The 54912-nt window shown below is 52.4% G+C and carries 62 protein-coding genes, 2 tRNA genes and 1 pseudogene; 38 read left to right on the forward strand and 27 right to left on the reverse strand.

Features of this window, described 5'->3' with window-relative positions:
• A pseudogene (locus tag KO503_RS06995) lies at window positions 1-1510 on the forward strand (hypothetical protein); the annotation flags it as partial.
• A gap of 74 nt (window positions 1511-1584) precedes the next feature.
• Here the strand turns inward: KO503_RS06995 and KO503_RS07000 are convergent.
• Together KO503_RS07000 and KO503_RS07005 are read right to left on the reverse strand one after the other, a co-directional pair.
• On the reverse strand, window positions 1585-1821 hold the full coding sequence (locus tag KO503_RS07000) for a DUF2842 domain-containing protein (RefSeq protein ID WP_215990820.1): 237 nt from the start codon (window positions 1819-1821) through the stop codon (window positions 1585-1587).
• Between the two features lie 20 nt (window positions 1822-1841).
• The gene (locus KO503_RS07005) at window positions 1842-3134 is read right to left on the reverse strand and encodes an adenylosuccinate synthase (protein ID WP_215990821.1); all 1293 of its coding nucleotides are present in this window, start codon (window positions 3132-3134) and stop codon (window positions 1842-1844) included.
• 174 nt (window positions 3135-3308) lie between these two features.
• Here KO503_RS07005 and KO503_RS07010 point away from each other — a divergent pair, with 174 nt between their 5' ends.
• Window positions 3309-4364, forward strand: a complete 1056-nt coding sequence (locus KO503_RS07010; protein ID WP_215990822.1) for a bifunctional transcriptional activator/DNA repair enzyme AdaA — start codon at window positions 3309-3311, stop codon at window positions 4362-4364.
• A 5-nt stretch (window positions 4365-4369) separates the two neighbouring features.
• Here KO503_RS07010 and KO503_RS07015 read toward each other — a convergent pair whose 3' ends face one another.
• Window positions 4370-4912: a GNAT family N-acetyltransferase gene (locus tag KO503_RS07015; protein WP_215990823.1), complete on the reverse strand. Its 543-nt coding sequence runs from the start codon at window positions 4910-4912 to the stop codon at window positions 4370-4372.
• A gap of 207 nt (window positions 4913-5119) precedes the next feature.
• Here KO503_RS07015 and secG point away from each other — a divergent pair, with 207 nt between their 5' ends.
• Window positions 5120-5479 (forward strand): preprotein translocase subunit SecG, encoded by a 360-nt coding sequence (secG, locus tag KO503_RS07020; RefSeq protein ID WP_215945006.1) that lies wholly within the window; start codon window positions 5120-5122, stop codon window positions 5477-5479.
• Between the two features lie 165 nt (window positions 5480-5644).
• Complete coding sequence (locus tag KO503_RS07025; protein WP_215990824.1) at window positions 5645-7288, forward strand: CTP synthase; 1644 nt, start codon at window positions 5645-5647, stop codon at window positions 7286-7288.
• Window positions 7289-7363: 75 nt separating this feature from the next.
• On the opposite strand, the gene KO503_RS07030 is transcribed toward KO503_RS07025, so the two are convergent.
• Window positions 7364-7987 carry an FMN-binding negative transcriptional regulator gene (locus tag KO503_RS07030; RefSeq protein WP_215990825.1) on the reverse strand — a complete coding sequence of 208 codons (624 nt, stop codon included), beginning with the start codon at window positions 7985-7987 and terminating at the stop codon, window positions 7364-7366.
• Window positions 7988-8092: 105 nt separating this feature from the next.
• Window positions 8093-8536, reverse strand: a complete 444-nt coding sequence (locus KO503_RS07035; RefSeq protein WP_252730972.1) for an Lrp/AsnC family transcriptional regulator — start codon at window positions 8534-8536, stop codon at window positions 8093-8095.
• An 81-nt stretch (window positions 8537-8617) separates the two neighbouring features.
• Here KO503_RS07035 and KO503_RS07040 point away from each other — a divergent pair, with 81 nt between their 5' ends.
• The 8 genes from KO503_RS07040 (at window position 8618) to KO503_RS07075 (ending at window position 15596) form a co-directional block, all read left to right on the forward strand.
• Window positions 8618-9211 (forward strand): LysE family translocator, encoded by a 594-nt coding sequence (locus KO503_RS07040; RefSeq protein WP_215990827.1) that lies wholly within the window; start codon window positions 8618-8620, stop codon window positions 9209-9211.
• A 67-nt stretch (window positions 9212-9278) separates the two neighbouring features.
• On the forward strand, window positions 9279-10190 hold the full coding sequence (ppk2, locus tag KO503_RS07045) for a polyphosphate kinase 2 (RefSeq protein WP_215990828.1): 912 nt from the start codon (window positions 9279-9281) through the stop codon (window positions 10188-10190).
• Window positions 10191-10247: 57 nt separating this feature from the next.
• The gene (locus tag KO503_RS07050) at window positions 10248-10691 is read left to right on the forward strand and encodes a TerB family tellurite resistance protein (protein ID WP_215990829.1); all 444 of its coding nucleotides are present in this window, start codon (window positions 10248-10250) and stop codon (window positions 10689-10691) included.
• Window positions 10692-10847: 156 nt separating this feature from the next.
• Entirely contained in the window at window positions 10848-11636 is a 789-nt protein-coding gene (locus KO503_RS07055; protein WP_215990830.1) for an ABC transporter ATP-binding protein, read from the forward strand.
• Window positions 11637-11684: 48 nt separating this feature from the next.
• A complete protein-coding gene (locus KO503_RS07060; protein WP_215990831.1) occupies window positions 11685-12401 on the forward strand; it encodes a transporter substrate-binding domain-containing protein in 717 nt (238 codons plus the stop codon).
• A 39-nt stretch (window positions 12402-12440) separates the two neighbouring features.
• Window positions 12441-13319, forward strand: coding sequence for an ABC transporter permease (locus tag KO503_RS07065; RefSeq protein ID WP_215990832.1), 879 nt, complete (start codon window positions 12441-12443; stop codon window positions 13317-13319).
• Window positions 13316-14143, forward strand: a complete 828-nt coding sequence (locus KO503_RS07070) for an ABC transporter permease (RefSeq protein WP_215990833.1) — start codon at window positions 13316-13318, stop codon at window positions 14141-14143. The genes KO503_RS07065 and KO503_RS07070 overlap by 4 nt, the downstream gene beginning before the upstream one ends.
• A gap of 247 nt (window positions 14144-14390) precedes the next feature.
• Window positions 14391-15596, forward strand: coding sequence for a DegT/DnrJ/EryC1/StrS family aminotransferase (locus KO503_RS07075; protein ID WP_215990834.1), 1206 nt, complete (start codon window positions 14391-14393; stop codon window positions 15594-15596).
• Window positions 15597-15646: 50 nt separating this feature from the next.
• Here KO503_RS07075 and KO503_RS07080 read toward each other — a convergent pair whose 3' ends face one another.
• From KO503_RS07080 to KO503_RS07095, 4 genes are all read right to left on the reverse strand, one after another.
• Entirely contained in the window at window positions 15647-16600 is a 954-nt protein-coding gene (locus KO503_RS07080) for a LysR family transcriptional regulator (protein WP_215990835.1), read from the reverse strand.
• 159 nt (window positions 16601-16759) lie between these two features.
• Window positions 16760-17302, reverse strand: a complete 543-nt coding sequence (gene phaR, locus KO503_RS07085; protein ID WP_215990836.1) for a polyhydroxyalkanoate synthesis repressor PhaR — start codon at window positions 17300-17302, stop codon at window positions 16760-16762.
• A 203-nt stretch (window positions 17303-17505) separates the two neighbouring features.
• On the reverse strand, window positions 17506-17955 hold the full coding sequence (locus KO503_RS07090; protein ID WP_215990969.1) for a Phasin: 450 nt from the start codon (window positions 17953-17955) through the stop codon (window positions 17506-17508).
• A 147-nt stretch (window positions 17956-18102) separates the two neighbouring features.
• Window positions 18103-19896, reverse strand: a complete 1794-nt coding sequence (locus tag KO503_RS07095; protein WP_215990837.1) for a PHA/PHB synthase family protein — start codon at window positions 19894-19896, stop codon at window positions 18103-18105.
• A gap of 129 nt (window positions 19897-20025) precedes the next feature.
• Between KO503_RS07095 and phaZ the strand changes: the two genes are divergently transcribed.
• Entirely contained in the window at window positions 20026-21327 is a 1302-nt protein-coding gene (gene phaZ, locus KO503_RS07100) for a polyhydroxyalkanoate depolymerase (protein ID WP_215990838.1), read from the forward strand.
• A gap of 2 nt (window positions 21328-21329) precedes the next feature.
• Here phaZ and KO503_RS07105 read toward each other — a convergent pair whose 3' ends face one another.
• Together KO503_RS07105 and KO503_RS07110 are read right to left on the reverse strand one after the other, a co-directional pair.
• Window positions 21330-22043: an alpha/beta fold hydrolase gene (locus KO503_RS07105; protein ID WP_215990839.1), complete on the reverse strand. Its 714-nt coding sequence runs from the start codon at window positions 22041-22043 to the stop codon at window positions 21330-21332.
• A 108-nt stretch (window positions 22044-22151) separates the two neighbouring features.
• A complete protein-coding gene (locus tag KO503_RS07110; RefSeq protein ID WP_215990840.1) occupies window positions 22152-22895 on the reverse strand; it encodes an alpha/beta hydrolase in 744 nt (247 codons plus the stop codon).
• 376 nt (window positions 22896-23271) lie between these two features.
• Here KO503_RS07110 and thrS point away from each other — a divergent pair, with 376 nt between their 5' ends.
• The 5 genes from thrS (at window position 23272) to KO503_RS07135 (ending at window position 27910) form a co-directional block, all read left to right on the forward strand.
• On the forward strand, window positions 23272-25224 hold the full coding sequence (gene thrS / locus KO503_RS07115; RefSeq protein WP_215990841.1) for a threonine--tRNA ligase: 1953 nt from the start codon (window positions 23272-23274) through the stop codon (window positions 25222-25224).
• Between the two features lie 208 nt (window positions 25225-25432).
• Window positions 25433-25735, forward strand: coding sequence for a BufA1 family periplasmic bufferin-type metallophore (locus KO503_RS07120; RefSeq protein ID WP_215944987.1), 303 nt, complete (start codon window positions 25433-25435; stop codon window positions 25733-25735).
• A 60-nt stretch (window positions 25736-25795) separates the two neighbouring features.
• Window positions 25796-26644, forward strand: a complete 849-nt coding sequence (gene bufB, locus KO503_RS07125; RefSeq protein WP_215990842.1) for an MNIO family bufferin maturase — start codon at window positions 25796-25798, stop codon at window positions 26642-26644.
• On the forward strand, window positions 26641-27381 hold the full coding sequence (locus KO503_RS07130) for an HvfC/BufC N-terminal domain-containing protein (protein WP_215990843.1): 741 nt from the start codon (window positions 26641-26643) through the stop codon (window positions 27379-27381). Before bufB ends, KO503_RS07130 begins: the two co-directional genes overlap by 4 nt.
• A complete protein-coding gene (locus tag KO503_RS07135) occupies window positions 27374-27910 on the forward strand; it encodes a DoxX family protein (RefSeq protein WP_215990844.1) in 537 nt (178 codons plus the stop codon). The genes KO503_RS07130 and KO503_RS07135 overlap by 8 nt, the downstream gene beginning before the upstream one ends.
• On the opposite strand, the gene KO503_RS07140 is transcribed toward KO503_RS07135, so the two are convergent.
• Entirely contained in the window at window positions 27907-28221 is a 315-nt protein-coding gene (locus KO503_RS07140) for an ArsC/Spx/MgsR family protein (protein ID WP_215990845.1), read from the reverse strand. The genes KO503_RS07135 and KO503_RS07140 overlap by 4 nt on opposite strands.
• A gap of 270 nt (window positions 28222-28491) precedes the next feature.
• Here KO503_RS07140 and KO503_RS07145 point away from each other — a divergent pair, with 270 nt between their 5' ends.
• Both KO503_RS07145 and KO503_RS07150 read left to right on the forward strand, forming a co-directional pair.
• Window positions 28492-28698: a cold-shock protein gene (locus KO503_RS07145; RefSeq protein WP_215944983.1), complete on the forward strand. Its 207-nt coding sequence runs from the start codon at window positions 28492-28494 to the stop codon at window positions 28696-28698.
• 77 nt (window positions 28699-28775) lie between these two features.
• The gene (locus tag KO503_RS07150) at window positions 28776-29414 is read left to right on the forward strand and encodes a GDSL-type esterase/lipase family protein (RefSeq protein WP_215990846.1); all 639 of its coding nucleotides are present in this window, start codon (window positions 28776-28778) and stop codon (window positions 29412-29414) included.
• Window positions 29415-29433: 19 nt separating this feature from the next.
• Here the strand turns inward: KO503_RS07150 and KO503_RS07155 are convergent, their stop codons facing one another.
• The 4 genes from KO503_RS07155 to KO503_RS07170 form a co-directional block, all read right to left on the reverse strand.
• The gene (locus KO503_RS07155) at window positions 29434-29832 is read right to left on the reverse strand and encodes a DUF2177 family protein (protein WP_215990847.1); all 399 of its coding nucleotides are present in this window, start codon (window positions 29830-29832) and stop codon (window positions 29434-29436) included.
• Between the two features lie 44 nt (window positions 29833-29876).
• Complete coding sequence (locus KO503_RS07160) at window positions 29877-30182, reverse strand: hypothetical protein (RefSeq protein ID WP_215990848.1); 306 nt, start codon at window positions 30180-30182, stop codon at window positions 29877-29879.
• 161 nt (window positions 30183-30343) lie between these two features.
• Window positions 30344-30823 (reverse strand): dihydrofolate reductase, encoded by a 480-nt coding sequence (locus KO503_RS07165; protein ID WP_215990849.1) that lies wholly within the window; start codon window positions 30821-30823, stop codon window positions 30344-30346.
• 12 nt (window positions 30824-30835) lie between these two features.
• A complete protein-coding gene (locus tag KO503_RS07170; protein WP_215990850.1) occupies window positions 30836-31669 on the reverse strand; it encodes a thymidylate synthase in 834 nt (277 codons plus the stop codon).
• A 136-nt stretch (window positions 31670-31805) separates the two neighbouring features.
• Between KO503_RS07170 and KO503_RS07175 the strand changes: the two genes are divergently transcribed.
• The gene (locus KO503_RS07175) at window positions 31806-32228 is read left to right on the forward strand and encodes a VOC family protein (RefSeq protein ID WP_215990851.1); all 423 of its coding nucleotides are present in this window, start codon (window positions 31806-31808) and stop codon (window positions 32226-32228) included.
• 147 nt (window positions 32229-32375) lie between these two features.
• Here KO503_RS07175 and KO503_RS07180 read toward each other — a convergent pair whose 3' ends face one another.
• Entirely contained in the window at window positions 32376-32870 is a 495-nt protein-coding gene (locus KO503_RS07180; protein ID WP_215990852.1) for a MarR family winged helix-turn-helix transcriptional regulator, read from the reverse strand.
• A 167-nt stretch (window positions 32871-33037) separates the two neighbouring features.
• Window positions 33038-33331 (reverse strand): succinate dehydrogenase assembly factor 2, encoded by a 294-nt coding sequence (locus KO503_RS07185; RefSeq protein WP_215990853.1) that lies wholly within the window; start codon window positions 33329-33331, stop codon window positions 33038-33040.
• A 119-nt stretch (window positions 33332-33450) separates the two neighbouring features.
• On the opposite strand from KO503_RS07185, the gene KO503_RS07190 reads away from it, so the two are divergent.
• Both KO503_RS07190 and KO503_RS07195 read left to right on the forward strand, forming a co-directional pair.
• Window positions 33451-34653 carry a pyridoxal phosphate-dependent aminotransferase gene (locus tag KO503_RS07190; protein ID WP_215990854.1) on the forward strand — a complete coding sequence of 401 codons (1203 nt, stop codon included), beginning with the start codon at window positions 33451-33453 and terminating at the stop codon, window positions 34651-34653.
• 100 nt (window positions 34654-34753) lie between these two features.
• Entirely contained in the window at window positions 34754-35161 is a 408-nt protein-coding gene (locus KO503_RS07195) for a hypothetical protein (protein WP_215990855.1), read from the forward strand.
• An 18-nt stretch (window positions 35162-35179) separates the two neighbouring features.
• Here KO503_RS07195 and KO503_RS07200 read toward each other — a convergent pair whose 3' ends face one another.
• From KO503_RS07200 to KO503_RS07215, 4 genes are all read right to left on the reverse strand, one after another.
• Window positions 35180-36577, reverse strand: a complete 1398-nt coding sequence (locus KO503_RS07200; RefSeq protein ID WP_215990856.1) for an MATE family efflux transporter — start codon at window positions 36575-36577, stop codon at window positions 35180-35182.
• A 136-nt stretch (window positions 36578-36713) separates the two neighbouring features.
• Window positions 36714-37232: a lipocalin family protein gene (locus tag KO503_RS07205; protein WP_215990857.1), complete on the reverse strand. Its 519-nt coding sequence runs from the start codon at window positions 37230-37232 to the stop codon at window positions 36714-36716.
• Window positions 37220-37585, reverse strand: coding sequence for a hypothetical protein (locus tag KO503_RS07210; protein WP_215990858.1), 366 nt, complete (start codon window positions 37583-37585; stop codon window positions 37220-37222). The genes KO503_RS07205 and KO503_RS07210 overlap by 13 nt, the downstream gene beginning before the upstream one ends.
• Window positions 37585-38625 carry an aldo/keto reductase gene (locus KO503_RS07215; RefSeq protein ID WP_215990859.1) on the reverse strand — a complete coding sequence of 347 codons (1041 nt, stop codon included), beginning with the start codon at window positions 38623-38625 and terminating at the stop codon, window positions 37585-37587. The genes KO503_RS07210 and KO503_RS07215 overlap by 1 nt, the downstream gene beginning before the upstream one ends.
• A gap of 222 nt (window positions 38626-38847) precedes the next feature.
• On the opposite strand from KO503_RS07215, the gene metG reads away from it, so the two are divergent.
• Window positions 38848-40569, forward strand: coding sequence for a methionine--tRNA ligase (gene metG / locus KO503_RS07220; protein WP_215990860.1), 1722 nt, complete (start codon window positions 38848-38850; stop codon window positions 40567-40569).
• Between the two features lie 236 nt (window positions 40570-40805).
• On the opposite strand, the gene KO503_RS07225 is transcribed toward metG, so the two are convergent.
• Window positions 40806-40880: transfer RNA gene (locus KO503_RS07225), tRNA-Thr, on the reverse strand.
• A gap of 154 nt (window positions 40881-41034) precedes the next feature.
• On the opposite strand from KO503_RS07225, the gene KO503_RS07230 reads away from it, so the two are divergent.
• The 13 genes from KO503_RS07230 to KO503_RS07290 all read left to right on the forward strand — a co-directional run bounded on the left by KO503_RS07230 (window position 41035) and on the right by KO503_RS07290 (window position 49772).
• Window positions 41035-41241, forward strand: coding sequence for a hypothetical protein (locus tag KO503_RS07230; protein WP_215990980.1), 207 nt, complete (start codon window positions 41035-41037; stop codon window positions 41239-41241).
• A 10-nt stretch (window positions 41242-41251) separates the two neighbouring features.
• Entirely contained in the window at window positions 41252-42517 is a 1266-nt protein-coding gene (gene murA, locus KO503_RS07235) for a UDP-N-acetylglucosamine 1-carboxyvinyltransferase (protein WP_215990861.1), read from the forward strand.
• Between the two features lie 3 nt (window positions 42518-42520).
• Window positions 42521-43000, forward strand: coding sequence for a DUF2948 family protein (locus KO503_RS07240; protein ID WP_215990862.1), 480 nt, complete (start codon window positions 42521-42523; stop codon window positions 42998-43000).
• Between the two features lie 203 nt (window positions 43001-43203).
• Window positions 43204-44517: a histidinol dehydrogenase gene (gene hisD / locus KO503_RS07245; RefSeq protein WP_215990863.1), complete on the forward strand. Its 1314-nt coding sequence runs from the start codon at window positions 43204-43206 to the stop codon at window positions 44515-44517.
• Window positions 44510-44989, forward strand: a complete 480-nt coding sequence (locus KO503_RS07250) for a UPF0262 family protein (RefSeq protein WP_215990864.1) — start codon at window positions 44510-44512, stop codon at window positions 44987-44989. The genes hisD and KO503_RS07250 overlap by 8 nt, the downstream gene beginning before the upstream one ends.
• Before the next feature lie 15 nt (window positions 44990-45004).
• Window positions 45005-45457, forward strand: a complete 453-nt coding sequence (locus KO503_RS07255; RefSeq protein ID WP_215990865.1) for a low molecular weight phosphatase family protein — start codon at window positions 45005-45007, stop codon at window positions 45455-45457.
• 184 nt (window positions 45458-45641) lie between these two features.
• The gene (gene infA / locus KO503_RS07260; protein ID WP_009573923.1) at window positions 45642-45860 is read left to right on the forward strand and encodes a translation initiation factor IF-1; all 219 of its coding nucleotides are present in this window, start codon (window positions 45642-45644) and stop codon (window positions 45858-45860) included.
• A gap of 19 nt (window positions 45861-45879) precedes the next feature.
• Complete coding sequence (locus KO503_RS07265) at window positions 45880-46458, forward strand: Maf family protein (RefSeq protein ID WP_215990866.1); 579 nt, start codon at window positions 45880-45882, stop codon at window positions 46456-46458.
• The gene (locus KO503_RS07270; protein ID WP_215990867.1) at window positions 46455-47498 is read left to right on the forward strand and encodes a ribonuclease E/G; all 1044 of its coding nucleotides are present in this window, start codon (window positions 46455-46457) and stop codon (window positions 47496-47498) included. The genes KO503_RS07265 and KO503_RS07270 overlap by 4 nt, the downstream gene beginning before the upstream one ends.
• The gene (locus tag KO503_RS07275; RefSeq protein WP_215990868.1) at window positions 47495-47713 is read left to right on the forward strand and encodes a DNA gyrase inhibitor YacG; all 219 of its coding nucleotides are present in this window, start codon (window positions 47495-47497) and stop codon (window positions 47711-47713) included. Before KO503_RS07270 ends, KO503_RS07275 begins: the two co-directional genes overlap by 4 nt.
• A 79-nt stretch (window positions 47714-47792) precedes the next feature.
• Window positions 47793-47867, forward strand: a tRNA-Phe gene (locus tag KO503_RS07280).
• Window positions 47868-48200: 333 nt separating this feature from the next.
• Window positions 48201-48803 (forward strand): exopolysaccharide biosynthesis protein, encoded by a 603-nt coding sequence (locus tag KO503_RS07285; protein WP_215990869.1) that lies wholly within the window; start codon window positions 48201-48203, stop codon window positions 48801-48803.
• Window positions 48804-48902: 99 nt separating this feature from the next.
• Entirely contained in the window at window positions 48903-49772 is an 870-nt protein-coding gene (locus tag KO503_RS07290; protein ID WP_215990870.1) for a PRC-barrel domain-containing protein, read from the forward strand.
• Between the two features lie 136 nt (window positions 49773-49908).
• On the opposite strand, the gene KO503_RS07295 is transcribed toward KO503_RS07290, so the two are convergent.
• Genes KO503_RS07295 through KO503_RS07310 form a run of 4 tightly spaced genes read right to left on the reverse strand, consistent with a single transcriptional unit; the run spans window position 49909 to window position 53957 of the window.
• On the reverse strand, window positions 49909-51459 hold the full coding sequence (locus KO503_RS07295) for a phospholipase D family protein (RefSeq protein WP_215990871.1): 1551 nt from the start codon (window positions 51457-51459) through the stop codon (window positions 49909-49911).
• A gap of 17 nt (window positions 51460-51476) precedes the next feature.
• On the reverse strand, window positions 51477-53225 hold the full coding sequence (locus KO503_RS07300) for a sensor histidine kinase (RefSeq protein WP_215990872.1): 1749 nt from the start codon (window positions 53223-53225) through the stop codon (window positions 51477-51479).
• Complete coding sequence (locus tag KO503_RS07305) at window positions 53222-53812, reverse strand: RNA polymerase sigma factor (protein WP_215990873.1); 591 nt, start codon at window positions 53810-53812, stop codon at window positions 53222-53224. The genes KO503_RS07300 and KO503_RS07305 overlap by 4 nt, the downstream gene beginning before the upstream one ends.
• Window positions 53805-53957 carry a NepR family anti-sigma factor gene (locus KO503_RS07310; protein WP_354667576.1) on the reverse strand — a complete coding sequence of 51 codons (153 nt, stop codon included), beginning with the start codon at window positions 53955-53957 and terminating at the stop codon, window positions 53805-53807. Before KO503_RS07310 ends, KO503_RS07305 begins: the two co-directional genes overlap by 8 nt.
• A gap of 103 nt (window positions 53958-54060) precedes the next feature.
• Here KO503_RS07310 and KO503_RS07315 point away from each other — a divergent pair, with 103 nt between their 5' ends.
• Window positions 54061-54873 (forward strand): response regulator, encoded by an 813-nt coding sequence (locus KO503_RS07315; RefSeq protein ID WP_215990874.1) that lies wholly within the window; start codon window positions 54061-54063, stop codon window positions 54871-54873.
• Window positions 54874-54912: the final 39 nt, after the last annotated feature.

Here is a 54912-nt window from a genome sequence, read left to right on the forward strand (position 1 = left end):
TGTTGAGGCTGTTGAGGCTGCAAATGACGTACCTCTACCTGACGCAAGCGATGATGAGCCTTCGGTCGATTCTATTTTGTCTGCTCTGGGAAATGAGGCAGTGCAAGAAACACTCCAAACCGACCCAGTGGCCACAACCGATGGCGCACAAACCGACATGCCTCATGTGGATGCGGATCAAGCCTTGCACGATATGGACCCAACTTTGGCCGCAGACATCGCCGAAGCCACACGCGCTCCTGAACAATCAGCCCCCGAAGCCACTGAACAGCCTGACCCATTGCGCCGCGTGCGCGCACGCGTGATCAAAATGCGCCGTTCAGATGTAGACGTGGATCAAGATCAAGCGGAACCAAACCTGCCTGAGACAGAGGTAGACGTAGAGGCAGAAACCGAATCAACAGACGTCAACGTAGAAAGCCTATCCGCCAAAATGGACTTGGCTTCTCAGACTGACGATGCCGAGGCACAAGCAGAGGAAGACGATCTGGCAAAGTTGCTGCGCAAAGAATTGGGCACATCTTCGCTGGACGACGACGCCGAAGATGAACTGATGCGCGAATTGGCTGAGGTCACGTCATCAACAACGACGCAATCTGAAGTTGCCGCTGATATTCTCTCTGACGAGAACGATGATGAGGATACAGATGCTGACTTTTCTGACGTTGCGGCAAAGGTTGCTCAACCGTCTGACGACGTCGCACCGGAAAATGAATTCCGTCTTGATGGTATTCTTACAGATGAAGACGACGATGATGACGACGGCGACGAGACCCGCAACATGTTTGATACGTCTGACGACTCTGTCTCGCGCCTGCTTGATACAGCGGAACGCGAAATGGGAGACGGTGAAAACGTGCGTCGCCGCAATGCGATCCAACATCTCAAAGCGGCTGTTGCCGCAACCCGCGCAGAGCAGGCCGAACAGCCAGACACAACGGACGCCCAAGACGCGGCTCAAGTTGACCCCTACCGCGAAGATCTCGCGCGTGTGGTTCGCCCGCGCCGCCCAATTGAAGCTGTCGCTCAAGGAGTGCGTCGCCTTGCACCTTTGATGTTGGTTTCAGAGCAACGCATTGACGCGCCACAAGACTTGCCCATGGGCGCGAACATTACGCCTGTGCGTCCACGCCGTATTTCCTCTGCTGCTTTGGCAGTTAAAGAAGACGAACAGTTCTCACCTGAGCTCGATGAAGCGGCAGAAACGCCGATGAAGAATGAGACCGCCGGTACCTTTGCCGATTACGTGGAAACTGTCGGTGCCGAGGGCCTGAATGACCTGCTGGAAGCCGCAGCGGCCTATTCAAGCTTTATCGAGGGACGCGAAACAGTCACACGCCCGCAGATCATGCGTTTGGCCAGCCAAGCGATGCCTGAAGAGTTCCCGCTGGAAGAACGCCTTCGCTCTTTCGGGCAACTTCTACGCCAAGGTAAAATCCGCAAAATCAAACGCGGTCACTTTACTGTCGCAGATGGCACACGTTTCAAACCAGAGGCCGCCGCCAGCTAAAGGTTTCCCAACACACAGCATTACAAAAAAGGCCGCTCAATCGAGCGGCCTTTTTAAATAGTCATATTAATATTTTATGCGTCGTCTTGGTTGTGATCGGCCTGATCATCCAGCTGGCCAATCCCCATGAAAACCGATTTCAACGGAATCGCCCAAAGAACACCCATACCGACATAAATCGCCAATTCCACCCACATAGAGGGGCGCTCGAACAGGCTGACCAGCTTGAGGCACAAAGCGATGTAAACAGGCAGCCCCACCACCAGAACCAAAAGGGCCACGCGTCTGCGGGCTTTGTACGATAGGGCCATCTGCGATCACTCCTCTTGTATCAATCTTCAAACGGATCAGTGACGAGGATCGTATCTTCGCGTTCTGGCGATGTGGACAACAACGCCACAGGACACTCGATTAGCTCTTCAACACGTTTGACATATTTGATCGCATTGGCGGGCAAATCATTCCATGAACGGGCACCTTCTGTGGTCTCGGACCAACCGGGCATTTCTTCATAGATCGGTGTGCACCGCGCTTGGGCATCTGCGGCTGTTGGCAGGTAATCCACACGGGATCCGTCCAAATCATAGCCGACACAAATCTTCAACGTCTCGAAACCGTCAAGCACATCGAGTTTGGTCAGACAAATCCCGTTCATGCCTGAAGTTGCGCAGGTCTGGCGCAGCAAAGCCGCATCAAACCAACCACACCGGCGCTTGCGGCCAGTTGTTGTGCCAAACTCATGACCACGTTCGCCAAGGCGTTGCCCATCGGCATCGTCGAGTTCGGTCGGAAACGGGCCTTCGCCCACGCGCGTGGTGTAGGCTTTCACGATCCCAAGCACATAATCAATCGCCCCTGGTCCCATGCCAACGCCCGTCGCGGCTTGGCCTGCGATCACGTTGGAAGACGTCACAAACGGGTATGTGCCAAAATCGATATCCAAAAGCGCACCTTGGGCACCTTCGAACAAAATACGTTTGCCCGCTTTGCGTTGTTCGTTCATCACTTTCCAAACAGGCCCAGCGTAGGGCAGGATTTTCGGCGCGATTTCAGTGAGTTTAGCGATCAGGTCATTGCGGTCGATTTCTTCAAGACCCAGACCACGACGCAACGCATTGTGATGCACAAGCGCGCGATCAACCCGCAACTCAAGCGTTGCAGGATCAGCAAGATCGGCCACACGAATCACACGACGGCCAACTTTATCTTCGTAAGCTGGTCCAATGCCACGACCGGTTGTGCCGATTTTTGCAACTGCGTTTTGGTTTTCGCGGGCGCGATCAAGCTCTCCGTGGAATGGCAGAATCAGCGGCGTATTTTCCGCAATCATCAAAACATCTGGTGTGATTTCGACACCCTGCGCACGGATCGTTTCGATCTCGCCAAGCAAGTGCCACGGGTCAAGCACAACGCCGTTACCGATCACAGACAGCTTACCACCACGCACAACGCCAGATGGCAAAGCGTGCAGTTTGTAGACTTTGCCATCCACAACAAGCGTATGACCTGCATTGTGGCCGCCTTGAAAGCGCGCAATCACATCTGCACGCTCGGACAACCAGTCCACAATCTTGCCTTTACCTTCATCGCCCCATTGGGCGCCGACCACGACGACGTTTGCCATATCCTAATTCCTTTGGATTGGATGAAACCCGCGTCGGTATAGCCATAGGTTCGCGCCGATGAAACCTTAAAACGGCATTGAAGCGATCTAAGCGTCATCTGTTTTGTACAATTGCGTGCAATAAACGCCTGATTTACGGCGGACAGTCTGCACTGCTGGGTCTAGGATGCTTTTATGGAACTGTTTGATCTGCCTGATTCCGATACGCTTTATACCGCCCTTGTGGCACGTGACCCATCCTATGAGGGGCGCGCCTTTGTGGGCGTGAGTTCCACTGGTATTTTTTGCAGATTCACCTGCCCTGCGCGCAAGCCCACACACGAGAATTGCAAGTTTTATAACACCATTGGCGCCTGTATCGAGGCGGGATTTCGCGCTTGTAAGCGCTGCCATCCTTTGCGGCCTGCAACCGAATCCGAGCCGGTGATCAAGATTTTACTTGAGGCATTGGAAACGCGCCCCGATCACAGATGGTTTGAAAGCGACATCACCGCCATGGGGTTGGACTTGCCTACGGTGCGCCGCGCTTTCAAACGTCACTTTGGTATGACCTTTTTGGAATTGGCCCGCCTCGAGCGTCTGCGCCGCGGCTTTGAGATTTACAATGACAGCGGCAAAGTCATAGACGCACAGTTGGAGGCTGGGTTCTCATCCTCCTCCGCCTTTCGCAGCAGTACGACCCGTTTGCTGGGCGCGGCGCTTGGCACGCTGTCTAAAAAACCGTTACTGTGCATCGATTGGATCAACACCCCCTTGGGGCCGCTGATTGCAGTGGCAGATACATCAGCACTGCACCTGCTTGAATTCATGGATAGAAAAGCCCTGCCCGCCGAAATGAAAAAGCTGACGGCGGGGGCCAATGGCGCGATTGGGTTTGGGCACACAGCTATTCACGACCAATTGGCCGAACAGCTTGACGCATATTTCAGTGGGACATCCGCCGACTTCACTGTGCCATTACGATATCATGGAGGCGGATTTGCGGGGCGCGTTTGGGATGCCTTGCGGCGCATCCCTGCGGGGCAAACGCTAAGTTATGGTGCCTTGGCAAAATCCATCGACCAGCCCACAGCCACGCGTGCCGTCGCCAAAGCCAACGGAGCCAATCAAATTGCGATTTTAATCCCCTGTCACCGTATTCTTGGCGCTGATGGGGCCCTCACCGGCTATGGGGGCGGGCTATGGCGCAAACAACGATTGATCGAGATAGAGGCAGGCTTTGCCCAATGAGCCAGCTACGCCAAATTAGAGCGCGCAGGCCAGCCATAGGCAACTTCGCTCACGGTCCCATCCGCCGAGGCCTCAACACGTTCAGTGATAAACGTGCCCCCTAAAGCCGTGTAAAACGCACGCGCGGTTTCATTTTCGGACAAGACCCAAAGCGCTGAGCCATTCAAGCCCATCTTTGCCATAGCCTGCGCGCATGACTGCATCAAAGCACGCCCGATACCGCTGCGCTGATGATCGCCTTGCACATAAATGGCTGTGATTTCACCAGCATAATCGGCGCTGAGGCCTTCATCACGCTGCGCCCCGCAAGACGCAAAACCTTGCACTGTGCCGTCGATTTCGGCCACAAAACATGTCCCGCGTCCGGTTTCTGCAAAGCTGTTTAAAATAGTGGTCCAGCCTTTTTCGCGATCTGCGACAGTCATGCGCTCGATCAAGGCCTCTGGCACAAGACCTTTATAGGCGCTGTTCCAAACGGCGACTTGCACATAAGCAATGGCTTGGGCATCTGACACGGTGGCGGGGCGGATATGCAGTGTGTTTTCCATAAATCTATCTCTAGCAAATCAAATTCAAATGACAACGACCATGCGACTGGCGCGCTCAGATGCGGATCGGGCACAGGTCAGATACAGGCTTGGCACCGCTAATCTTCAAAAATTTGAGAACATTTCCCCAAGACCAAGGTCAAGGGGTTGCGCGTCCCCCGCATATTTCCTAAATACCAGCATCGAACTCATCCGAAAGCCTCTCCCATGGAAAACGTCATTCTTATCGTCCACCTGATCCTCGCGCTGTGCCTGATCGGTATTGTGCTGCTTCAGCGTTCTGAAGGCGGTGGTCTTGGCATGGGTGGCGGCGGTGGCGGCGACGTCATGAGTGGCCGCGCTGCAGCTTCTGCACTTGGCAAACTCACATGGATCTTTGCGATCGGGTTCATCTGCACATCCCTCACCCTGACAGTTTTGGCGCGCCGCGATGCTGCGAACTCGTCTGTTGTGGACGGAATCACGCTGGAAGATGCAACACCAGTGACACCAAGTTTGCCTGACGCAAGCTCGTTGCTGCCGCCATCTGCAGCCGATGCACCTTTGGCGCCCCCACGCGCTGAATAAACAAATCTAACGATACCTTGGGCATAGCGGATTTTCATCCGCAAGATGTTGCGGTTCGGTTGTGCGGGACGTCCGAATCTGTTAGTCCATAAATCCCGTGAACATGGCGTTTTTAAGCGCCATGTCTCAATATGATTTTGACCACTCACGGGAGCTACACCCACTATGGCACGTTACGTTTTCATCACCGGCGGTGTTGTTTCCTCACTCGGCAAGGGCCTTGCCTCTGCTGCTCTTGGCGCTTTGCTGCAAGCACGCGGATACACAGTTCGGTTGCGCAAACTTGATCCTTACCTCAACGTTGATCCGGGCACGATGAGCCCGTTTGAACACGGCGAGGTTTTTGTCACAGATGACGGCGCTGAGACCGATCTTGATTTGGGCCACTACGAGCGTTTCACTGGCGTCGCAGCCCGCAATACAGATTCGATTTCATCAGGCCGCGTTTACACGAACGTTTTGGAAAAAGAGCGTCGCGGCGACTATTTGGGGAAAACCATTCAGGTGATCCCGCATGTGACCAATGAAATCAAAGATTTTATCGATATCGGCGATGATGAAGTAGACTTCATGCTGTGCGAGATTGGCGGCACCGTGGGCGATATCGAAGGCCTGCCCTTCTTTGAAGCGATCCGTCAGTTCGCCCAAGACAAGCCCCGCGGTCAGTGCATTTTCATGCACCTCACGCTGTTGCCCTACATCGCCGCCTCAGGTGAGTTGAAAACCAAGCCGACACAGCACTCTGTCAAAGAATTGCGCACCATCGGTTTGCAGCCAAATGTTTTGGTCTGTCGTTCTGAGCATCCGATTCCAGAAAAAGAGCGCGAAAAAATCGCCCTATTCTGTAACGTGCGCAAAGAAGACGTGATCGCAGCGCCTGATTTGAAATCCATCTATGAGGCACCACTGGCGTATCACCGCGAAGGTCTTGACCAAGCTGTGCTGGACGCCTTCGGCATCGCCCCTGCCCCCAAGCCCGATCTGACGGTTTGGCATGATGTGGCAGATCGCGTGTTCAACCCAGAAGGCGAAGTTAAAGTCGCCATCGTTGGCAAATATGTGCAACTTGAGGATGCGTATAAATCCATCGCTGAAGCGCTCACACATGGCGGCATGGCCAACCGCGTTAAGGTGAAGGTGGAATGGGTCGACGCCGAATTGTTCGAACGCGAAGACGCCGCGCCCTATCTTGAAGGCTATCACGCGATCTTGGTCCCTGGTGGTTTTGGCGAACGCGGCACCGAAGGCAAAATCAAAGCGGCACAATTCGCGCGTGAACATAAAATCCCCTACCTTGGCATCTGTCTGGGCATGCAAATGGCTGTCATTGAAGCGGCGCGTAATTTGGCGGGCATTGATGCGGCTGGCTCAGAAGAATTTGACCACGAAGCGGGTAAAAAGCGTTTCGAACCTGTGGTGTACCACCTTAAAGAATGGATTCAGGGCAACCATAAAGTGCGCCGCAAATCCACCGACGACAAGGGCGGCACCATGCGTTTGGGCGCATACACGGCAACACTTACAGCGGGATCACGTGTGGCTGAGGCTTATGGCGCGACAGAGATCGAAGAACGTCACCGTCACCGCTATGAAGTCGACACCAAATACCGCGAACAATTGGAAGAAAACGGTTTGATTTTCTCAGGCATGTCCCCTGATGGACGCCTGCCAGAAATCGTCGAGATCAAAGATCACCCATGGTACATCGGCGTTCAGTTCCACCCAGAATTGAAATCCAAACCCTTCGCACCAGCGCCATTGTTCAAAGACTTCGTCCGTGCGGCGAAAGAAAATTCACGTTTGGTCTAAGCCCAGAAATAGGCCATATCAAAAGCGCACCTTTGCACAGAGGTGCGCTTTTGCGTTAAAGATCAAAACAATAGACTAGTCGAGATAACCAGCCAAGGCTCCTGCGATATGGCTGCCAGCTTCGCTTTCGCGTGACAACCCATCGATAGTACCTCGTTTATCGACATCAGATTTGTCCTGGTTGACCTTCCATTTGCCCTCAAGCTTATGGACGGTCAAACGCAAGCCAACGATGCCGCGTTTCAACGCAGAGAGATAGGCCACGGGCGCTTCGTTCATCTGCCAAGGTTTGGGGCGCCCTCCCTCATGATGTTGGGTCAAAGCCTCAAGGTGCTCGGCAATCCATTTGGGGTCTTCCACCGCTTCCAAAACACCATGTGCATGCACCGTGATGTAAGCCCAAGTTGGCACGACACGTCCATCCTCAGCTTTGGACGGGTAAAACGATGGCGAGACATAGGCGTGCGGGCCTTGAAAAACCGCGGTCGACGCGAAGCCATTCATCCGCCAATGCGGATTGGCCCGCGCGACATGCGCCTCTAAGATCACAGTCCCACCCTCATTACGCACCAGCCATGGCAGATGATTGATTTCAATCCCCTCAGAATGCGGCGTCACAAGAGCGGCAAAATTAATCTCTTGGATGGCAGCGCAAAGCACATCTGGGCGTCGCTCGCCAGTTCCTGCTGGGATATACATCTGCGTCTCCTGCTATGTTCGCAATTTTGCTAACATGCGATGCGCGCCGCGCACAGACGAAAGCGCAAGCCGTTACATAGGGCGGGGGTTTTGGCGAATCTTCGCTTAAGCGCGCATGTCTTTGGGGCTTTCCATAACGATATAAGAAGTGATCGAGTTCACCTGCGGCAGCACGCCCAAGACATCGGTGTGAAAGATCTTGTATGCCCCTAAATCAGCGGTTTCGACTCGCAAGATATATTCAAAGACACCTGTCACATTGTGACATTCTTTGACCTCAGGCGCACGGGCGATTGCACGCTCAAAGGCCTGTTGTGATTCTTTAGTGTGTTTGGACAGACCCACGGTGACATAAGCCAAAAAACCGATACCGACTTTGTTGCGATCAATCACGGCACGATAGCCTGCAATCACCCCACTACGTTCCAAGTCCGCTACACGGCGCGATGTGGCCGAAGGAGACAGCCCGATATGATCGGCCAGTTGCAAATTGGTCAGGCGACCATCTCGCTCAAGGGTGCGCAATATTTTATCGTCTATATGGTCCATATTCGAAATATATTGCAAATAATTGCACAAACAAGATGATTTTGCACAGGAATACGCTGCACAGAACTCTATATTAGCCAAATGGATATGACCTTATTTCTCGCCCTTTTGGGCTTTGCCTTTGTCGCCTCGGGCACCCCTGGGCCAAACAATCTGATGCTTTTGGCCTCAGGGGCCAACTTTGGCTTGCGGCGCACGGTGCCGCATATGCTTGGTATTTCGCTGGGGCATTCGTTCATGGTTTTTGTGATCGGGCTTGGATTGGCGCAAGTCTTTCACCGGCTTCCGATTCTACAAATAATACTGACCATCATCTCAATGGCCTATATGCTGTGGCTGGCGTGGAAAATTGCTCATGCGACTCCCCCCAAGGAAGGCGAAATCGGTGGCAAACCGTTCACATTTTTGCAAGCTGCCGCCTTTCAATGGGTCAATCCGAAAGCCGTGATCATGGCCATCACTGCGCAGACCAATTATGCGCAAGGCGACACGTGGGCGGCGGCTTTGGCCGTGGGGCTTGGGTTTTTGATGGTCAATTTTCCCGCCATCACCCTTTGGGCATGGTTGGGGACAGAGTTACGCCGTTTTTTAACCAATCCACGTCGTTTGACAGTGTTCAACTGGACCATGGCGGGACTTTTAGTGATTTCTATGGTGCCAATCTTATTTCATTAAGAAACTGTCATATTTCCCTGATTTAAGGCACAGTTGCACCATAGCGGCACCAGAAGGATCACGACACATGACATTTGACAAAGATGCACAAGATTGGCTCGAAGCGGAACTTGCGGATTCACTGGATGAGGAATTCGAGCTTGAGCTGGAAGACGCACTTTTGTCTCAGGAAATCAAGAAAATCTACCAAAAAGCCCATCCCAATGCCCTGTCCCGTCATGAATATTTCTACGACCTTTTGCGCTTGCAAGCAGAGCTGATCCGCCTGCAAGACTGGGTACAACACTCAGGCGAAAAGATCGTTGTGTTGTTTGAAGGCCGCGATTCTGCTGGCAAAGGCGGTGTGATCAAACGCATCACCCAACGCCTTAATCCACGGATCGTGCGCACAGTGGCCCTACCCGCGCCATCTGACCGCGAGAAAACCCAGTGGTATTTTCAACGCTACGTGCCGCACTTGCCTGCTGCAGGCGAAATAGTTCTGTTTGATCGGTCTTGGTACAATCGTTCCGGCGTTGAGCGGGTGATGGGCTTTGCAGATGAAGATCAGGTTGAGCAGTTTTTCCAAGACGTTCCCGATTTCGAACGTATGTTGGTGCGTTCAGGCATCAAGGTGGTGAAATACTGGTTCTCGGTCTCTGACGAAGAACAGCAAATGCGGTTTTTGATGCGCATTCACGACCCGATGAAACAGTGGAAACTCTCGCCAATGGATTTGCAATCGCGGGTTCGCTGGGAACAATACACCAAAGCCAAGGAAGAGGCGTTCGCGCGCACAAATATTCCTGAGGCCCCGTGGTATATTGTTGAGGGCAACGACAAAAAACGGGCGCGTTTGAATTGTATCGATCACCTGCTGTCGCTGTTCCCCTACGAGGACGTGCCCCACGAGGAAATCACCCTGCCAGAACGCGTGTACAACAAAGATTACGAGCGTGCTGTATTGCCGCCCGAACTGTATGTGCCATCAAAATATTGACGATCATGTGATTGTCTCCGGCTTTTCCTTTGGGCTTGTGGGGCTTATGGTAATCGTATGTTTGCAGATTTTCTCAATCGGCTGATTCAGCCGCAGCCGCAGCGCTTGTCGGGCGCAGATTCCAATTTGGCCTTGGCGGCGCTTTTGGTGCGGGTCGCGCGTGCGGATGGCCATTATGATGCAGGCGAAGCGGCACGGATTTTGTCAGTGCTGCGCGAACGCTATGCTCTGGACGAAACGGCGGGATTGGCATTGCGTGCAGAAGCCGAAGTGCTTGAGGCCGAGGCCCCCGACACTGTGCGCTTTACCCGTGCCATCAAAGATGCGGTGCCATATGAAGATCGCGCTGACGTGATCGAAGGGCTTTGGTCCGTGGTCTTGACCGATGGGCATCGCGACCATGCTGAGGATACATTCTTGCGGCTGGTGGCAAACCTGTTGGGGGTCAGCGATGTTGACAGTGCCTTGGCGCGCCAACGGGTTGCCCAAAATCTGAGCTAAATCGCCTCAAATGCACGCTAAAGCTGTGCATAAACGGATGACATCCGCCCATATTGATGAATCCCACGACATTCGCACGGTTTTTAAGCTGTGACGTGGGGGAATTTCATCAAAGTCTGTTGCATCTGGCACAGAATCTCAGCTTACTCAGTTTCAATGTTGACCAAAGACTCAAAAACCTCGCCCGTGATCGAAATCCGTGATTTGCATAAATCCTACGGCGATCTTGATGTGCTCAAAGGCGTCTCGCTGACGGCTGAACGCGGACAAGTGATTTCGCTGATCGGCTCATCGGGATCCGGAAAATCAACGCTTTTGCGGTGCGCCAATTTATTGGAAGACAGCCAAAGCGGCGAAATCCTGTTTGAGGGCGAACCGATCTCGTGGAAAGGCAGCGGTCATATGCGCCGCCCACGTGACCGCAAACAGGTCATGCGCATCCGCACCAATCTGTCGATGGTGTTTCAACAATTCAATTTATGGGCTCATATGACAATTCTTGAAAATGTCATGGAAGCCCCTGTCACGGTTTTGGGCCGCGATAAATCCGAGGTCGAAACCTCAGCCCGCGCCTATCTTGATCGTGTAGGCATCGGCGACAAATGCGATGTCTATCCTGCCCAAATGTCAGGCGGCCAACAGCAACGTGCAGCGATTGCCCGCGCGTTATGTATGGAACCGAAAGCCTTATTGTTTGATGAACCCACCTCGGCGCTTGACCCTGAGTTGGAACAAGAAGTGGTCAAGGTGATCAAATCCTTAGCCGCTGAAGGGCGCACGATGATGATCGTCACCCACGACATGCGCATGGCGGCCGATATTTCGGACCATGTTGTTTTTCTTCACCAAGGCTTGATCGAAGAGCAAGGCCCGCCTGCCGCACTTTTCGGCAAACCAAAATCAAAACGTTTGCAGCAATTTCTAAGCTCAACTGTATCTGCCTAAAACAAACACAATCAATAAAAACCACCACCAGTCTGGGAGACCAAAACTATGAAAAAACTAATTCTCTCCACCGCCCTATTGGCCATCACTGCGACTGCGTCTTTCGCAGACACCGTGCGTATGGGCACCGAGGGCGCCTACCCTCCCTACAACTTTATCAATGATGACGGCGAAGTTGCTGGTTTCGAACGTGAAGTCGGCGACAAACTTTGCGAAATCGCCGAACTGACCTGTGAATGGGTGACAAACGAATGGGACACCATCATCCCGAACCTGTTGTCTGCCAACTACGACACCATCATCGCAGGCATGTCCATCACAGAAGAACGTGAAGAAGTCATTGACTTTACACAAGATTACTACCCGCCAACAGCATCTGCCTATGCCTCTGTGTCAGACGGCGTCGATTTGATGGGCGGTGTGATCGCAGCGCAGACATCCACAATCCAAGCAGGTCACGTGGCCACAACAGGCGCAACCTTGGTTGAATTTGCCACATTGGACGACACCATTGCGGCCGTGAAAAATGGCGAAGTGGATGCTGTATTTGCAGATAAAGACGCGCTTGTGCCCTTCGTGGAAGAACAAGACTTTATGTTCCTCGGCGACGATGTGCCACTGGGTAAAGGTATCGGCATGGGCTTGCGCGAAAGCGACGCCGAACTGAAAGCCAAGTTTGACGCAGCAATCGACGTGATGAAGGCCGATGGGTCTTTGAACGCTTTGCTGATCAAATACTTCGGCGAAGAAACAGCGACTTACTAAGCGTTTTTCGGGGCCGGTACGCTGGCCCCGATTTTCATTATGTTCGCATCTTGCACAGACCCATCCACGCTTGACGGCCTCAATTGGCTCGCCTGTTATTTGACAACGGGCAAGCATGTTTTGTTCTACAAAAGCTTTATCGTTGTGCTCACGCTTTTGGCCGTGACCGCCCCGATTGCGCTTGGCGTGGGGTTTCTGGGGGCCATTGCTGCGCGGTCCAAAGTCGCGCCTGTGCGCTGGTTTGGGACGCTTTACACCTCGATGGTGCGCGGTGTACCGGATATCGTTTTCTTTCTTTTCGTCCCCTTGGCGATGGATCAAGGGTTTGAATGGACCCGCCACAAGATTTTGTGCCCCGATTGGTCTGAACCGATCCGCCAAGGCAATGACTTTCTAGTCTGTTCTGCAGCCAAACTTCCCTTAGGGTCTGCCCCGCAAACCACTCATGAAATCTATGGCTTCATTCTGGCTGTGATCGCCTTTTCCATCGTCTTTGGGGCCTTTGCGGCCAATGTGCTATCGGGCGCGATGTCCGCCGTGCCCCGCGCGCAGATGGAAACCGCCGAAGCCTATGGTATGTCCCCACGTCAAAGTTTCTGGCGTATTCTAGTGCCGCAAATGTGGATCTATGCCCTGCCCGGTCTGTCAAATCTTTGGATGATTTTGATCAAGGCCACGCCCCTGCTGTTCTTGCTTGGTGTCGAAGATATCGTATATTGGGCGCGTGAACTTGGCGGCGCAAAAACCAGCCATTTCGATTATCCGCATCCCGACTGGCGCTTGTGGTATTTCCTTGGGCTATTGGTGTTTTATCTCGCTTTTACAAAGATTTCCGAAATCGTATTGGACCGTCTCACCATCCGTTTGTCACGCGGCCAAGCCACTGTCGCGGGTGAGCAGATGAGGAAAGCCGCATGAGTTGCCTGCAAACCATTTCCGATTATGCGTTTCGTTCCATCGGTTACGGCCCCCGTCTTTTGCCCAAATCCGACATCACCCTGTGCGAACAAGTGACCTTGATCGGCTCAGGCATGTTGTGGAACATCTATTTCGGTGTGCTGGCCTTGGCCTTTGGCTTTGTCTTTGCAACCCTGTTGGCGGTTGCCAAAAATACCCCCAATCCTTGGCTGCGCAAACCGGCTGAATGGTTCATGTTTCTGTTTCGCGGCTCGCCCTTGTTCATTCAATTTTTCTTGGCTTACGAACTTTTCGTTCAATTGCCCAAAGCGGGCATCGAACTCTTTGGCATGACCTTGGAAACCGGCAATCTGACCCGCGCTTGGGCGGGGGCTTTGATCGTGTTGTTCCTCAACACTTCGGCCTATTCTGCTGAAATATTTTATGGTGCGTTGCGCTCTGTCCCCAAGGGCGACATGGAGGCTGCGGACGCCTACGGCATGGTTGGCTGGACGCGGTTTCGACGGGTCACTTGGCCTACTATGTTGCGTCTTGCTTGGCCGTCATACACCAACGAGGCGATTTTTCTATTTCACGCCACCGCTTTGGTGTTTTTCTCAGGCTTTCCAGCCTGGCAGCAAAAGGGCGATGCGCTGTATTACGCGTCGTATTTTGCCGAAAAAACGTTCAACCCCTTTGTGCCCTATCCAATCGTTGCGGGGTATTTTGTGGTGTTGATCGTGATTGTGATTGGTATTTTTAACATCATCAACACTCGGCTTAATCGTCATCTGCCCATTGAGCGCCGCCCGCGCCTTAGGTTTAAACCGCAGATCATTCGGTGATTTAAACGCCATGCTTGCGTGCCTTCTCGTGCCGCAGATGCGTCGTTTGTGATTGTTTTTTTTTGGTATTTGCTCAGGCGTAAAGCGCCGCCACATCACCGCCTGACCATTCCCCACCCCACCTAAAACCTGCCCTCAACTGTAACGATTATGCGAATTTTTCCGCCGACGCATTTACAGTGGTAGATTTTTACGCGCCGCACACTTACAGTTATGCTGAAAAGATATTTTATAAATGGTGAAAGTCATGACTGCAGGTCCGAACGTATACGATTCAGAGCCCATTCCACAGGCAGCACGCGCAGAAATAGAGCGTTTGCTCAGTTCAGGCGACCTCTTTCGCTACACCGCACCCGAAAACGCCCCCGTCACCTTGTTAGAACGTGAATTTGCCGCAATGCTCGGCGCGAAATATGCGCTGGCCGTATCCTCTTGTTCCGCCGCGCTATTCTTGTCTTTGAAAGCGCTTGACCTGCCCCGTGACGCGAAAGTTCTTATCCCTGCCTTTACCTTTGCGGCCGTGCCTTCAGCGGTTGTCCACGCAGATTGCATCCCTGTTTTGGTCGAATGCGGCGATAATTACCGGATAGATTTGGACGATTTGAAAGCGAAACTCGACGATGATATCAGCGCTGTTTTAATTTCTCATATGCGCGGTCACACCTCTGATATGGATGCGATTGTGGCGCTCTGCGACACGCATAATGTGCCGCTTATTGAAGATGCCGCGCATTCACTGGGCACGGTTTGGGATGGTCAAAACATTGGCACTATTGGCAAAATCGGTTGTTTCTCGTTCCAGTCTTACAAGCTGTTGAACGCAGGTGAAGGTGGCATTTTGATCACCGATGATGAAGACATCATCGCGCGCGCTGTGATCATGTCCGGTGCCTATGAGCACAATTGGAAAAAACACAACGCATCCCCAAGCTCCGCATTGGATGCAGCCTTTGATCGCGTGCAAAATCAGCTGCCGCTTTACAATCAACGTCTGTCAAATTTGGCCGCTGCCGTCGTGCGCCCACAACTGGCCGAAGTGCCACGCCGGGTGCAAGATGGCCGTGCCAACCACGATTATGTCGCGGCTCAATTACAATCCACGCCATTTCTGACGGTGCCAGACAAACTTGAAAAAGAAGTTCGGGCGCCTGACAGTCTACAGTTTAACTTGGTCGATTTCTCGCCAGAAGAAGCTCTGAGCTTTCAATCTGCCGCCAAAGCCCGCGGCGTTTCGGTTCAGGTGTTTGGCCTGTCTACAGACAACGCCCGTGCCTTTTGGAACTGGCAGTTCTTAGGCGACACGCCCGATTTGCCCAAGACCCGCGCTATGCTGTCCAAAGCCTGTGACACGCGATTGCCTGCGCGTCTGCAAAAAGCGGATTTGGACTTTATCGCAAGCGCTTTGATCGAGGCTGCATCAGACGCCAAGGGCATGGTACAAGCGGCGGAATAATCCGTAGTCCTCAAAATACAAAAATACCGTCCAGACGTATGGGCGGCGTTTTAGCTGAGAACTTTGAAATGTCCAGACAACCAAGAGTTTGCTGCCACGGCAGGTTGGACAAGCTGTGTTTCGATCAAGGGACGCAAACGTGCCGCAATATCGTCAGCCATGTCTTCCATCCCGTCTTTGCGCACGAAAACGGAAATACGGCGAGACATCGGGGCAAAGGGCAGCGGGTGAAGGTCAATGTCTTCGGCATAGCGCCCTGCTTGCTGTGCGCCCATCGCGGTGAGAATAGTCCAGCCAGTCCCGCCCGCGACCATCGCCATCATCGCACGGTAGCTGTCCAATTCAAATCGATGCACCAAATTGACGCCTTCGGCCGTCAAATGCTGGGCCAATTCGCGCCCCATTGCATGGCGGCGCGTGTATTCGATAAAGGAAACATCTTTTAGGTCGTCCAACGATGCCCCGTGCCCGTTGGCGGTAACAACAACAAAAGGATCATCCAGCAAGGGTAAGCTTTTCATCCAGTTTGACTTAGAAATATCGGCTGCGACAATGACATCCAGACTGCGATGTTCCAAGTGATCTAGCAGCCGATGAGATGGGCCCGTTTCCAACTCGAAACGCGTGTGCGTCAACGTATCGGCCATACCCGACAACAGAATTGGCGTCACTGAAGCCTCGAAATCTTCGATCATTCCTAAGCGCAATGACCCCAATTGAGACAGATCGAGACCCGCGATCTCTGAGCGTGCGTGGGAGGCCTCGCTGACAATCGTCAGCGCGCGTTTGCGTAATATCCGCCCCGCAGGCGTCAATGTCATCGGGCGTTCGCGGCGGTTCAACAGCTCGGTTCCCAAAGCCGTTTCCAAATTGGAGATTTGCTGAGACACCGAAGAGGGGGAAGCTCCAAGTCGTTTGGCCGCAGCAGAAACCGATCCATCTTCGGCGGCGGCCAAAAATACTTCAATCCCCCACAGACTGAACCGCCCAATCGTATCGTTCATCATTACACCCTTTACAATTCTCAGTAACGCTAGGGTGCAGACGCTAAATTGTCAGCCCCGTTACAGTATAAAATCACTTTTGAACGACATTGTGATCTTCGTTAAAGACAAAAGGCCCACCAAAATGGATGGGCCTTTTATACAGTTAAATCCTAACGACTAGAGCTTGGATAGTTTTTCTTGCAACTCGGCAAGCTGCCGTTTGATGTCACCTAAGTCTTCTTTGTCTTCCGTTTTGGAAGACGATGGTCTGGTGGGCCATGCGCCAGGTATTCCGCTTGTCATCGCCTTCAAAAACGCTTCTTGCTGCGCTTGAATGGCTTCCAACCCCGGAATTGTCGGGATGCTCGTTCCCATATTTTCCATCATGGTCGCAGAGCCACCGCGTAGCATTTCAAAGCTTTGTGCCAAAAATTGGGGCACCACAGAATTTACTTCTGTTGTGTAGCTGCGCACCAAATCGGTCAGCACCCCCAAAGGCAAAACACTTTCGCCACGCCCCTCATGTTCGGCAATGATTTGAAGAAGATACTGGCGGGTCAAATCATCACCTGATTTCAAATCAATGATCTGCACCTCGCGTCCAGCACGAATAAACCCAGAGATGTCTTCGAGTGTCACATAGTCAGATGTCTCGGTGTTGTATAAACGCCGTGACGCATACCGCTTGATCAAAAGCGTCCCGCTTTTTGAGTCAACCATGGGCGCCCCTCCCTAAATATTGCATTGCAGAAAGCCTATGCCCACGATTTTGGAAAAGCAAAAGAAAAGGCAGGTTTATATGAAACAGATTGTTCATAAAGACAGGCGAACAAAAACGGGCCCGCTCAAATGAGGGGCCCGTTTTGGTGCAATCTGTACGCAGGGAGGAGGAGGGAGGAGGCGCGCACAGGTTGCCAAAGAGATTACTTAGCTGGTGCAGTCGCTTTTTTAGCGGCTTTCGTAACTTCGTCAGTTGCTTTTTTAGCAGCTGCAGTCACGTCTTCGCCCATGTCTTTGCCAGCGGCAAGCATCAGTTCAACAGTTTCCATTTGTACTGTTTTTGCAACTTCAGCAAAGGCAGCCATGTTTTCAGCGGCAAGCTCGGCTTGAGCAGATGCAAAATCTGTGAACGCTTTTGAATAGTCAGCAGGCTCAGCTTTTGCACCTGTGACGTCAGCCACTTTTGAGAGTGTTTCTTTTGTCCATTTGGAAGAAATCTCGGAAGATTTCTCAGCTGCAGCGATTGCAACTTTAGACATTTTATCGCTGAGCGATGCATTGGTTTTGAAACCGTCTTGGAATGCAGTCATGTCAACGGGGAATGCGCCCATCATGTCTTTCATGATTTTTGTGTAGTCTTCAGCCATGATCATATCTCCTGAACTTATGTTCTGTGCGGAGGTGCTGGCCCTATGGCAGCAGATCCGCTTTGCTTCGTCTACAGTCAATATGGATGCTGCACCGCAGCAAATCAAGTGAAGTTTCTGCAACGCAGCATATTTTTTCAAAACCAAACGGAATCAGAGAGTTCCACGCGCTGTTACATATGTGCCTGGCGCCGGAGCCAGCTCAACCGCACCCGAATCACCAATATTGCGCGCAGGGATCATGTCGCCGGAACGCCCCTTGAGCCATGTTTCCCACCGCGGCCACCAACTGCCCTCGTTAAATTTGGCAGCGTCTTTCCACTCCTGAGGGGGCAGGCTCATGTCATCATTGGTATAATGGCCATATTTCTTTTTGCTGGGCGGGTTCACGATGCCAGCGATATGGCCTGATTGGGACAGAATAAAGGTTTTGTCCTCAGCCCCCATCTGACGCACACCGTTATAGGAACTGGACCACGCCGCAATGTGATCGGTTTCGCAGCCAATCGCGCAAACAGGGACATCGACTTCGGACAGGTGCACGTGGGTGCCACAGATCGGAAAGCCCGTCGTCGCCAATTTATCGCCTTGGCAAAGGTGACGCAGATACTCGACCGCCATTTTGCCCGGCAAATTGGTGCCATCCCCGTTCCAATACAGCAAATCAAAGGCTGGTGGCGCTTCGCCCAACATATAGGACCGGATCGCAGGTTGATAAATCAGATCATTGGCACGCAGATACGAAAACGTGCGTGACATATAAAGAGAACTCATAATGCCTGTGCGTCTGGCCTCGACTTCGATCCCATCAACAAAGTCATCATCCAAGAACACGCCGACTTCGCCTTGATCAGAAAAATCTGTCAAAGTGGTAAAGAATGTGGCCGAATTGACAGAAGTATCTTTGCGCTGTTTCAGCAGACCCAGCGTGATCGACAATGTGGTGCCTGCAATGCAATATCCCGTGACGTTGATCTTTGGCGCGCCAGTGATTTCTTTTACTTTATCGATCGCGGTTAAGAACCCCTCTTCGACATATTGATCCATCCCGACCTCGGCATAGCTTTCGTCAGGATTCACCCAAGAGACCACGAACAACGTATAACCCTGATCCACGACCCACTTGATCAGCGAGTTTTTATCTTTGAGGTCAAGCACATAGAATTTGTTGATCCAAGGCGGGAACAACAACAACGGCACGTCATGCACCGTTTCGGTGCTTGGCGCATATTGGATCAGCTCGAACATCCGATTGCGAAAGACCACAGATCCTTTCGTGGTGCCAAGATTGCGCCCCACTTCAAAAGCTTCCGTATCGGCCAAGCTGACAATCATTTGCCCGTCATGTGCCTCGATATCGCGCACAAGGTTTTCCAGCCCCGTCACCAGACTTTCGCCATTGGTGGCAACGGCTTGCTCAAGCGCATCTGGATTGGTGGCCAAAAAATTGGTGGGCGCAAGCATGTCAACGATCTGGCGCGTGAAATAATCAATACGTTTGCGATCACGCGCGTCCAAACCTTCGATGTCTTGCACAGCATCCGTCATCGCCTGCGCGTTGGCGACATATTGTTGTTTGATGAAATTGAAAAAGGGATGCGTATCCCACAAGGGGTTTGCGAAGCGGCGGTCTTTGGGCGTCTCATCATTTGGCGGCGTCAGGTCGCCTTTGGACAACCGGCTTTGCGCATCCGCGAAATGCGCCAGCGTTTTGCCCCAATAACCGATTTGATGCTCGATAATCTTTGCAGGATTGTTAATCATCTCGGCGGCATAGGCCGAAGCCGCCTTGACAAACAGATCATCGCTTGGGCCTTGCAGTGCTTTGGGAATCGGTTTTGAGCGCGACATGGCGGCCGCAAGTCGTGTGGAAAGCTCTTCGATCTTGGCGATATTGGCGTTCATCACATCCAAATCACGGATTTCACTGTCTTCTTTCAGCGTCATCTCGTCACCTCCCTAAACACTTTGCACTTGCAGCAATTAAATATACTGTAAGACTATGAGATCACGATAGTGCGACTTTTCCAATAGGGAAGCTCAGCAAGGCCGAAACTTCGGCAGAACGGAGACCAGATGCGATTCATGGCAAGCTATGACTTAATGGAAACCCTACGCACCACCAATCAGTGGTTCGGGGCGACTGCACAGGCGCTCGGCTCTTACCCTGCGGCCTCAATGACGGTGAACCCTGCATTGCAAATGATGGCAGCTTGGGGCGAAGTGACAGAACGATCTTTCGCGCGCATGGCGACCAAACCCGATTGGGGCATCGCCAGCGTTGTTGGCACAGACGGACGCGATCACATCGTTGATATCAATATCGAGATGACCAAACCCTTTGGCGATTTGATCCATTTCAACGTGCAAGGTCGTGATGAAATGCCGCGCAAGGTGCTAATCGTGGCCCCCATGTCAGGCCATTACGCCACCTTGTTGCGCTCCACCGTTGTGTCTTTGCTGCCCGATTGCGAAGTCTACATCACTGATTGGCACAATGCCCGTGATATTCCAGTGTCCGAAGGCAAGTTCGACATCGAAGATTACACACTCTATCTCGTTGAGTTCATGAAATATATGGGACCACAAACCCATGTGATTGCCGTGTGCCAACCCGCCCCATTGACCTTGGCGGCAACAGCCTATCTGGCCGAAGAAGATCCCGCCGCGCAACCACGCACGCTGACATTGATCGGTGGGCCAATCGACCCAGATGCCACCCCAACGGATGTGACAGACTTTGGCAACCGTGTCACCATGGGCCAGCTTGAACAAAGCATGATTCAGCGCGTTGGGTTCAAATACAAAGGCGTCGGGCGCAAGGTCTACCCTGGCCTTTTGCAACTCTCATCGTTCATTTCCATGAACGCTGAGACCCACGCCAAAGCCTTTACTGATCAAATCAGCCGCGTCGCCAAAGGCGAAGCCAGCGATCACGACAAGCACAACAAATTCTACGACGAATACTTGTCTGTGATGGATATGACGGCTGAGTTTTACCTCTCAACGGTGGACCGCATTTTCAAAGGGCTTGAAATCGCCAAGAATGAATTTGTTGTCGATGGCAAAAAAATCGACATCGGCAAAATCACCGACGTGGCGGTCAAAACTGTCGAAGGCGAGAACGACGACATCTCTGCCCCTGGCCAATGTGTCGCGGCGTTGGACCTGTGTACAGGCCTACCAGACAGCAAAAAAGCCTTTCACCTAGAACCAGGTGCAGGTCATTACGGGATATTTGCAGGCCGAAGCTGGCGCAACAACATCCGGCCATTGGTTTTGGACTTTATTGACCAGAACTCAGGACCGCGCGTTGTGGCTGGCACGCAAACGGCCCCTAAAGCAAAGGCCAAGGCCTCTGCCAAAAAGGCGAGCTAGGTTTAACGTAAAACCAGCGGCGCTTCGATTTTAAGCCAAGATTGAAGCGCCCGAGACATCGCGCGCGGTGCCTCAAGCATCGGCAAATGCCCTGCCCCTTCTATTTGCACATACTCAGCACGCGCCATCAATTCGGCCATGAATTGCTGACGGCGTGGCGGCACAAGCGTATTGGCAGCCCCCCCGATCACCATGCAAGGCAACCGCGCACGGCGCAGCACGTTTTGCATATCGGGACGGCGTTGGATGATCTTTGATTGACACAAATAAGTTTCAGCACCTATCTCCAGCGCCATATCGATCCAATGATCTCGAATAGCATTGCGATACTCCGTGTCTGCCAAGGTCGTACTTGGCATCTCCTCCATCAAAACTTCGCCCAAACGTCCCGCTTTTGCGCGCACGATGCGCGGCTCACGCGCAGCGGCCGCGCTTGGAGTTTCCCCTTGGGCCGAGGCACAAATCAATGCAAGCCGTGTCACGCGCTTTGGCGCACGGCGCAAAATTTCTGTGGCGACAGTTGCCCCAAGATCGTGGCCCGCAATTGCAAACGTCGGCGGGGCGGTGGCCAAGACAGACTCGGCCATTTCCTCAAGACTGTTGCCAAGCAAAGGCGCCACCTGCACGGCATGTGCGCCGCTTAAATCGGCAACCTGATCAACGAACACACGTCCGTCAGACATAAACCCAGGCAGCAACACCACAGCTTCGTTCATTTCTCGCCCCGTTTTACAAACAACAACTCGCGCCCTCAGATTGCGAAGGAACGCCCCAGCGTCAAGCACTCACCTGACATGAAAGCCGATATCCGCGCAGAATTGCAGTCACAAACGCGACAACACCTCTAAAATGGCCGTTTCGATGATGTCCATACAGTCCGGCGTCGAAAAGCTATGATCCGCGCCTTTGACAAATTGTAGGCGCACGTCATCGCCATCTGCGTGATCCAACAGACGAAGAGCAACAGAACGTTTCACCGAACTGTCATGCGTCCCTTGCAAAAAGCGCACCGGAAACGGCAACCGTAAAGGCGTGCGTAGCACTAGGTTTTGCCGCCCATCTTCAATCAATTTGGCTGTGATCGGATAGGGTTCGCCATAGCCCGAGGGCAAAAGCACCACACCGTTGTCACTCAGCTCGGCCTTTTGCGCAGGCGTGAATCCCGCCCACATACTGTCTTCGGTGAAATCGGGGGCTGCGGCGATACCCACCAATCCCGCGATCTTTTGTGGCATGTTTTGCGTCAACAGCAAGGCAATCCAACCGCCCATAGACGACCCGACCAAGACTTGCGGCCCATCTGTCAACGCCTCAATCGCAGCTTTCGCATCTTCGGCCCATTCGCCAATAGAGCCATCCGTAAACACCCCCTCGCTTTGACCATGCCCTGAATAATCAAAGCGTAGAAACGGGCGCCCCTGTGCTTTGGCCCAGGCTTCAAGCCTGACAGCTTTTGTACCCTCCATGTCAGACATAAATCCGCCAAGGAAAACAATGCCAGTACCAGTGCCTGCGCTTCGATTATAAGCGATGCGCCGCCCCGAATCTGTGTTCAAATACTCTGTCATAACGCCTCATATCTGTTGTTTGACTGACCTATAATAGTCTGCGACCGAATTGGGAAAGCCCAACCATGTGCCCAGACCACACTTTGCATCAACCTTCGGCTGATCGTGATCAGGATTTGCTCTGACGGGTTTGCCCATGTGTTCGTCTGGCCATGTGTTAAATGCGTCCATGAACCGCGCATGAGTGCCGTCTCAACCGGTCTATATCCTGCGTGTTTGCATCTGATGCTTCAAGCGGTTTTGCCACATCAATACCGCTTATGCCCCCCATCAAATTTATCCGCGTTGACAATGTCGCGACACAAAGCGAAAAAGCGCGCACATAAAACCCGCAACCGGGCGCTTAGTAGGCGCCAAAACGACGAGGAACGCCCAGATGGCCCCAGTCACAATCAAACTTACCCTCCCCGATGGCTCTGTTCGCGAATATGACGCAGGCATTACGCCTGGCGAAGTGGCGACAAGCATCGCGACCTCTTTGGGGAAAAAGGCGATCTCTGCCACTGTGAACGGCGCGCATTTCGACCTGCAATGGCCGATCCATGCCGACGCTGATATCGCGATCCACACCCTGCAAGACGACGATCAAGCGCTTGAGCTGATCCGCCACGATTTAGCACACATCATGGCCCGCGCCGTGCAAAATATTTGGCCAGATGTTAAAGTCACCATCGGTCCTGTGCGCGACCACGGCTGGTTCTACGATTTCGACCGCAAAGAGTCCTTCACCCCCGAAGATCTTGGCACGATTGAAGCCGAGATGAAAAAGATCATCAACGCGCGTGATGCGGTGAAAACCGAAACTTGGGACCGCGCCCGTGCGATCAAATTCTATGAGGACGCAAATGAGCCCTTTAAAGTCGAGCTGATCAACAAAATCCCCGAGGGCGAAGACCTACGCATGTACTGGCACGGCGACTGGCAAGATTTGTGCCGTGGCCCGCATTTGCAAAACACCGGTCAAGTGCCTGCGGATGGGTTCAAATTGACCCATGTTGCTGGAGCTTACTGGCTGGGTGACAGCACGCGCCCGATGTTGCAGCGCATCTACGGCGTCGCGTTCAAAAACCGCAACGACCTAAAAGCCCACATGACTATGCTGGAAGAGGCAGCCAAACGCGACCACCGCAAACTGGGCCGCGAAATGGATCTGTTCCACATGCAAGAAGAGGCCCCTGGCCAAATCTTCTGGCACCCGAATGGCTGGAAAATTTACACACAATTGCAAGATTATATGCGCCGCATGCAAGACGCAGACGGCTATGTCGAGGTGAACACCCCGCAAGTGGTGAACCGCGTGCTGTGGGAAAAATCCGGCCACTGGGACAATTACCAAGAAAATATGTTCATCGTTGAAGTCGACGAAGATCATGCCCGCGAGAAAACAATTAACGCACTCAAACCGATGAACTGCCCCTGCCACGTGCAGGTCTACAACCAAGGCATGAAATCTTATCGCGACCTGCCTTTGCGTATGGCCGAGTTCGGATCGTGTAACCGCTACGAACCTTCAGGCGCTTTGCATGGGATCATGCGTGTGCGCGGGTTCACCCAAGATGACGCGCATATTTTCTGCACAGAAGAACAAGTCGAAGAAGAAACCAAGAAATTCGTGATTTTTCTTGCGAAAGTTTACGCAGATCTTGGGTTTGATCAGTGGAAGGTGAAACTGTCCACGCGCCCTGAAAAGCGTGTTGGCACTGAGGAAAGCTGGGATGCGGCCGAGGAAGCCTTGGCCAACGGGATCAAAGCCGCAGGATATGAGTATGAAATTCAAGAGGGCGAAGGCGCTTTCTATGGACCAAAGCTTGAGTTCGTATTGACCGATGCAATTGGTCGCGACTGGCAGTGTGGCACGCTGCAAATCGATCCGAACCTGCCTGAACGCCTTGACGCATCATATATCGGCGCCGACGGGAACAAACATCGCCCGATCATGTTGCACCGCGCCGTTTTGGGATCATTCGAGCGCTTCATCGGCATCTTGATCGAATCTCATGCAGGCAAGCTGCCATTCTGGTTGGCCCCCCGTCAGGTGGTGGTTGCGACGATCATTTCTGACGCCGACGACTATGTGCATGAGGTTGTCGCGCAACTGCGTGCCGCTGGTGTGCGTGCAGAGGCAGACACCCGCAATGAGAAGATCAACTACAAGGTTCGTGAGCACTCTTTGAGCAAAGTTCCTGTAATATTGGCCGTTGGCGCGCGTGAGGTCGAAGAACGCACTGTTTCAGTCAGACGCCTTGGTGAGAAACAAACCTCGGTCTCGCCACTGGATGAATTGGTGGCGAAACTGAAAATCGAAGCCCTTGCGCCAGACCTTCAGTAAATCGTAACCTATTGAAAATAAAAGAAGGCGGTCAGGATTTGGCCGCCTTTTTTATGTCTAGATCACACGCAACTCACGTTTTCGTTTGTTACAACACCTGACACACGCGTGGGACACAGGCCTGTGAATGGTATGAAAGGGGCATTTGCGCCAAAGTGTCTACACCGCCAAATACGGCGCAAACGCATATCACTTAGGGAGACTATCAATGTCCAAACACACAAAATCACTCGCTCTTGCTGGCGCTCTTGCTGCTGCTCTTTCTGCTCATGCAACAACTGTGTCTGCTCAAGAAACTGAAAAATGTTACGGTGTTTCTCTCGCTGGCGAAAATGACTGTGCAGCTGGCCCAGGCACAACATGTGCAGGGACTTCTAAAGTTGACTACCAAGGCAACGCTTGGTCTTTGGTTCCGGCTGGTACTTGTGCAACAATCGAACTTCCAGCAGACGCTGACGGCATGATGCGCCACGGTTCCATGGAAGCCCTTGATCGCGACATGGCGTCTTAAGCTCAAAATTCCGATCGCCGCGTTTGTGCGCGGCGATCACACTCTAAAAGGGGAAACATCATGACGCGTAGCATAAATTCTTTGCCAAAAGGCGTTGGCGTCGGTTACAAACCCCAGCATTTTTCTGATATTTTAAATGACCCCGCCCCAGTGACTTGGCTGGAAATCCATGCCGAAAACTACATGGGGGCTGGTGGACGTCCCTTGGCGCAACTGCGGGCATTGTCTGACAAATTCCCAATTTCTGTGCATGGTGTAGGCCTGTCGATCGGTTCCGAAGGACGCCTTGATCCAGACCATCTTGCACGTCTCAAACACCTAAACACTTGGCTCGAACCTGCCTCGTTCTCTGAACATTTGGCATGGTCGACCCATGACATGGGGTTTTACAACGACCTTTTGCCCCTGCCCTATACCGAGACAACATTGAAAACGGTCGGCGATCACATCGATGAGGTCCAAGACAACTTGGGGCGGCAAATGTTGCTTGAAAACCCATCCAGCTATTTGGCCTTTGCTGAAAGCAGCATGGACGAAATTGCCTTTTTGCGCGAAGTCACCAAACGCACGGGCTGTGGTTTGTTGCTGGATGTGAACAATGTCTTTGTCTCTGCCACCAATTTGCAGATGGATGCGCGCGCTTATATCGACGCCTTTCCACTTGATAAAGTTGGTGAAATTCATTTAGGCGGTCATGATGAGGACGAAGATGATCACGGCGCGCCACTCTTGATAGACAGTCACGGACGCGAAGTGGCTGATCCCGTTTGGGCGCTCTTCGCCCATACAATTAAAAAAGGCGGCGTCAAACCCACTTTGATCGAATGGGACACCGACGTCCCTGACTGGTCGGTTTTGGTGGATGAGGCCAAGCGCGCAGTGGCACATCTTTCGCCGGTGCCAGCATGATGCCCAACGTCAGCCAATCCGCCTTTATCCAAGCCGCGATGAATCCTGATCTTGAAACGCCGCACGGCATCGTCGGCCCCGATGGCTTGCCTGCCCCAAAACGGTTTTCGGTCTATCGCAACAATATCATCGTCAGCCTGAAAGAGGCGATGAATGATGGGTTCCCTGCGGTGGCCTCTTTGGTTGGTGAGGCATTTTTTACTGCCATGAGCGACATTTATATTCGCCAAAATCCGCCAAAATCACCCATTCTGGCCCTGTATGGCGCAAGTTTTCCTGAATTCATTGCAGAATTCGAACCTGCGGCCTCGCTACCTTATCTTAAAGATGTCGCAGGTCTGGAATACGCTTTAAGGCATGCCTATCACTGTGCGGATGCCACGCCTGTCGATCCCCAAGCTTTTGCAAATGCAAACATTTTTTCTGCAACACTGTCCTTTGCGCCGAGTGTCAGTGCCTTGCGTTCTGATTACCCCGTCACTCAGATTCGCACCGCCGCCTTGGGTGGGCCGCAGCCGACGGGGGGAGCAGAGGATATCCTGATCACCCGGCCAGATTTAGACCCGATTGCGACCGCATTCCCAAGCGGAACAGCGACAATCATCGATGCATTGCACGCGAAATTACCCTTTGGCGAGGCCATCGAAGCTGGTCCAGAAGGACTTGATCTGCCCGCCTTTATCGGCACCCTGATTTCAGGCGGCGCCATTACAAAATTGGAGTACGACAATGTTTGAACGCTTTGAAACAGCCCTGAGCCGCCTCAACGCCTTCACTGCTGCCAACTTGCCGCTGTTGGCACGCGTCATATTTGCCGCTGTTTTGGCACGGTATTTTTGGGCCTCGGCCATAACCAAACTTGATGGTGTTTTCACGCCGGCCTTGGGCGCATATGCACAAATTTTTCCACGTCAACTCGAAGCAGCAGGCTATGACACATCCGGATTTGGCGCGTTTCACTGGGTGATCATCATGGCTGGCACCTATGCAGAATTCGTCTTACCTGCCTTGTTGATCATAGGCCTAGCCACGCGCCCTGCAGCTTTTGCCATGGCTGGATTTATCGTTGTACAAAGTCTTACAGATATCATTGGCCACCACGCCGACCCCGCCACAATCGGGATGTGGTTTGACCGCGCCTCTGATGCATTGATCCTAGATCAACGCGCCTATTGGATGCTGGGGCTGCTCACCTTGATCGGGCTTGGCGCTGGACCTCTATCTGTCGATAGCCTGCTCAAGAAACGTCTGTCTAAACCAAGCTAGATCCCACAAGCCACTTGGACATCTTTGCCCCAACCTAAGTACAATTTGCCATCTAAATCGATCACCGGACGCTTCATCAGTGTTGGGTGATCGGTGAGCAGCTCGATGGGATCACGGGCGCGCTCAACGTCATCAAGCCCGCGCCACGTCGTAGATTTCTTATTGACCAATGCCTCACCAAATTCAGCTTGGAACCGCTGCAATTGCACGACTGAGAGCGGCTCGACCCTAACATCATGCAGCGTTGCCTGAAGCGATTTGAGCGCCTTGCGGCACGTGTCACATGTTTTAATGCCGTAAACGATTGCCATCTGTATTCCCCGAACTGACGTCAAAATGAACTCTTTCGCTAAGATTTACGCGAATAGAGACCATAAGGCAGCCCAAAATAACATCTTTTTCGTTTTTTTGGGCGATCGTTACAAACTTGTGGCTTGCGTTTATATAGACTTGAGGCAGAATTATTGTGTGACTGCTACCTTCTGGACGATCCGCTCGCACCCCGAGCAGCTACCCCCCTTGAAGACTTAGCTGCACCGGAGGCCGCACGTTGCGGCAAAACTAGTGAGAGGAAACAACACATGCCAACAGGCACGGTTAAATGGTTTAACACGACAAAAGGCTTTGGTTTCATTGCGCCAGATGGAGGCGGCAGTGACGTCTTTGTCCATATTTCTGCTGTGGAACGCGCAGGTTTGACTGGGCTCGCTGACAATCAAAAGATCGGCTATGAGTTGATCGAAGGCCGCGACGGCCGACAGTCTGCAGGCGAATTGCGCGCGATTTAGTCGCAAAACAACAGCTTGAATTTTGACGGCTCCCATCGCATGAAGGGGGCCGTTTTATTATGCGCCAAGGAGGCCCCATGCCCACCATTTTGTGCTTTGGAGACAGCAACACATACGGTCTCGCGCCGATTGTGGATTTTGACAACCAAGAACCGCGGTATACGCGCCGCTGGCCTGTGGTTATGGCCGAAACGCTGGGCTGGGATCTTGTTGAAGAGGGCCTTCCCGGACGGACGTTTCAGTTTCCCTGTCCGATGATGGGCCCGCATATGGATGGCCGCATCGGCCTGTTCATGGCGCTTGAAAGCCACGGACCGGTTGATGCCATCACCATTATGCTTGGCACGAACGATCAAAAGGCACATTTTGATGCCGCCCCTGAGGATATCGTCGCAGGGGCCTCATTCTTGTTGGATGTGTGTCTGTCCGATGAAATGCAAGCGCGTCATGGTGGTTTTGAACCCATTTTGATAGCGCCCCCTGCCCCAGCCGAACGCGGTCTGTTGGCAGAAGAGTTTACAGGCGCGAATGCAAAAGCCCAACTGGTGACAAACGGATTGCGTGACCTTGCACACGCGCGAGATGTCACCTTTTTTGATGCAGGATCGGTTATCGAGACATCACAGACAGACGGCATTCATTTCAACGAAGATGATCATGCGGCTCTAGGAAACGCCATGGCACGTTTCATTCTCGATGAAACTGCACCTGAGTGAACCGGTCCGCGCGCTGTTTTTATGTCACAGCGCGCGTGATCATCACGCCTATGACGGCGGATGTCCCCGTGAGAACGCCCCCCCAAATCACATCGACAGCGACCATCGTAGGGTCCCATCGCGTGAGGGTCGCATAATTGGTAAACTCGTAAGTGCCATAAGCCATCATGCCAAGCAGTGCTGCTTTGGCAAAGACAGTGAAAATCGATCCATTTTCGAGAGCGGGCCAAGACACAAAAAACAATAGCCCACCGATATAGGCAAAATAGAACACGGCCGCGGGGCCTATTCTAAAGTCTTGCAGCAACCAGTCATCCAAACGCGATTCAAAAATCGGGCGCATAACAGTTTTCAAAAAAACAACATCAATGCCCAAGAACACAATGACCGTTGAAATGTAGAGAATGATGATCTGCATAGCGCCTCCTGTTATAAAGAGTACGCGTCACATCGCCTTTTGGATCACGTCCCGTCGAAGGAATTTGGGCTTTTGCCCATCGGGATTTGTGACGGCGTGTAATATGGCGCGGACCGTCGCACTGTACGGTGCACAGCAGGCGCGTCAGAATATCCCGTCGCAGTTGGTACGCCACAGCAGACAACGCCATTGTAACGGATCGGTTGCGTACCTGACGGACAGAAGTTCTCAACATTTTTTTCATAGCCAAATAACGTGACATTTGGACTATAGGGTTGGGTTTCACCTGCAAATGCGGGGGCCGACACAGAGGCCAATGCAAGGGCAACCAAAGTAGATTTCAACATCATTTCTTTACTCCAACCAAAACCGAATTCAACTTAACCTCTTTCTAGGCTATCCTACGAGATGTGGTGGGTCAATTTTCGTCTGCCACGAAATCCCCCCTATTGGCCCGAATTAGGAAACCTTTACTGACAAATGACTGGATTGTTCGGAAACCGTCAACACTCTATCGTTTGCGAACCAATTCGACCAATTCGCATTTGGGATCTGCTGCCCGATGGATGCAGCGACCGATTTCCACCCATTCGGCGGGGTCAAACTCAGGGAAAAACGTCTCAGCTCCGTCAACGTCCAAATCGACTTCGGTGATCAAAAGCCGATCTGCCATCGGCAGCATCGCGTCATAAATACCAAACCCACCCATGCCGTAAATCCGCGCATAGATGCTTTGTTCGGCAAATGAGATCGCGTCATCAAGCGTTGGGAACACATGTTCATGATCGACACCTTGACTGGAGACCACCAAGTTCAGTCTGTTTTTGAGCGGTTTGAACGGCAAGCTGTCCCATGTGTTGCGGCCCATGATGCAAGCGCCGCCCATGGTTTCACGCTTGAAAAATCCAAGGTCTTCAGGCGCATACCACGGAATTTCATTATCCTTACCGATAGCCCCCTTGCGGTCGCGGGCGACGATCAATGTAATCATGTCAAGTATCCTTTAAACGGCGACGGGCGCTTTGATCATCGGGTCGGGATCGTAATTGAGCACCTCGAAATCCTCATACTTGAAATCAAACAAGGATTTCACATCGGGGTTCAATCGCATTTGAGGCAGGGCTTTGGGCTTACGCGACAGCTGTAGATCGACCTGTTCCAGATGGTTCGAATAAATATGCGCATCGCCGATAGAATGGACAAAATCACCGGGTTCATAGCCTGTGACTTGCGCGAGCATCAGCAGCAACATCGAATAAGACGCGATGTTGAACGGCACGCCAAGGAACATATCGGCAGAGCGTTGGTAGAGTTGTAGATGCAGTTTGCCGCCTAAAATTTTAACCTGCCAAAGCGTATGACAGGGCGGCAAAGCCATGTTCGGCACATCAGCGGGGTTCCATGCGGACACCATCAAGCGGCGGCTGTCAGGCGATGTCTTGATCACATCCAACAGGTTTTGAATTTGATCGACTGAGTTAGCAATAAACAAAGGTTCGCCGTTCAAAGTCTCGTTGGTTTTCTCAAGCGCTGGAAATCGACGCCATTGATGGCCGTAAACCGGACCAAGATCGCCGCGCTCATCCGCCCATTCATCCCAGATTGAAACGCCGTTGTCTTTGAGGTATTTGATGTTCGTATCGCCAGCCAAGAACCATAAAAGTTCATGCATAATGGACCGCAGATGCAATTTCTTGGTGGTCACCAAGGGGAATCCATCAGCCATGGAATAGCGGGCCTGCAATCCGAAGTATGAGATCGTGCCTGTGCCTGTGCGATCGGTCGTCCGCTCGCCTTTTTCCAAAATGGTTCTTAATTGATCGTGATACTGCTGCACCTGTTGCCCCCTATTTGGCGTTGCCCGACAGTTGTAGGGACAATCGCGCGATGTGCAAAGGGGCTGTTCGATGTTTCCACTTAGATTCTGTTTGCCGCTGCGCTAAGGTCTGGCAAAGACACAAAGGAAGTCAGTTATGAAATATCTACACACGATGGTACGCGTGAAGGATTTGGAAAAATCCATGGCGTTTTTCGAACTTTTGGGCCTCAAAGAGATCAAACGCTCCGACCACGAAGCTGGACGATTCTCGCTTATATTCATGGCGGCTGAAGGCGACGAAGGTTGCCCCGTTGAGTTGACCCACAACTGGGATGGCGATGATGCCTTGCCCGCTGACGGGCGGAACTTTGGCCACTTGGCCTATGAGGTCAAAAACATCTATGAGCTTTGCCAAACACTTATGGACAATGGCGTGACGATCAGTCGCCCGCCACGTGATGGGCACATGGCATTTGTGCGCTCGCCCGACAATATTTCGATCGAATTGCTGCAAGAAGGTGAAGCCCTTGCCCCAGCAGAGCCTTGGGCCTCGATGCAAAACACCGGCCACTGGTAGGCATTTAAGGATGGCATCTGACGTTACAGACGCCTAAATTTCACAAAAAAATGGCGCTCTCGCTCTTATCGGCGGGGCGCTTACATATGAATGAGACGATTTAAGAGATGTGCGACGGAATGGACATTCTGTCCAAAATCACATCGTTTAGTAGATATAACGGATTTGATCGGTCCAATACCGTTCAACACGGCGTAGGGATATATTGATCTCATCGATGTCCGCTGGCGTCAAAACGGCTCTTTTTTCAAGACCTTGAGCATGGCGCTCGAAAAGATCTGTGACAGTATCGGACACATGACGGCCCTTTTCTGTCAGCTTTACGCGTACAGAGCGGCGATCAATTTCGCAGCGCTGGTGGTGCATATAGCCCATATCGACCAGTTTTTTCAGGTTATAACTGACATTCGATCCCTGATAGTATCCGCGGGATTTCAGTTCGCCTGCCGTCACTTCATTTTCGCCCACATTGAACAAAAGAAGTGCCTGTACGGCATTTATTTCGAGAACGCCCACACGTTCGAATTCATCCTTGATCACGTCAAGTAAAAGTCGGTGCAATCGTTCCACCAAAGAGAGGGCTTCTAGATATTGCCCCATAAAAGTTTCGTTCGATTTTGAAATCGTTGAATGCATACTCATTCGTCACTCCGCCTTAGGCTTGTAGGCGTTCAATTTGACTGCAATTTCCCAAAATTCGGTTAAACGTCGTCGCTTTTTTTAAACAAAAACGAGTTTACCGTAATATGGTTAATCAAAATCAATGTTCGTGAACAAATTCATACACTTATTTATCGTATTGGGCGGCGTCACCCACCATGTGCAACGCCTGTTTTATCAGCGAAAGCCAAGAGTAAGTCCAGCGTCGGCTTCAGTTCAGCAGGGACGGCGTGTTGACCGGTGGCCCAAGCCAGTAAATCTTGATCATGCTCTGACATCAGCATTTCAAAATCATCGAGTTCCTGCGGCGTCATCAACGCCAAATGTGCATCAGCATAGCCACCGATCAAAAGATCCATTTCTTTGATGCCACGACGCCAAGCACGAATTTTCAGGCGTTTCAGGCGGTGTTCGTGAGTCTCAGTGGGCGCTGGTGCTGACATGTCGGTCTCCATTTTGCACAGTTTTTGCACTTTGCCCCCCAGATGTGCAAGGGACGTCTTGGCGCGGCGGGATTGCAGGTCTATCAATGCTGCGAAATTCAATCCGAAAAGGTACTGCTATGTCATTTCTCTCCGAAACACTCGCCCGCGTCAAACCTTCCCCGACCATAGCGGTCACGACAAAGGCGCAGGAGTTGAAAGCGGCCGGATTGGACGTGATCGGATTGGGCGCAGGCGAGCCAGACTTTGACACACCTGAGAACATCAAAGCCGCCGCTGTGCGTGCGATTGAAACAGGCAAAACCAAATATACAGCCGTCGATGGTATTATTGAGTTGAAACAAGCGATCTGTGCGAAACTCAAGCGAGACAATGGGTTAGACTATGAACCCAAGCAAGTGTCTGTCTCTTCTGGTGGCAAACAGGTGCTGTACAACGCGTTGATGGCGACCTGTAACCCTGGCGACGAAGTGATCATCCCAGCGCCCTATTGGGTGTCCTATCCCGATATGGTTTTGCTGGCAGGCGGCACGCCGGTGGCCGTTGAAGGCACATTGGCGAACAACTTTAAGATCACGGCAGACCAGTTGGAAGCGGCCATTACGCCAAAAACAAAATGGCTGATTTTCAATTCACCCTCGAATCCCACAGGTGCGGGCTACAGCCACGACGAGCTGAAAGTGCTGACAGATGTCTTGCTGCGCCATCCCCATGTTTGGGTGATGACAGATGACATGTATGAGCACCTCGCCTTTGACGGATTCGAATTTTGTACACCTGCGCAGGTTGAACCCCAGCTTTACGACCGCACGCTCACCGTCAATGGCGTGTCCAAAGCCTATGCGATGACAGGCTGGCGGATCGGCTATGCAGCGGGGCCCGTGGAATTGATCAATGCGATGCGCAAGGTGCAATCCCAATCCACATCGAACCCCTGCTCTATTTCACAATATGCCGCCGTCGAGGCCTTGAACGGCCCGCAAGATTACTTGGCTGTGAATAATGAAACCTTCGTGCGCCGCCGAAATTTGGTCGTGTCGATGCTCAACGATATCGATGGCATCACCTGCCCGACACCTGAGGGCGCGTTTTATGTCTATCCTGACATCGCGGGCTGCATCGGCAAGACATCGAAAGCCGGCACCGTGATCACCAATGACGAAGTCTTCGCGACAGCGCTGCTAGAAGAAACCGGCGTTGCTGTGGTCTTTGGCGCGGCCTTTGGGCTTAGCCCCAATTTTCGCGTGTCCTACGCGACCTCGGATGAGGCGCTTTTGGAAGCCTGCACGCGCATTCAAACCTTCTGCGCCACCTTAAGCTAGGCTTTCTATGGCCGTGCCGCTTTGGGGCTGTTAGCATGTCCCAAAGCGAAACATTCGCAAAACACACTGGGTGACCCCCAAGTAACGATTGAGATTTGGCATGAGTGCAGAACTGCCCAACTACTATTTTCGAGTGCGCGAGAATGGCGCTTTTGTCTACCGTGTGGACACAGAAAATCGTCAGCGCCGCATAGAGATGGATCAAATCGCTGTTGTGAACATCAAAAACGGCGATGTGAAACCCCATGGAGGACGTGATCTATCTGAGCAAGATATGTTGGCGATCGACAATTGGATGGCTGATCGCGTGGCCTTACTGGCACAGCGTGACATCGATGATATTCACCGTGCCGTTGATTACCTAAACCTGACAACGCATTGGGCACAATCGCGTGCCACGCCGGATCAGCTTGAAAACGTCACCGATGCGCTGTTGTTGGCGATGCATGATCTGCGCACTGTTTTGGTGCGCAAAAAAGCGGATCGCATCCTTAAAACAGACGACTGATCACCCTTAGGATACCACCTAAGAGGACGAAGATATCCGAGATTTATAGCGCCAAAACCGTATCCCCATCAGCACCCAAGCGACACTGAGACCCACCAAAAGACCGACCCAAACGCCGCTCGCGCCCCAATTGATCACAAATCCGAACAGATAGGCCACGGGCAAACCGATGGCCCAATAGGAAAACGTCGCTTGCCACATTGGCACAGCAGTGTCTTGCAGGCCGCGCAACAATGACAAGGCGATAACTTGCCCGCCGTCTGAAAATTGAAACAGCGCGGAGAACACCAAAAGAACCACTCCAATGCGCAGCACTTCTGCGCGCGCGGGCTCATCCGGCGCAATAAACAACCCGACTAAAGCTTCCCCAAAGGTCAGATAGACAAGACAGGTCACAGTTGCCATGACGAAGGACATGCACGTCACGACCAATGCACCACGGCGCAAATCAGCTTCATCGCCGCGACCAAAAGCATTGCCTGCACGAATGGTTGCAGCCTGCGCCAATCCGAGCTGCATCATAAAGGCGATGGCTGACAATTGCAGCGCAATCCCGTGCGCCGCCAAGGTCGCCGTTCCAATCCAGCCCATCATAATGGCTGCGACATTGAACAAGCTCACTTCGGCCAAAGATGTCAGACCAATTGGCAACCCCATTTTAAAGACAGTGCTGAAGATGTCCCAATCAGGTTTGAACAAATTGCGAAACAATTCATTTTCAGGCGTGGCAATCTGGGCATAAATGACCAAGCCGATCATCATCAATGTGCTGACAATGAAAGACGCCAATCCCGCGCCCAACATGCCCATTTCAGGAAAACCAAAGTTGCCAAAAATAAACAGGTAATTCAGGCCAAAATTCACCACAACAGCCGCCATGACAGCCATTAAAACAACCCGCGTCCGTTCAAGCGCTGAGAAATAGGACCGAAACACTTGCACGATCAACGCCGGAGCCATTTCAAACCCTGTGATCATCAAATAGGGCTGTGCCAAGGCTGCGATATGCGGCTCTTGGCCCAGCGCGATCAATGCCGCTTCTGAGAACAAAAAGATCGGATAGACCAGCACTGCGAAAATCACCGACAACCACATCGCCATACGCGTGGCACGGCGCACCAAAGTGGTATTTTGCGACCCCAAAGCCTTGGCCACGATTGGCATGACGGCAAAAGCAAAACCGCAAAGCAAAATAAACGTCACAAACCAATATCCCGACGCCAACACAAGGGCCGCCAATTCATCCAGCCCGTACCAGCCCATCATGATGACGTCTGTCATATGCACCGCAAATTGCGCCAACTGACTGCCAGCAAGCGGCAAGCCAAGCGTCAATACAGAACGCACATGCGTGCCGTAACTGCGTTGTGGAAACGTGCTTTGATCTAGAGCGGGTTGGTTGTGTATCTGTGTCATACCCAGCCTATACGTTTAAAAACTTGGACCGCCGAGTCAAAAATGATCCCAGCGGCCCGACAAATTCAAATAGATTTCATCACATTTTGTGACGGCTGCGGTTTTTTAGAGGCCCTTCAATGTGTATTCTCTTGATTTAACGCCGCCGCGCAGGGCGCAAGCGCGTCACGTCAAAACCGTTCCATGTCAAAATATCCCGCGCCGCTTTGCGTTTGTCAGACGGAATATCAAGGCTGCGACTGAGCACATGTGCCTTGCCAGTCGGCGTTGCAATCACGGCCACATCATAGGTCTGATCGACCCAGAGCACCCATAATGCGTCGTCTGCGAATTCAAAGCGCCCCGGCCCCACACGTTTGGCCACGCCGCGCCGCAAATCACCATCGGCACAAGGCCCCTCGGTAAGAATCATATCGCCGCTTGATTGCTGACTGAACGTCACAGCCCCCAGCACGCAAGAGGCGCCCTCGGGTACATAAGCCTCAACCTCATACCAGCGCCCAGAAAATTTGGCGGAATCAAAATTTGCAATCGACGACATCGCAACCGATTGGTCGCGCGTGCCCTGCGTTTGACTTGGCGTACCTTGCAAACAGCCTGACATCGCAAAAGCAAGCGTCGCCGTACACGCAGCGCGCATGATCAATCCACGCATAACGTCACCTCGCGGCCTGAGCTGTCCAAAATAGAGTTGCAACCAAACAAGGGAGTTACAGGCGCGCAAGACTTGCTGCGCGACAAGCACTGACTTTCGCAATCTGTTGACTTACGGCATGATTTTCCCGCGTCTTGCGGCCTTTCGAAACACACTTTCAAGCCTGCAAGCCCGCCCACCGCATATTGCCCACCTCTGGCCAAGCAGTTTTGCTCGGCTTGGGCCGCGGCAGCCGGATTGTAGCCTGCCAAACCGTAATCTTGTGTTTGCGAGGTGTCGTCTGATGGCACACATGCGGCGAGCGCCACAATGGCGGACAACGCCACCATTTTAAGACGGGCAAACACGCCCATCAAAACGGCAACGCATGGGCGCGATACGCCGCGGTGATGTCGTCCAACACATCGTCAGACAGTTCAAGCGTCGCGCCGTCTATCGATTTTTTCAACTGCTCAACAGAGGTGCCGCCGATGATGGGCATCACTTTGAAAGGCCGCGTCAATGTCCAAGCAATCGCCATCGCCGTTGGATCAAGACCATGCTTGGCCGCCACATCGACATAGGCCTGCGTCGCGGCCCATGTTTGCGCAGAGACACGCCCGCCAAGATTGCCATTAATCGCCAAACGCGTGCCCTCAGCCACGGTGGTCCCGCCATTGTACTTGCCGGTCAAAAGACCGCAACCCAAACACGAATAGGCCAGCAGCGTGACGGTCTCATGCACAGCCAACTCGCCAAGATCGTTGTCATACATACGGCACAGCAAAGAATATTCGTTTTGAATGGTTTCCATACGTGGTCCGCCGGTTTCTTCGGCCACACGCAGCCAATTGGCCATGCCCCATGCAGATTCGTTCGACGCGCCAAAAGCGCGCACTTTGCCCGCCTTTTGCAGTTCTGACATTTTCTCGGTCACGGCACGCAAGTTGTCCAAGATCTGTTCTTTGGGCGGCTGCTGTGATGGATCAAAGGTCCAGTGCTGGCGGAAATGATAAGAGCCGCGATTGGGCCAGTGCAATTGGTACAGATCAACGTAATCCGTCTGCAACCGCTTGAGCGAGGCCTCCAAATGGCTTTCAAGCGATGTGGGTGTGATCTCTTCAGGTCCGAAAAAACCAGGGCCTGTGATCTTGGTCGCCAGCACCCAGTCTTTGCGCTTGCCAGAACGCGCAAAATAATCGCCGATTATGCTTTCAGTCCCTCCTGCAGTCTCAACCTTCAGCGGGTTCACCGGATACATTTCTGCGGTATCCATGAAATTTATGCCCGCATCCAAGGCGTGATCGATCTGCGCGTGCCCCTCAGCCAATGTGTTTTGCGTGCCCCATGTCATAGACCCCAAACAGATTTCAGAGACGTTGATATCGGTCTTGCCAAGTGTGCTGTAGCGCATGGATGCGTCCTTAAGTTCAGTCAAAAATGTCTGCGCCATCCTATTGGTAAGTTGCCAGAACTCAAGGCACCATTGGCCGATCACCTGTAAAGAAATCGTGGGGCATAACTCCTCAGTGAATATGGTCAATTCAGGCTGTGAAACACAAGCCTCTGGCCCTTTTGTCCAAGGACCGTTAGGACAGGGAAATCAATTCACATGACGCACCGCACGGGACTTATCATGGCACGCACGCTCATCACATCCGCCTTGCCCTATATCAATGGCATCAAACACCTTGGAAATCTTGTGGGCTCGCAATTGCCTGCCGATCTATACGCACGCTATTGCCGTGCGCGTGGGGATGAGGTCTTGTTTTTGTGCGCGACAGATGAGCATGGCACGCCGGCTGAAATCGCCGCCCAAAAAGCGGGAAAACCCGTGGCAGAGTATTGCGCCGAACTGCATGAGGTTCAGGCCGAGATTGCCGCAGGGTTTCGTTTGTCCTTTGATCATTTCGGGCGCTCTTCCTCAGATCAAAACCGCAAACTGACACAGCATTTTGCCAAGTGCCTGTTCGACGAGGGCCTTGTAGAGGAAGTGTCCGAGACCCAAGTCTATTCCGAAACAGATGGCCGTTTTTTGCCAGACCGCTATATCGAAGGCACCTGCCCGAACTGTGGCTACGATTCCGCGCGTGGCGATCAATGTGACGACTGCACCAAACAGCTTGATCCAACAGATTTGATCAATCCACGCTCAACCATTTCCGGTGCCACGGATTTGGAAGAACGCGAGACCAAGCACTTGTACCTGCGCCAGTCAAAAATGCGCAAGGCGCTCAACACTTGGATTGACGCGAAAAAAGACTGGCCGGTCCTGACCACCTCCATTGCCAAAAAATGGCTCAATGACGGGGACGGTTTACAAGACCGCGGCATCACCCGTGATCTCAAATGGGGCGTGCCTGTGCAAAAAGGCGATGCACCATGGGAGGGCATGGAAGGCAAAGTGTTCTACGTTTGGTTCGATGCGCCAATTGAATACATCGCATGTGCAAATGAATGGACCGATGCGAACGGCTTGACGGATGCCGATTGGGAACGTTGGTGGCGCACCGACAAAGGGGCCGATGATGTGCGCTATGTACAATTCATGGGCAAAGACAATGTGCCCTTTCACACCCTATCTTTTCCTGTGACCATGCTTGGGTCCAACGAGCCATGGAAGATGGTCGATTACATCAAATCGTTCAACTACCTGAACTACGATGGAGGGCAATTCTCGACCTCTCGTGGACGTGGGGTGTTCATGGACCAAGCCTTGTCTTTGCTGCCTGCGGATTACTGGCGCTGGTGGCTCTTGTCCCATGCTCCTGAAAGCTCGGATTCTGAATTCACGTGGGAAAATTTCCAGCAATCCGTGAACAAAGACCTGTCAGATGTGCTGGGCAACTTTGTGTCGCGCATCACCAAATTCTGTCGTTCTAAATACTCTGAAGCGGTCCCTGAGGGCGGGACGTATGGCCCAATCGAGGCTGCACTTATCGCAGATTTGACAGAAAAATTAAAGACGTATGAGACCCACCTGTCAGATATGGAAGTGCGCAAATCCGCCAATGCTCTGCGCGCAATCTGGGTTGCTGGCAATGAATACCTGCAAAACACAGCCCCTTGGGCGACGTTCAAAACCGATCCTGATCAAGCCGCAGCGCAGGTGCGTTTGGGTCTGAACCTGATCGGGCTTTATGCGCGCCTGTCGGCTCCTTTCATCCCTGATACAGCCGACAAAATCAAAACGGCATTGAACATGTCCGATCTTGATTGGCCCACAGACATAGCAGCCACATTAAGCGAATTCAAAGAAGGCCATGCGTTTACCGTGCCAGAAAACCTGTTTGTCAAAATTGACGACGATCAGCGTGTAGAATGGCAAGAAAAATTCGCAGGCAAACGCGAAGACTAATCCGCGCAAAGCGTTCGATTAAGTCAAGTTAAGTCCCTCGCCTTGGCGAGGGATTTTGCGTTCACGCGTCTGGATTGAGCGCCATAATGCAAATCACATCCGCCTATCCGCGCATTATCCCTTAAGCCAGACAGCCCTAAACAAATGGCACTAAGGAGATATGGGAATACGAAGGGGGATACGCACACAACACAGCGATCTAAGCTTTTGTTGTGTTGTAGAATTAATGTGTAAAATGGTGCTGCTAGGGAGAATTGAACTCCCGACCTCGTCATTACCAATGACGCGCTCTACCACTGAGCTACAGCAGCACTGTGGGGCGCTAATTAGCTTTGAACGGGGGGCTGTGCAAGAACCTTTTCGTTAAAATCGACTTTGCCGCGCGTTTTTATCTGGCGGCATCACCAACAGCACAGAGCTGACAAAGCTCAGAAGGCCACAGCTTGAGCAGAATTCCCCTATAAAATGCGTTCTGCGGCACTGGACGCGATTGCAGACATTGGCTACACGTCAAGCATGGAAAATAAATCTGTCCCCCAAAAGCCCGCCAAAAAACCTGTATCGGCTCGTGATGCGCGCCTCAAAGCAGCGCTCAAGGCCAATTTAGGACGGCGCAAGCAATTGAGCCGCGCCAAAGCGGCCTCGGATAAGACAGAGACACAGAGCGAGTGAGGCACGAGTAATGGATTCTATTTTGGTAAGAGGCGGCGGGCCGTTGAGTGGCGACATCGAGATCGCAGGCGCAAAGAACGCTTGTTTGACTTTGATGCCCGCGACGCTGTTGTCGGACGAGCCTTTGACGCTCACCAACGCGCCGCGCCTGTCAGACATCAAAACGATGACAGCCTTACTGGAATCGCTGGGGGCCGAAATCAGCTCGATGCAAGAGGGCAAAGTGCAAACTATGTCCTGTCACGGCGATTTAAACCCGATCGCAGATTACGAAATCGTACGCAAAATGCGGGCGTCCAATTTGGTGCTTGGGCCGCTTTTGGCGCGCCTTGGTCATGCGGTTGTATCCCTGCCCGGTGGCTGCGCGATTGGTGCCCGCCCGATGGATTTGCACGTTGATGCGCTGACAGCCCTTGGCGCAGAGATTGAGTTGCGTGATGGGTATCTGCACGCCAAAACCCAAGGCGGCCTCAAAGGTGCGGTGCATAAGATGCGCTTTGCCTCAGTTGGTGCGACCGAGAACTTTGTGATGGCGGCAACGCTGGCCAAAGGGACGTCTGTGTTGGAAAACGCAGCTCGTGAGCCTGAGATCGTTGATCTTGTGTCCTGTTTGAAAAAGATGGGCGCGCAGATTGAAGGCGAAGGCACCTCGCGCATAGAAATTCAAGGCGTTGATCGTTTGCACGGCGCCACGCATCCCGTGGTTACGGATCGTATCGAGCTTGGTACTTTCATGCTGGCTCCTGCGATTTGTGGCGGCGAGGTCACCTGTTTGGGCGGCAAGATGTCTTTGGTCGAAAGCTTTGCTGAAAAACTGGACGCGGCTGGTATTTCCGTTGTGGAAAATGCCCGTGGCCTGACTGTGTCGCGCAAAGGCGACCGTGTTCAAGCCGTCGATGTTGTGACAGAACCATTCCCCGGTTTTCCGACCGATTTGCAGGCGCAAATGATGGCGCTTTTGTGCACGGCTGAGGGCAGCTCGCACTTGGAAGAGACTATTTTCGAGAACCGCTTTATGCACGCACCAGAATTGACGCGCATGGGGGCGAATATCGAAGTCCACGGCGGCAAGGCCATCGTACACGGCGTCGAGCGTCTCAAGGGCGCACAGGTCATGGCCACCGATTTGCGTGCTTCTGTATCGCTGATCCTTGCGGGACTGGCGGCTGAGGGCGAAACTCTGGTCAGCCGTGTCTATCACTTGGATCGCGGGTATGAATTTGTTGAGAAAAAACTCTCAGGCATTGGCGCACAAATAGAACGGGTTCAATCGTAAATCATGACAGAAGATGCGCGTTTCGAAGATGGCGGCGATCAACCTTTGCGCCTCAAAGCCCTCGACACCGAGGACTTAAAAATCCTATCTGCACTCTGCCAAGACGCTGTCGTGCCGATGGGGGAAATTTCCTATGACGCAGGGCAGCGCCGGTTCGCGATGTTGCTCAACCGGTTCCGCTGGGAAGACGCAGATCGTGCGGCCAAACGATCCCGACCAGTGGAACGTGTGCAGTCGGTGCTGTTGTTTGACGACGTTATGTCCGCGAAATCATCAGGCGTTTCATCTGCCGACAAAGACACCATTATTTCGGTGTTGGCCGTGACGTTTACAGCAGGCGAAGACGGTGCGGGCGCGGTTCAGATCACTTTGGCTGGGGATGGCGACATTTTGCTTAACGTCGAGGCGCTGGACGTGACGCTGAAAGACGTGACACGCCCCTATATTGCCCCATCCAAGAAACAGCCGGATCACCCCGCGTAATCGCTCCAAGTCATCACGGTCTGTCGCTTCAAGACTGCGCAGAACACTATTTCGCAACAGCACATATCGCATCGGCTCATAAATGTGCCCCTTGCCCAAGATGTATAAGTTTTGGATGATATAACACCACCAAGTGCTGCGAAAGACAGCCCGCGCTTGAGCCTCACGCCTTGCCAAGCTATGTGAAGATCAAGGAGAACGTGATGCCACATTTTTTGAACACCCAAGACGCCGATTTTGAAGCCCGCTTTGTAGAGCTGCTCGCGATGAAACGCGAAGACAGCCCGGATGTGGATCATATCGTGGCTGGCATCATTGCAGATGTGCGCGCACGCGGTGACGAAGCGGTGCTTGAACTCACGGCCAAATTCGACCGGATGCCCCTGACGGCTGAGGGCCTGCGCTTCACTGACGACGAAATTGACGCCTATTGCGCTCAGGTGTCGCCAAAAGATCGCGCAGCCCTTGAGCTGGCCGCAACGCGCATCCGTGACTATCACATTCGCCAAATGCCTGACGACAAAATGTGGACGGATATGGACGGGGCCACGCTGGGCTGGCGCTGGACGCCTGTCTCAGCGGCGGGACTTTACGTGCCTGGTGGCGTTGCGACTTACCCAAGTTCCGTTTTGATGAACGCCGTGCCCGCCAAGGTTGCGGGCGTCAAACGGCTGGCCATCACAGTGCCCACACCTGATGGCGTGGTCAATCCGCTTGTTTTGATGGCTGCACGGATTGCTGGCGTTGACGAAATCTACCGCATCGGCGGCGCGCAAGCGATTGCCGCGCTGGCTTATGGGACTGACACCATTCCGCCTGTCGATAAAATCACCGGACCAGGCAATGCCTTTGTTGCAGCCGCCAAGCGACGTGTCTTTGGCAAGGTTGGCATCGATATGATCGCTGGCCCTTCTGAGATTTTGGTAATCGCAGATGCAGATAACGACCCAGATTGGATCGCGGTTGATTTGCTATCGCAAGCCGAACATGACGAGAGCGCGCAATCTGTTTTGATCACCACTGATGCAGGCTTTGGCGCGGCTGTGGCCGCTGCGGTAAACAAACGTCTTGAAACACTCGAACGTCGTGTGATCGCGGGGAAATCTTGGGCCGATTTTGGTGCCATTATAGTGGTGAAAGATCTGGATGAAGCTGTCACCTTATCAGACCGCTTTGCGCCTGAGCACTTGGAACTGTGTGTTGCGGATCCTGATGAGTTGTCTTTGGGCATCAGCCACGCGGGTGCTATTTTCTTGGGCGCCTACACGCCTGAGGCCATCGGCGATTATGTTGGCGGCCCCAACCACGTTTTGCCAACAGCACGCTCGGCGCGATTCTCGTCAGGCCTGTCTGTTTTGGACTTCCTCAAACGAACAACATTGGCCAAGATGTCTCCATCTGCGCTGAAAGCCATTGGTCCGGCCGCCGAACGTTTGGCCAAATCTGAAAGCCTAGAGGCGCATGGTCTGTCGATACGCGCACGGCTGGACCGATTGAATGGTGAGGGTGATGAGTAAACTTGTAGCAATAGACATTGATGACCGTGGGCTTACAGCGCCCACGCCCGAAATAGAACAAGAGCGCAAGGTCGCGATTTTCGACCTATTGGAAGACAACAGCTTTACCCTGCCCCAGCGGAATGACCGCGATGTGCCCAAAGGGCCATTTAAGCTGTTGCTTTGCATCAAAGAGCGCAGGCTTGTGTTCGATTTGTCCAATGAGACAGATGTCACCCAAGCGGAATTTCATTTGTCACTCGGGCCGTTTCGCCAAGTCGTCAAAGATTATTTCCAGATTTGCGAAAGCTACTTTGACGCTGTGAAACACATGGCTCCCGGGCAGATAGAGGCCATCGACATGGCACGGCGCGGCATTCACAATGAAGGCGCGCGCGTGCTGCAAGAACGTCTTGAAGGCAAAGCCGATGTTGATCTGGACACAGCGCGGCGATTGTTTACACTGATCTGTGTATTGCATTGGGGAGCGTAAGGTTTGGCGACAAAAATGCCCAGTTCGATCCTATTTTGCTGCGATCATAATGCATTGCGATCGCCTATGGCCGAAGCCATGATGAAGCAGCTTTATGGCACCGACGCCTACGTCCAATCCGCAGGTGTCATGAACGATTTGGATATCGATGGTTTTGCCGTCTACGTGTGTCAAGAAATCGGAGTTGAATTGTCACGCCACAAAGCACGGTCGTTTCAAGATTTGCAAGAGATTGGCGAACACATGTCATCTTATGATCTGATCATCGCGCTCTCGCCCGCGTCGCATCACAAAGCGTTAAACCTGACCAAGCTGTTTCATATCGATGTCGAATACTGGCCCATCACGGACCCAACGGGTTCAGGTGAAAATCGCGAGACCAAACTCGACGCTTATCGCAGCACCCGTGATCAAATTAAAACGCGTATGATCGAACGCTTCGGCCCGCCCAAACATCCTACGCCCTAGATTCGATAGGTTTTGATGCTTCAAATGGGGGGTAAATTTCCATTTTCTGTTGCTCAGGCGACAGATTTGGTAAAAAAGCATCCTAAAATCCCCACCCTGCCCTAAATGACGCTTGAAAAGCGCAAGCCAAAGGCGCATTTACTGCACGCCCACACTATGGTGGGTGAATTTTACAGGAGTGAACATGGCCAAGGAAGAAATGCTCGAATTTCCCGGTGTCGTTAAGGAACTCTTGCCGAACGCGACATTCCTGGTCGAGCTGGAAAACGGCCATACGATCATCGCTCACACGGCAGGCAAAATGCGTAAGAACCGTATCCGCGTTCTCGCAGGTGACAAAGTTCAAGTCGAAATGACGCCATACGATCTGACCAAGGGTCGGATCAATTACCGCTTCCGTTAATCGGATCGCAGCGGTTCACATGAAACTGATCCTCGGTTCAGGCAGCCCGCGCCGGAAGGAACTTCTGGCGCAGCTCGGCCTTACCCCCGATGACATCCGGTCTCCTGACATTGATGAGACGCCCCTCAAAGGTGAATTGCCGCGCCCTTATTGCGCGCGCATGGCCCGCGAAAAGGCGCAAGCCGTGCCCCGTGCAAAAGACGAAGTTGTCTTATGCGCGGATACCACTGTTGCCCTTGGGCGTCGCGTCATGGGAAAACCACAAGACGAAAAAGAAGCCGCAGAATTTTTGCTGGCCATGTCTGGGCGTCGCCACAAGGTGATCACTGCCGTGGCCGTGGCGCGTGGTGATTTGGTCTATGAGGCCGATGTCGTCACAGTCGTGAAAATGAAGCGTCTGTCTGATGTTGAGCTCAACACCTATTTGGCTTCAAACGATTGGCAAGGCAAAGCGGGCGGCTATGGCATCCAAGGGCTTGCGGGGGCGTTTATCCCGTGGATCCAAGGCAGCTATTCCGCCGTGATGGGCCTGCCTGTGGCTGAAACAGCCACCCTGCTCACCGCAGCTGGCTACCCCGTATACGGAGATCCCTCATGATCGGTACAGTCATCGCCCTAGGCATGATCAAAGACCAAAAAGCCGCCGCCTATATCATAGACGGCCGCTTGGAAGATCTCATTGTTGACGCCTCTGGCGACGATGCTCCGCCCGCGATTGGCTCGATTTATCGTGCCCGTGGTGGACGGATGCTCAAAGGCATGGGCGGCGCGATGCTGGACATGCCAAATAATGAGAGCGCTTATTTGAAAGGCAACAAAGGCCTAAAACCCGGCGCCCCAATGCTGGTGCAGGTCACGCATATGTCCGAGGATGGCAAAGCCGTTCCGGTCACAACGCGTCTGATTTTCAAATCGAAATATGCCATCATCACGCCTGACGCGCCAGGCTTGAACATTTCGCGCGCGATTCGCGACGACGACGAGTTGCTGCGCCTGCATGATCTGGCCAATGCGGGTATGGAAGACGCGAACGATACCATGGGGCTTATTTTACGGTCAGCCTGTGATGGTGCAGACAGCGCGGAGATCGCCGATGACATCGCCAATATGCGCGGTCTGGCCGAAGCTGTGACCGCCGACGTGGCAGGCAACCCTGAATTGTTGCTTGATGGTCCTGATGCTTGGGATGCAGCTTGGCGCGACTGGGACAAGCCCGATGTATTTGACGACTCCGAGGACGCCTTTGACAATTACGGCGTTTACGAGTTGATCGATGATGTGATTTCCACACGTGTATCGCTGAAAACCGGTGGTCACGCCTATATCGAACCGACCCGCGCTTTGGTCTCGGTCGATGTGAACACAGGTGGTGAGTTTTCTGCCGCTGCGGGCCTGAAAGCCAATATGGCACTGGCCCGTGATTTGCCGCGTCAGCTACGCCTGCGCGGTCTTGCCGGCCAAATCACCATCGACTTGGCCCCTATGCCGAAAAAAGAACACCGTGCCTTTGAACAATCCCTGCGTGCGGCCTTCAAAGCCGATGGGTCTGAAGTCGTTTTGGCGGGTTTCACCCCCTTGGGTCACTACGAGATCCAAAAGAAACGCGAGCGTGTTCCTCTTCAGGACATCCTGAAATGAGTTGTCCGATCTGTCAAAAAGAGGGCGATGTCAAATATCGCCCTTTTTGCTCGAAACGTTGCGCTGATGTTGATCTTTCCCGTTGGCTAAGCGGGACTTACGCCGTGCCAAGTATGCGTGAAGAAGACCCAGAAGAGGTCATGCGCGCCTATGAGGAAAGCCAACGTGATGCTCAAAATGGTCTGTTGGATAGCTTTATAAAAAAACCCCACTAAATGTGCACTTTACCTCTGGACACCACCCGTAACGAAGACTAAACAACGCGAACCCAGAACGCGCAAGTGTTCATCCGGTGCCCGGGTAGCTCAGGGGTAGAGCAGTGGATTGAAAATCCTCGTGTCGGTGGTTCGATTCCGCCCCTGGGCACCATTTTTAAACTCTTTCATTACAGTATCTTACTATGCATTCAGCTTCGGCTGAATTTGCCAAGGTTTCATTGTACTTTAGCTCAGTGGCAAACCAGTAGCGCAAAAAGCCTTAGCTATAAATTGCAGTTTGATAATTTGACCCACCCCATTGCCGTTAGCGCAGGCGGGTCCGCTTTTGTGGTGCCCCATAGTGATGCATAGATCACGCACAGCATAGAATTTGCACAGGCCGCTCGACCAAATGCACGCCTCAGCGGAACCTTTCATCCCCTCAAGCGTTTCTCAATGGTTATCCATTATTTAAATAAGCCGCGTTGCGCGAAAGGACCCTAGCATGTCAACCGACTCAGCCCCCTGCGATACTGTCAGCGGAATCGTCGATAAAGGCATAGAGGTCGCCCATGGGCGTGACCAAGTCTGCGTATCCCAGATCGTCGAAGCCTTGGGCAAGCAAGTGCTCTTATCAATGCTCATGCTACCTGCCTTGGCCGTGGTGACCCCGCTCAGCGGCATTCCGGGTCTTTCATCTCTCTGCGGCATCATCATTGCTCTTGTTGCATTGCAACTGCTTTTAGGCCGAGACACCATTTGGTTACCAAACTGGATGCTGCGCAAGAAATTGCCAGCTGCACGATTGGAAAAATCCGTCAAATGGTTCGGCACTATGGCACGATGGTTCGATAAAGTAAGCCGAGAGCGGTTATTGTTTTTGGTTGAAAAACCCGGGGCAATTTTGCCGCAATTGATGTGCGTCTTATCTGGCGCAGCTATGCCGTTTTTAGAACTTGTGCCCTTTAGCTCATCCATGTTGGGATTGGCGGTCAGCCTGTTTGCTGTGGGCTTGGTGATGCGCGATGGTCTATTTGTTTTGGCTGGCATTTTGATGGTCACAACCGCTGGCGGACTGGTCACCTTTTTGGCGGGTCTGATATTTTAATTCAAAAATGTTGGGAACGGATTTGGATGGAGCCGCGTTATTACTTCAACCGAGCGGGACAAACCCGCCGGATGTGAAAACACCGTAAGGAGACATCAAATGCGTACTATGATTACTTCCAGCGCCATCGCACTTATGCTTGCAACACCAGCACTTGCGACATCTGTTGACACACCCAAAGACACAACGACAATGACCACAACCGCCGAAAGTCCGATCCAAGTCGAGACTTCGATCTTTTTGGAAAAAGCACAGGTGAACGATATGTTCGCCAGCGATTTGATTGGTAAATCCTTGTATGCCGCTGAACGCGATGCGACAGGAGCCAATAAAACTGCGCTTGACCAAGATTGGGATAACGTTGGTGAAATCAACGACTTGCTGCTTGGTGGTGACGGTGAAGTAAAAGCCGTACTGCTTGATATTGGCGGCTTCCTTGGCCTCGGCGAAAAAACAATTGCCGTGGATATGTCAGAACTGACTTTCATTCCTGACGAAGGTGCCGCAGGCGATTACTTTGTCACCGTGGCCTTGTCCCGCGACGCTCTTGAGGCTGCAGCTGAATTCACCCCTATCGATTTCGATGCGCCTGTAATGTCACTGGATCACCTGATGATGGGCGCGGCATGGGATCGCCCGACTTCTGAACGTGAGGGCTATGTCGAAGTGATGGATGACGACGTGATCGCAGCCGACTTGCAAGGCGCACCGATCTATGGCGCCAACGATGAACGCTTAGGCGAAGTTGAAGAATTGGTCATCAATGAGAACGGCAAAGTTGAAGCCGCATTTGTTGATATCGGCGGTTTTTTGGGGATGGGCGAGCACCGCATCGCGATGTCTTACGATGAATTGCAGATCATGAAAGATGCCGATGGTGACGATCTACATATCTTTGTCAGCGCCACACAAGAGCAATTGGAAGAACGCCCAGTGGAGACCCACATGGACGATGAAGTGACCAATTAAGAGATTACGCATTATCAGGCCGCCCAATTCGGGCGGCCTTTTATGTGTGGAGTTCTCATGTGTATGTGGAGTTCATAAAGTGGCCAACGTGTCAATCAGCCCCCCAAATGAGGTTGCGTTCAAACAGGTCTTCAGATCAAACCATCGGTTCAGGCACACCGATGACACGGCGACCAAACTTACGGGCTGGCGTCAAACGATACGGAACAATAAAGCCACGTTGATCTTTTGGGGTACAGGTTTCATTTTCTGCGGCCCACTCAGCCCAAGTCTGCTGCGCAATCCCAAGATCCCAGAAACTGTCGGGACTATTTTCGGGCAACCAATGTCCCAAAACCAGACGCCTCACCTGAGCGACATCTTGCGGATGTTCAAGTACAACCCCCGCCTCAGAATCCCAGTTTAAGCTACGGCCATTCAAATTTGCTGACGACACGATTGCAGTTGTATCATCAAAAACCGAGACCTTAGCATGGACGTAAACCAGCGGCGCACCAGACAGCTGCGCACGGTCTTCGTTTACGTCGTCGTCAGACATCGAGCGCGGCTGCACGGGCGATCCGACAAAAATCCGCGCCCCAAAGGCACGGCGCAACATAGCAATGCAACGCGCTTGTAGGCTTTCACCAAAACGCGCCTCAAGGGCGCCTGAACCGCGAAAGGCAACATCCTCTGGCGCGCCAGGCAAAATGACAATCAAGCGCAGGTCGGGATTGCTTTTGGCGGCGCGGCATAAGGCGCGCGCGATGCTGCGGTCCCGCAAAAATTGCGTTTCCAGATAGATCAGCTTCTCTGCCTGTGCGATGTGCTTTAGATGCGCAGCACGAATTTCTCGTAGCTTTGAGTAAGGTGAAATGAAAGCCCCAGCACGACGTCGCTGCGACAGACTGCGCACAAAAGCCTTTGGGGCCGCCGGCGGCTCTGCCCCAGAAACCATATCACCGAGCTGTAAAAGATAGTCCTGCCCTGCACGCGCCAACTCAGGATCGCTAAACATAAGCTGTACATCGTGCCAAGTTTGCTGAGCGGCTTGATCATGCTGCGGATTGTCATAGCGGCGATTATTGAGATCCAAACCACCGATGTACAACCGCATGCCATCAAAAACTGCGAGTTTATGGTGATGACTGACAGGGTGCTGATGCGGTATCGCACCCGCTCGTAACCTTGCTATGCCATCTGTCATTTGCACCCAAGGGCGAAGCCTTGGCGCAGTGGACAAAATATCTTCTCCAGCGTGATTAGCCTGCCGCAAAATAGCGCGTATTTTCTTGCGTGCGACAGGGGCAAAAATGAGACGCGGCACAGGGCCAATTTTAGCTGGATGTAGCAACGCGCAAAATGTAAATTTGCCAGCATGGGGTGCAAGCGTTTCCGCCAGCGCGTTCAGTTTTTTTAAGGATTCAGTCGTACCTCGATGCAAATCCGTTGCATTAATCGGATCAAAATCACCGATAAAAATCGATACATCAACACCTCTATCAAGCGTATGCCTTAAGAGATCAGACCATGTTTTCCCGATATCTCGCCCACGCTCAGATCGCAACGTTGTTTGCGGGTCAAAGACGCGAAACCCCAAAACTACCGTTTTTTGGGCGTCTAGAAATGCAGCCTCCAAAACTGGAAAAGCTTGTTGGGCGGTGATCAAAACCTCAAGGTCTTGAAGTTGTTTTGGAGGCTGTGCCATCTTCGATTTTATACGCCTCAATTGAGTGCTGAATAGTCATTATCGGTATGTGTTTCATCAAAGTTTGCAATCGGAAACTCAACGACAATTCTATAAAAGTCGCCCTCATCGTTTACCTCGAGTGTCCCACCGACCTGACGCGCGAATGCGCCAATCAAACCACGCCCAAGGCCCGTACCTTGAGCTTGTTCTGGCGGAATAATGGGCGTGCCTTTACTGTTTTCGATCGTCAAACAGGCCAGTTCAGGCGTGAGCTTTGCAAGACTCACCGTTATACAGGGCGCCCCACCGGCGGGGCGTCCAATATATTTCAAAGAGTTCGTGATACATTCAGAAGCCAGTAAAGACAAAGGCACAGCTTGATCTGGGTAGAGGATGATCGGGTCATATTTTTGCTCTGATTTCAGACGGATATCGTTAGGCAAGCCCGCCGACAGCAAGGTGCCGATGATGCTGCTTAACAATTCATCTGCACGTACGCGCCCTTCCGTGCTGGTTTCATACAGACTGCGATGCACCATCGAAATGCTCATCACGCGCCCCTGCACTTCTTTCAATGCGATGCGCGCCTCCGGACTACGCGCCTTACGCATTTTCATACTCACGATTGACGAGATCAATTGCAGGTTATTCTTAACACGGTGATGCACTTCTTTTAGCAACACGGTTTTATCGTGAATAGTACCTTCCAACTCAGCCTCATCACGCACGATTTTTTCAGCCAGATCCCGCCAAGCCTCATCAATTTCGCGCAACTCATAAGGGGCGTTTTCATCCACAAGACTTTCATTGTGACGCCGTGTTTGGGTGAAACGCCGCATATCACGGCCCAAACGACGGATGTGTTTGATCACCAACCTGTGCACAGCAAAATATGCGACGCCAAGACTGGTCAACCACATCACGATAGGAAAAATCATCGGTGTCGCCATGGACAACCCTGGTGCAACGGATAGGTTTGTACGCGACCAACTGCCAATGGCATAAATCTGGTTCGGCAAAATCGAAACGACAGCAAAAACGCGCCCTTCGCCACCACGGGTTTCCCCCGAAAAAGAGGTGCGCTTTTGCAAGGCAAGATCCGCCAACCGTTTGCCCGCCGGTAGATGTGTATTAACGTCTTTCAAACCGCCTTCTGCGCTCAACACTTCTCCGTCTTTGTTAAAGGTTACAAGCGTCACGGGGCGATCTTCGGGAAGGTTTTCACGGTTTACGCTCATTTCCCGATGCGGCAAAGAAACGGCGACATAACCTGAAAAAACATTGTCCCTATAAACTGGCGTTGACAGCACAATCACTGTGGTTTTGCTGATGGGGCCAAATCGCACAAGGTCACTGCGAACAGCCGGCTCTTTCAGCATGCCCAAATAAACTTCATTGTCAGTAAAGTCGAACCCTTCCATAGATGAGCCACATAGCAAAATACCATCAGAGCCAACAAACCCTGCGAAGGAAAAGTCTGAATTCTCGGCGATAAAGTTTGTAAAAACTTGACTACAGGTCTCAGAATCATCCACCACGGCCCCTATGACTGCGGCAAGGGCGTTTGAGCTGCCAAAGCCCGCTCGGATCAAGGATTCTTGAGTTTGAGCAGCCTGTGCCGTGAGTGCCAAAAGGGCGGCTTCGGCACGTTGATCGGCTGCCTGCCCAAATTGGTGGGTGAGGGAAACAGAAATCAATCCAATCGGAAAAAGCGCCAGAGACAAGAGCGCCGCTATGCGAAACCACAAGCGATGGATTATGCCAGTGCGGCGCACTTTTGTCATGCAACGTCTCCCCGCACAGGGCGCTCGGCCCCGAGTACAGCTTTGGTTTGTTGATCTGTTAAATCCAAAGGTTCGCCATCTTTCAGCTCTAGGATTTCGCCTAATTTTTGGCGTGCTCGGTTCACGCGACTTTTCACAGTCCCCAAGGCAACGCCACAAGTCAGCGCAGCTTCTTCGTAGGAAAACCCCATAGCCCCCACCAACATCAAGGCTTCGCGTTGTTCGGTCTTGAGTTGCACAAAGGCTTGTTCAAACTCTGCCATTGCAAGACGGCCATCGTGATCAGGTTTTTCAGATAGGGTAGCTGCAAAATTTCCGTCTGTGTCTTGGACTTCGCGTTTACGTTTACGTTGGTCGGAATAAAATGTGTTGCGCAAAATTGTAAACAGCCACGCACGCATGTTTGTTCCGGCTTGAAAACTGTTCAGATTTTCCCAAGCCTTCATGATCGCATCTTGCACCAAATCATCCGCATGACTGGAATTGCGCGTCAAACTGAGCGCAAAAGCACGCATCGCAGGCAAATGCTGGACGATTTCCTGCGATGGGTCGATCAAGGTTTGATCGGCATCCGCAATATCACCCATGACTTTCATCCTGCTGACGCAGCTTTTCAATCAGGTCCAAAAATCGATCTGGAACCTGTTCTTCGAGCGTCTTTTGATACACTTTGCGTAGATTTTCTTCGATTTGTTCTTCGAGAGAAGTTTTTGGCCCGTCTTGATCCATCATTCCGCCTAAATCCTACATCCATCAGATGTTTTTTCACATATTACGGAACCTAACGCATAAGGTCTGCGTTAGGTTCCAGAGAAAACACAAAAAGGACGAAAAAATGTCGACAGCTCCAACGGAGACCTCTTTGGCCACAGTCGTGGCAAACCTTTTGCCATACCTGCGCCGCTATGCTCGCGCCCTGACAGGAGATCAGGACACTGGAGACAAATACGCAGCTATCACGCTAGAGGCACTTTTGAGTGACCGCACTGTGTTTGAGCAAATCGAAAGCCCCAAAGTGGCGCTGTTTCACGTTTTTCACCTGATTTGGTCCAGCGCAGGCGCACCAACAGGCCAAGACGAAACGGGGATCGCCAAACGCGCGCAGGCTCATTTGCGTCGTTTGACACAAAACACCCGAGAGGCTCTCTTGCTGCGCACCATCGAAGGGTTCACTCTTGATGACATCGCGACAATCATGGCGACTGACATTGACGACGTGGACCACCTGCTGACTGTTGCGCAAAATGAAATGTCCGAAAGCGTTTGCGGTCGTGTGATGGTGATCGAAGATGAAGCCATTATCGCGCTTGATCTGCAAGGAATCGTATCTGACATGGGGCATAAAATCACTGGCGTGGCGACCACACGCACCGAAGCTCAAACACTATTCACACAAGACAAACCAGATTTGATCTTATCAGACATCCAATTGGCGGATGGGTCTAGCGGCATTGATGCGGTCAACGACATTTTGAAAACACATGCTGATGTGCCTGTGATTTTCATCACCGCCTTCCCTGAACGTTTGCTGACAGGCGACCGCCCAGAGCCCGCGTTCGTCATCACCAAACCTTATAGCGAAGACCAAGTGACCTCTGCCGTCAGCCAAGCAATGTTCTTTTCAAGCACAGAAACGCTTAACGCTTAAAAGCCAAATCAGTTTGCGCACTCAGCCAAGATTGAATGC

Source organism: Pacificibacter marinus (assembly GCF_018860505.1).
Classification (GTDB): domain Bacteria; phylum Pseudomonadota; class Alphaproteobacteria; order Rhodobacterales; family Rhodobacteraceae; genus Celeribacter; species Celeribacter marinus_B.

Bases quoted from the DNA above. Each gene is read 5' to 3' on its own strand.
- KO503_RS07000 (WP_215990820.1), bottom strand. From the start codon at position 1,821: ATGGCCCTATCGTACAAAGCCCGCAGACGCGTGGCCCTTTTGGTTCTG.
- KO503_RS07005 (WP_215990821.1), bottom strand. From the start codon at position 3,134: ATGGCAAACGTCGTCGTGGTCGGCGCCCAATGGGGCGATGAAGGTAAA.
- KO503_RS07010 (WP_215990822.1), top strand. From the start codon at position 3,309: ATGGAACTGTTTGATCTGCCTGATTCCGATACGCTTTATACCGCCCTT.
- KO503_RS07015 (WP_215990823.1), bottom strand. From the start codon at position 4,912: ATGGAAAACACACTGCATATCCGCCCCGCCACCGTGTCAGATGCCCAA.
- secG (WP_215945006.1), top strand. From the start codon at position 5,120: ATGGAAAACGTCATTCTTATCGTCCACCTGATCCTCGCGCTGTGCCTG.
- KO503_RS07025 (WP_215990824.1), top strand. From the start codon at position 5,645: ATGGCACGTTACGTTTTCATCACCGGCGGTGTTGTTTCCTCACTCGGC.
- KO503_RS07030 (WP_215990825.1), bottom strand. From the start codon at position 7,987: ATGTATATCCCAGCAGGAACTGGCGAGCGACGCCCAGATGTGCTTTGC.
- KO503_RS07035 (WP_252730972.1), bottom strand. From the start codon at position 8,536: ATGGACCATATAGACGATAAAATATTGCGCACCCTTGAGCGAGATGGT.
- KO503_RS07040 (WP_215990827.1), top strand. From the start codon at position 8,618: ATGGATATGACCTTATTTCTCGCCCTTTTGGGCTTTGCCTTTGTCGCC.
- ppk2 (WP_215990828.1), top strand. From the start codon at position 9,279: ATGACATTTGACAAAGATGCACAAGATTGGCTCGAAGCGGAACTTGCG.
- KO503_RS07050 (WP_215990829.1), top strand. From the start codon at position 10,248: ATGTTTGCAGATTTTCTCAATCGGCTGATTCAGCCGCAGCCGCAGCGC.
- KO503_RS07055 (WP_215990830.1), top strand. From the start codon at position 10,848: ATGTTGACCAAAGACTCAAAAACCTCGCCCGTGATCGAAATCCGTGAT.
- KO503_RS07060 (WP_215990831.1), top strand. From the start codon at position 11,685: ATGAAAAAACTAATTCTCTCCACCGCCCTATTGGCCATCACTGCGACT.
- KO503_RS07065 (WP_215990832.1), top strand. From the start codon at position 12,441: ATGTTCGCATCTTGCACAGACCCATCCACGCTTGACGGCCTCAATTGG.
- KO503_RS07070 (WP_215990833.1), top strand. From the start codon at position 13,316: ATGAGTTGCCTGCAAACCATTTCCGATTATGCGTTTCGTTCCATCGGT.
- KO503_RS07075 (WP_215990834.1), top strand. From the start codon at position 14,391: ATGACTGCAGGTCCGAACGTATACGATTCAGAGCCCATTCCACAGGCA.
- KO503_RS07080 (WP_215990835.1), bottom strand. From the start codon at position 16,600: ATGAACGATACGATTGGGCGGTTCAGTCTGTGGGGGATTGAAGTATTT.
- phaR (WP_215990836.1), bottom strand. From the start codon at position 17,302: ATGGTTGACTCAAAAAGCGGGACGCTTTTGATCAAGCGGTATGCGTCA.
- KO503_RS07090 (WP_215990969.1), bottom strand. From the start codon at position 17,955: ATGATCATGGCTGAAGACTACACAAAAATCATGAAAGACATGATGGGC.
- KO503_RS07095 (WP_215990837.1), bottom strand. From the start codon at position 19,896: ATGACGCTGAAAGAAGACAGTGAAATCCGTGATTTGGATGTGATGAAC.
- phaZ (WP_215990838.1), top strand. From the start codon at position 20,026: ATGCGATTCATGGCAAGCTATGACTTAATGGAAACCCTACGCACCACC.
- KO503_RS07105 (WP_215990839.1), bottom strand. From the start codon at position 22,043: ATGAACGAAGCTGTGGTGTTGCTGCCTGGGTTTATGTCTGACGGACGT.
- KO503_RS07110 (WP_215990840.1), bottom strand. From the start codon at position 22,895: ATGACAGAGTATTTGAACACAGATTCGGGGCGGCGCATCGCTTATAAT.
- thrS (WP_215990841.1), top strand. From the start codon at position 23,272: ATGGCCCCAGTCACAATCAAACTTACCCTCCCCGATGGCTCTGTTCGC.
- KO503_RS07120 (WP_215944987.1), top strand. From the start codon at position 25,433: ATGTCCAAACACACAAAATCACTCGCTCTTGCTGGCGCTCTTGCTGCT.
- bufB (WP_215990842.1), top strand. From the start codon at position 25,796: ATGACGCGTAGCATAAATTCTTTGCCAAAAGGCGTTGGCGTCGGTTAC.
- KO503_RS07130 (WP_215990843.1), top strand. From the start codon at position 26,641: ATGATGCCCAACGTCAGCCAATCCGCCTTTATCCAAGCCGCGATGAAT.
- KO503_RS07135 (WP_215990844.1), top strand. From the start codon at position 27,374: ATGTTTGAACGCTTTGAAACAGCCCTGAGCCGCCTCAACGCCTTCACT.
- KO503_RS07140 (WP_215990845.1), bottom strand. From the start codon at position 28,221: ATGGCAATCGTTTACGGCATTAAAACATGTGACACGTGCCGCAAGGCG.
- KO503_RS07145 (WP_215944983.1), top strand. From the start codon at position 28,492: ATGCCAACAGGCACGGTTAAATGGTTTAACACGACAAAAGGCTTTGGT.
- KO503_RS07150 (WP_215990846.1), top strand. From the start codon at position 28,776: ATGCCCACCATTTTGTGCTTTGGAGACAGCAACACATACGGTCTCGCG.
- KO503_RS07155 (WP_215990847.1), bottom strand. From the start codon at position 29,832: ATGCAGATCATCATTCTCTACATTTCAACGGTCATTGTGTTCTTGGGC.
- KO503_RS07160 (WP_215990848.1), bottom strand. From the start codon at position 30,182: ATGATGTTGAAATCTACTTTGGTTGCCCTTGCATTGGCCTCTGTGTCG.
- KO503_RS07165 (WP_215990849.1), bottom strand. From the start codon at position 30,823: ATGATTACATTGATCGTCGCCCGCGACCGCAAGGGGGCTATCGGTAAG.
- KO503_RS07175 (WP_215990851.1), top strand. From the start codon at position 31,806: ATGAAATATCTACACACGATGGTACGCGTGAAGGATTTGGAAAAATCC.
- KO503_RS07180 (WP_215990852.1), bottom strand. From the start codon at position 32,870: ATGAGTATGCATTCAACGATTTCAAAATCGAACGAAACTTTTATGGGG.
- KO503_RS07185 (WP_215990853.1), bottom strand. From the start codon at position 33,331: ATGTCAGCACCAGCGCCCACTGAGACTCACGAACACCGCCTGAAACGC.
- KO503_RS07190 (WP_215990854.1), top strand. From the start codon at position 33,451: ATGTCATTTCTCTCCGAAACACTCGCCCGCGTCAAACCTTCCCCGACC.
- KO503_RS07195 (WP_215990855.1), top strand. From the start codon at position 34,754: ATGAGTGCAGAACTGCCCAACTACTATTTTCGAGTGCGCGAGAATGGC.
- KO503_RS07200 (WP_215990856.1), bottom strand. From the start codon at position 36,577: ATGACACAGATACACAACCAACCCGCTCTAGATCAAAGCACGTTTCCA.
- KO503_RS07205 (WP_215990857.1), bottom strand. From the start codon at position 37,232: ATGCGTGGATTGATCATGCGCGCTGCGTGTACGGCGACGCTTGCTTTT.
- KO503_RS07210 (WP_215990858.1), bottom strand. From the start codon at position 37,585: ATGGGCGTGTTTGCCCGTCTTAAAATGGTGGCGTTGTCCGCCATTGTG.
- KO503_RS07215 (WP_215990859.1), bottom strand. From the start codon at position 38,625: ATGCGCTACAGCACACTTGGCAAGACCGATATCAACGTCTCTGAAATC.
- metG (WP_215990860.1), top strand. From the start codon at position 38,848: ATGGCACGCACGCTCATCACATCCGCCTTGCCCTATATCAATGGCATC.
- KO503_RS07230 (WP_215990980.1), top strand. From the start codon at position 41,035: ATGCGTTCTGCGGCACTGGACGCGATTGCAGACATTGGCTACACGTCA.
- murA (WP_215990861.1), top strand. From the start codon at position 41,252: ATGGATTCTATTTTGGTAAGAGGCGGCGGGCCGTTGAGTGGCGACATC.
- KO503_RS07240 (WP_215990862.1), top strand. From the start codon at position 42,521: ATGACAGAAGATGCGCGTTTCGAAGATGGCGGCGATCAACCTTTGCGC.
- hisD (WP_215990863.1), top strand. From the start codon at position 43,204: ATGCCACATTTTTTGAACACCCAAGACGCCGATTTTGAAGCCCGCTTT.
- KO503_RS07250 (WP_215990864.1), top strand. From the start codon at position 44,510: ATGAGTAAACTTGTAGCAATAGACATTGATGACCGTGGGCTTACAGCG.
- KO503_RS07255 (WP_215990865.1), top strand. From the start codon at position 45,005: ATGCCCAGTTCGATCCTATTTTGCTGCGATCATAATGCATTGCGATCG.
- infA (WP_009573923.1), top strand. From the start codon at position 45,642: ATGGCCAAGGAAGAAATGCTCGAATTTCCCGGTGTCGTTAAGGAACTC.
- KO503_RS07265 (WP_215990866.1), top strand. From the start codon at position 45,880: ATGAAACTGATCCTCGGTTCAGGCAGCCCGCGCCGGAAGGAACTTCTG.
- KO503_RS07270 (WP_215990867.1), top strand. From the start codon at position 46,455: ATGATCGGTACAGTCATCGCCCTAGGCATGATCAAAGACCAAAAAGCC.
- KO503_RS07275 (WP_215990868.1), top strand. From the start codon at position 47,495: ATGAGTTGTCCGATCTGTCAAAAAGAGGGCGATGTCAAATATCGCCCT.
- KO503_RS07285 (WP_215990869.1), top strand. From the start codon at position 48,201: ATGTCAACCGACTCAGCCCCCTGCGATACTGTCAGCGGAATCGTCGAT.
- KO503_RS07290 (WP_215990870.1), top strand. From the start codon at position 48,903: ATGCGTACTATGATTACTTCCAGCGCCATCGCACTTATGCTTGCAACA.
- KO503_RS07295 (WP_215990871.1), bottom strand. From the start codon at position 51,459: ATGGCACAGCCTCCAAAACAACTTCAAGACCTTGAGGTTTTGATCACC.
- KO503_RS07300 (WP_215990872.1), bottom strand. From the start codon at position 53,225: ATGACAAAAGTGCGCCGCACTGGCATAATCCATCGCTTGTGGTTTCGC.
- KO503_RS07305 (WP_215990873.1), bottom strand. From the start codon at position 53,812: ATGGGTGATATTGCGGATGCCGATCAAACCTTGATCGACCCATCGCAG.
- KO503_RS07310 (WP_354667576.1), bottom strand. From the start codon at position 53,957: ATGATGGATCAAGACGGGCCAAAAACTTCTCTCGAAGAACAAATCGAA.
- KO503_RS07315 (WP_215990874.1), top strand. From the start codon at position 54,061: ATGTCGACAGCTCCAACGGAGACCTCTTTGGCCACAGTCGTGGCAAAC.